Below are 57671 nucleotides of genomic sequence, written 5' to 3' on the forward strand. Positions count from 1 at the left end.
GTCCGCCCAGCGTGCACCGCACCGAAATCCGCTCCATACCGTACGGCACGGTATTGCTCGGAGCGGTCGCTGTCAGCGTTGTGACCGAATTGCCTCCAACGGCCGACCGGGGTGGTCAGGCGTTGGCGTTGCCGGCTTCCCAGCGGTCCCAGGGAATGTTCCAGTCGCCCAAGCCGTCCGTGCCGGACAGCGTCCCGCCGACGGTGTTGCGCACCTCGACGATGTCGCCGCGCTTGGTGTTCTCGTAGAACCATTTCGCGTCGGCAGTGCTGGCGTTCAGACAGCCGTGACTGACGTTGGCGTAACCCTGGCTGCCCACCGACCACGGTGCGCCGTGCACGTAGATGCCGCTGTAGGACATCTGGGTGGCCCAGTCGACTTCGGTGCGATAACCGTTGGGCGAGTTGGTCGGAACGCCGTAGGTCGACGAATCCATGATCATGTGGTCGAGCCGGTCGCCGATGATGTAGGTGCCGTTGTCGGTGGGCGTGCTGTCCTTGCCCATCGAGATCGGGATGTTCTTGACGACCTTGCCGTTGACCCGAACGGTCAGGGTCTTGGTGTTGTCGTCGGCCGTGGCGATCACCTCGTCACCGATGGTGAATCGAGTCTTGGCGTTGCCCTGACCGAACATGCCATCACCCAGGTCGACGCCGTAGGTATTAACCTCGACCTCGACGGTGGTGCCGGGCTTCCAGTAATGCTGTGGCCGCCAACGGACTTCACGGTTGTTCAGCCAGTAGAACGCGCCGGCCACCGGCGGGTCGGTGGTGATCTTGATGGCGCGTTCGGCCGCGGCCCGGCTCGGGATGTTCTCGTCGAACCGGATTGCCACCGGCTGCCCGACGCCGACCGTGCTGCCGTCGTTGGGCATTACGTAGGGCATGGTCTGGTTGGCCGGCGAGTGGGTCTGGAACGCCAAGGTCTTGTTGGCCTCGCCCCCGAGGCCGAGCGCGCGCGCGTTCAGGACGTAGCGCTTGTTGAAGCCGAGCGGTTCGCTGGTAGACCAACTCACGCCGTCGGCGCTCAGTTCGCCCTCGACCTCTTCGCCATTGGGGTTGGTCATGGTGACCGACTGCAGCACCCCGGACTCAACGGTCACGGTGACCGGCTTGTCGACGGCGACGCCGACGCCGCCGTTGGTGACGCTGGCTTTGAGGGTGGGCACCAGCAGGTCGCCGTAGGGCGTGCCCTTGTCGGTGATGATTTGCGGGCCTTGTTGGCCGCCGGCGCCGCAGCCCGCCAGAGCTGCCGCCAAGGCCATTACGAATCCCATTACGAAGACCGTCAACCAGGTTCGAGAACCGTGCGGACGGGTCGCCGAGCGGACCTGCCACATGATTGGTGCCACCTCGCATACCTGATCGTCATTCGAGCATTTCTTGGCAAGAGTCTAAGGGAGCCTCGGCGTTCCGGCGAATCATGCAGGTTGGCGCACATGTGGCCGGGTGGGCCGGGATACCCGCCGACGCACGCATTTCCGGGCACACCGACCGGCGGTGGGTGGATGAACGACCGGGCAGCCGGACGAGCGCAGGCCGGCCCGCCCCGGCCCACCCTGCGCGGCTGAGCAGCGCGATTTCGCCAACCTGGCCAGCGTTTGTTATCGTCTCTCACGCACCAAAACGCGCCGTTAGCTCAGTTGGTAGAGCAGCTGACTCTTAATCAGCGGGTCCGGGGTTCGAAACCCTGACGGCGCACACCGCTACGAAAGCCCTGCTTCGGCAGGGCTTTCGTGTTTCCACCGCCGCTGGGCGGGAGTACTCCAGCTCGCTATTGGCCGCGATCCTGCATCTTGATACGCCCGCACCGGCGCGTCGCGGATGAAACCGCAGTGCCGCAGGCCGGGTCGTGCACGAAACCCCACGTTCGACTCGCGCGGGCGCGAACAACGCCTGCCAGCCCCGGAGCGCGGGCACTTGTCGGGCAACATCGCTCGAAGTAGCCCTGATGCTGCGGAACCGGCCTGCGCCGATACCCCAACGATTGCCGGCGGCGCCCCGCTGAAGTTAACTCATCCGTAACCAGAAGTGGAGTTATGGCGTGGCTTCTATCGCGTCTTACTGGGCAAATGGGCGTTCGTGCTGCTAGAGTTCTATTTGCTGACGGCCGACACACGCCGACCGTTCCGGACAGAGACGAGGTTGCCCGTGTCGGGGATCAGTGAAATCCACCAGGTTGATGGCAGCGACGTTCGCGAACTCGCAGTGTCCCCCGCCAGCCCGGTCGGCGTACTGACTTGCCGGCGCCTCGGCATGCAGGCGAATCCGCCCCGTGCCCGTCTGCCGTTCGTGGGACTGCTGCGCCGCTAGCCGTTCCGAATCTTCCGGATCACCAGCGCGATCGTCAGGACGGCTACTCCACCCAAGGTGATCATCACGGGTGGCTTCTTCACGAAGGCGATCGCGTGCGCCTTGGCGTCGTCGGCGATCCGCTGCGGGTTCGCGCGCTCGGTCAGCGAATCCACCGTGGCCGCGAGTTGCACGCGGGCCTGGTCGATCTCCTTCTTGATCTCCTCGGGATCCCGCTCCGCCACGCTCATCCTCCATGTCCGGCCGTGAAGACTCTGATGTGCTCTGCGGCACTACCCTAGATCAGCAGTCACCGAGAACGACGCACCGGTGGGACAGGAAGGAACGAAGTTGAGCGAGACCGCACGACTGGAACCTGGCGACAAGGCCCCGGCCTTCACGCTGCCCGACGCCGATGGCAAGCCGGTGAAGCTGTCGGATTACAAGGGCCGCAAGGTAATCGTGTACTTCTACCCGGCTGCCTCGACCCCCGGCTGCACCAAGCAGGCCTGCGACTTCCGCGACAATCTGGCCGAGCTGAATGAATCCGGCCTGGACGTGATCGGCATCTCGCCGGACAAGCCGGAAAAGCTGGCGAAGTTCCGTGACAACCAGGGACTGAACTTTCCGCTGCTGTCCGATCCGGACAAGGATGTGCTCACCGCGTGGGGCGCGTTCGGCGAGAAGAAGATGTACGGCAAGGTGGTCCAGGGCGTCATCCGCTCGACCTTTCTGGTCGACGAGAAGGGCAAGATCGAAGTCGCCCAGTACAACGTGAAGGCGACTGGCCACGTCGCGAAACTGCGCCGCGATCTGAGCGTCTGACCGCGGGCGCCGCAAGGCCGGGTGGTGCCCGCTCGGGCGCCACGCAAGGCCTGGTGCCACTCGGTGCACGGGCACCACATTCGTAACAGTGGCCACCGCGGCGGAGCACATACCCACCTGTCTCAGCTCTGAGCGACTTTTCAGCGACAGTCTCAGCTACAGCGACTTTGGCGGTGCTGCGCCACTGGTGTCCGGCCTGCGTCGACCCAGCGCGAGCGCCGGCACTTCGGCGCGGACGCCCGCACTTCGGCGCGAGCGCCGGCACTTCGGCGCGGACGCCCGCACTTCGGCGCGAGCGCCGGCACTTCGGCGCGGACGCCCGCACTTCGGCGTGGACGCCGACCACGGCGTACTGCGCTACCCCGACGTCAATCGACCGGCGCCGCGCCCCGGGGTGGGAGAACCGGTCGAGCACCTGGGCGGCCCGCTCGCGCCGCACCAGTGTCGCTCAGGGTGAAAAGTCGCTCAAAAGTCGCTCAGAGCTGAGACAAGAGGGGGTGTGAGTCCGCGCGGATACAGGTGGTGCTGGTGTGACTAGAGCGTCGCACTCAGGGAGTTTTCGACGGCGGCCCCTCTTCGGCCGGACGTGCGGGGACGCCCGGGCGAGGCGCCGGTCCCGCCCGGCGGGAAGTGTGCGAGGTTCCGTCCTGCGGGACGCCCCGCGCCGCGCGCCGACCGCTCACCCCAGAGCGGCCAGCAGCAGCGTCTCGGCGGTCGCTGCCTTCTGCAGCACGCCCAAATGCAGACTCTCGTTGATGCTGTGCGCCTGGGTACCCGGGTCCTCGACGCCGGTCACCAGGATGGTGGCGTCCGGGAAAGCGGCAGCGAACTCGGCGATGAACGGGATGGACCCACCCATGCCCATGTCGATGACGTCGGTGCCCCACGCGGTTCGGAAGGCAACGCGGGCGGCGTCGTACACCGGACCGGTGGCGTCGATCGCGTAGGGCTGCCCGACATCGCCCGGGGTCACGGTGACCTGCGCACCCCACGGGGTGTTCGCCTCGAGATGGGCGCGCAACGCCTCGAGGTGAGCGGCTGCATCACCACCGGGGGCCACCCGCAGGCTGACCTTTGCGCGCGCTCGCGGGATCAAGGTGTTGGACGCCTTGTTGATCGGCGTCGTGTCGATCCCGATCACGGTGATCGCAGGTTTGGCCCACATCCGCTGCACCACCGATCCCGTGCCGATCTCGGCCACACCGTCAAGCAGTCCGGACTCCGCGCGCACCCGATCGGGCGGATATTCGACATCGGCGGCCACCGCTTCGTACAGACCGGCCACCGCCACGTTGCCGTCGTCGTCGTGCAGGCTGGCCAGCAGCCGCACCAACACGGTCAGCGCGTCCGGCACCACCCCGCCCCACAAACCGGAATGCAAGCCGTGATCCAGGGTCGCGACCTCCACCACGCAATCAGCCAGCCCGCGCAAGGAGACGGTCAGCGCCGGGATCTCGGTGCTCCAGTTGTCCGAATCGGCGATCACGATGACGTCGGCGCGCAACAGGTCACGATGCGCGGCCAACAACTGACTCAACGACGGTGAGCCGGACTCCTCTTCACCCTCGACGAAAACCGTGACTCCGACCGGCGGCTTGCCGTCGAAAGCGCGCATGGCAGCCAGGTGGCAGGCAATCCCCGCCTTGTCGTCGGCGGTGCCCCGACCGTAGAGCCGGCCGTCACGTTCCGTCGGCTCGAACGGCGGCGAATTCCACTGCGTCACATCACCTTCGGGTTGAACATCGTGGTGCGCATAGAGCAGCACGGTGGGCGCACCGGGCGGGGCGGGGTGACGCGCGATCACCGCCGGCGCGCCGGCCTCGGCGACGATCCGGACATCGTCGAAACCCACGCCGGTGAACAGGTCGGCCACCGCCTGCGCGCTGCGGTGCACCTCGCCGCGGCGTTCCGGATCGGCCCACACCGATTGAATGCGCACCAGCTCCTCGAGATCCTGGCGCACCGACGGCAGGATCTCCCGGACCCGCTGGACGAGCTGATCTGTCATGGCGACGAGATTAGTCGTCACGCACCGGGATCGGTGTCGAGCCGGCTCAGGTCTCCAGGATCGCGACCGCGGCCGCGGTGTCGCCCTCGTGGGTCAGCGACACGTGGATGTTGACCTCGGCCAAATGCTTGGCGATGTCGCCGGTGAGCCGAACCTTGGGTCGGCCCCACATGTCGGTGACCACCTCGATGTCGCGGTGGATACCTTCGGGCAGCACGGGCCGCTGCGCGAACCTCGAGCCCGACCACGCCTTGATGACCGCTTCCTTCGCCGCCCAGCGGGCCGCCAGGTGCCGCGCCGCCACCGAACTCTTGTCGGCGGCGTCGCGGCGCTCCCCCGGGGTGAACGTCTCGGCGAACACCGTTCCGGGCTGGTCGACCTGCTCGGCGAAATCCGGGATGGACACCACGTCGATCCCGATTCCGACTATCGCCACGGCTGCAACCCTAACCTCCGGGTCACCGGAGATAGACGTCGCCGTCACCGAGTCGGGCAGCCGCGTTCAGCAGCATGGCCGCTTCCTGCTTCTTCTCCGACGAATCGTGATCGAAGCGACGACCATCCGGACGCTCGAACATCGGCGTGCCACCGGCAATCGCCGACGCCAGCCGGCGCTGACCGGCCAGCACCCGCTGCTGTGAGCGCACCAGGTAATCCTCGCGGTCGGCCGGGTCGAGCGCGGCCAGGAACGCCTGCGGATGCACCAGCGCCACCAGACCCGACACGTGCCCGAAGCCCAGGCTGGTCACCAAACCGGCCTTGAGCGGGTACTTCTCGCCCATCCGCAGGGTTTCACGAACCCAGACGAAGTGCTCGGCACCGGCCAACTCGTCGTCGACACAGTCCAGGCTGCGGTTCGGCGGGATGACACCGTCGCGCAGGATCTGGGTCAGGCCCATGATCTGGAACACCGCGGCGCCACCCTTGGCGTGCCCGGTCAGCGTCTTCTGGCTGACGATGAACAACGGTGCACCGTCGGACCGGCCCATCGAGTCGGCCAGCCGCTCGTGCAGCTCGGTCTCGTTGGGATCGTTGGCCAGCGTCGAGGTGTCGTGCTTGGAGATCACCGCGATGTCGTCGGGACCCACGCCCAGCTGGCGCAGCGAACGCGCCAACTGCGAGTCCTTGCCGCCGCGACCCGCGCCCAGGGCACCCAAGCCCGGAGCCGGGATCGAGGTGTGCACACCGTCGGCGAAGCTCTGCGCATAACCGACCACGGCCAGCACCGGCAGCCCCATCTTGGCGGCCAGGTCACCGCGGGCCAGCAGGATCGTGCCGCCACCCTGGGCTTCCAGGAAGCCCAGCCGACGACGGTCGTTGGCCCTGGAGAACTTCGAGTCGCTGATGCCCTTGGCCCGCATCATCTCGGTGTCGGCGGTGGCCGCCATGTCACCGAAGCCGATGATGGCTTCCAGGGTCAGGTCGTCGAAGCCGCCGGCGACCACCAGATCGGCCTTGCCGAGCCGGATCTTGTCCACACCCTCCTCGACCGAGACCGCGGCGGTGGCGCACGCGCCGACCGGGTGGATCATCGCGCCGTAGCCACCCACGTAGCTCTGCATCACGTGTGCGGCAACGACATTCGGCAGCACTTCCTGCAGGATGTCGTTCGGCTTGGCCCGACCCAGCAGGTTGCCGTGGTACATGGTCTGCATCGAGGTCATGCCGCCCATACCGGTGCCCTGCGTGGAGGCCACCAGGCTCGGGTGCACCCAACGCATCAGCTCGGTCGGGGTGAACCCGGACGACAGGAACGCATCCACGGTCGCCACGATGTTCCACAGCGCCACCCGGTCGATCGAGTTGGCCATGTCGGCGCTGATCCCCCAGACCGTCGGATCGAAACCGGTCGGGATCTGAGCACCCACCGTGCGCGACAGCTTGGTCTTGCGCGGCACCCGAATCTCGGTGCCGGCCTTGCGGGTCACCTGCCAGTCGCTGGAATCCGGGATCGGCCGGGCCACCGTGTGCTCGGGATCGAACTGCACGAAGGCCCGCGCGTCGGCCTCGCTGGACACCACGAAGCTGAAGTCCTTGTCCAGGAACACACTGACCAACAGCGGCGAGGCGTGATCGGGGTCGATCGCACCGTCGTCGACGAACTCACGGATGCCGCACCGCTCCACCACGGCGTCGTGGTAGCGCTCGACCAGTTCGGCCTCGGGCACCAACTCGCCGGTCTCGGCGTCGTACCAGCCCGGCTGCGGATCGTCTTCCCACTTGACCATGCCTGTGGTCCAAGCCAATTCGAGCACACCGGCCGCCGACAGCTCGTCGTCGACCTCCATCTCGAAGCGGGTGCGCGACGACCCGTACGGCCCGAGTTCGGCACCGCCGACGATCACCACCAGGTCGGCCGGGTCGACGTCGAGGTCGTCCCAGGCCGGCGGCGGCGCCGGGGTGTAGCCGCGCGGCGGCGACGGCAGCGCGGCGATGGTGCCGTCCAGGTCGTCCTCGGCAGCCTCCTCGCGCCCCTTGGCTTCCATCTCCTCGCGCGCCTTGGCGGCCAATTCGGCCATGTCCAAGTCGATCTCGCCGAGACCGCCGGTCAGGTCGGCCTTGATCGGCTTGGCCGCGGCCGCCACCTTGGCGTCCACCGTGCACAGATCCAGCAGCATGGCCGCCATCTGCTCGGTGGTGTAGGTGGTGACGCCGGCCTCCTCGACCGCGTCGACGATGGCGTCGTTGTGGCCCATCAGCCCGGTGCCCTTGGTCCAGCCGATCAGCGCGTGCGCCAAGCTGACCCGCTCGGCCCAGCTGGATTCGGCGTTCCACCGGTTGACCAACGCATCGAGTGCGGCCTTGGCCTCGCCGTAGGCGCCGTCACCGCCGAAGGTGCCGCGGTTGGGCGAGCCGGGCAGCACCACGTGCAGCCGGGAGGCGATGTCGCGCTCGGCGCCGATGGACGAAAGCCCGGCGATGAGCCGCTCGACGGCCCACAGCAGCACCTTCATCTCCATCTCGGCGCGCGCCCCGACCTCGGACAGGTCCCCGGCCACCCGCGGTGCGGCGAACGGGAACAACAGCGTCGGAGTCTGCGCATCCTTGACGTGGATCGATTGCGGCCCAAGGTTTTCGGACTGCTCGGTGCCGACCCACTCGACCAGCTTGTCGATGTCGGAGTAGGACGCCATGTTGGCCGGGACCACCCACAGGGTGGCACCGAAGCGGGCGTTCTCGCGGTACAGCTTCTTGTAGAAGCCCAACCGGTCATCGTCCAACCGCGACGTGGTGGCGATGACGGTGGCACCACCGTCGAGCAACTGCGCCACCACCGCGGAGGCGATCGACCCCTTCGAGGCACCGGTGACCACCGCGACCTCGTCGGCATAACGACCCTTGCCCGGGTTCTCGGCGCCGGCCGCGATCCGACCGAACAGCGAGGCGTGGATGTTGCGGCCGGCCGCCAACGCCTTGCCCTGCCACCAATTGGCTTGCATGGCAACCACATGTCCGGTGCCTTCGAAGCGCTCGGACAGTCGCAACCAGTCGGCGTCGATCTCGTCGTCCTCGGTGAGCCACAGCTTGGCCAGGTCCTCACGGGCGCTGGCCCAGCGGTCGTCGAGCACCACGGCCTTGCGGCCGTCGAACGCGGGCGCGACCAAACGTGGCCAATCCGAACCGAGTTCGGCGCTGACCAGGTCGACCAGCTCGGCGTCGGTGACCGCCTCGGGTGCAGTCACCGGGCTGTCCAGCCCCAGCTGGCTGAGCACCTGGCGCGCGGCCGTGGCCAGCACGCCATCCGGACCGGTGACCTTCTCGGCGAACTCGCCGAGCGCTGCGGAGTCCACCACACCGCCAGCGGCACCGCCGGCCGAGGGCAGCGACACCGCGATGCCCTGGCGGGCGCCGATCGCCGCGATGGCCGCGTCGATGGCCTTGTCCACCTCGGCCGCGCTGGACAGCGCACCGTCGTGCAGACCACCGAGGTCACCGCCGCGCACGCTGGACCCGTCGCGGGTGCCCAGCGCCAACTCGACGGTGGCGTGCTTGGCCCAACCCGGACCCAGCTCCCACACCTTGGAGACCCGCTCGGCGATGTAGCCCGGCCGCTTGCCGGACGGCCCGAGCACCGTGCGCAACTGGTCGTTGATGGCATCGGAGAGCACCGGGCCGAACGGCTTGTAGGTGCGGGCCAGCTTGGTGACCTGGCCCTTGAGTGCACCCAGGTCGGCTTCGGCGGCGCCGTCGATGGCGCCCAGGTTCAGCTCCGAACCCAGGTCCACCAGCAACTGGTTGCGCCGCGAGGACGCACCGTCGGTGATGGTCTCGATCGAATCCAGCCCCTCGATCTGGTCGATCCGCATCTTGGCGCTCAGCGCGATCAGCGCGACGGTCGCATCGGCGGCGTCGAACACCAGGTCATCCGGGCGCGGCCCACCCGACGGCGCCGCCGGGGCGGCCGGGGCCGGTGCGGCTTCGGCCGGGGCAGCCGCAGTCTCGGCGGGTGCTTCGGCCGCGGGCGCCTCGTCAAGCTCGGGCTCGGGCTCGGGATCGGTGTCGTTGGCGAACAGCACCGCAGCGTCGCGCTCGGCGTTGAGCACCTCGACGGTGCTGTGCGCGTACTCGGGCAGCTTGAGCGTGTTGGTCGCCAGACCGGCCACCGTCGGCGCGTTCTTCACGCCGATCTCTACGAACCGCTCCACGCCCAGACCACCGGCAGCCTCTTCGATGAAGAGCAGGTCCTGGGTCTCGATCCAACGCACCGGACTGGCGAACTGCCAGGCCAGCAACTCGATGACGATCTTGCGGCACAGCTCGGTCGGACGCTCGTTACGCCAGGTGTCGTAGTCGGCGAGGATCTCGTCGAGCGGCTCGGCCGGCACCAGATCCCGGATCTCCTGGACGAAGTCGCGGTCCAGGGTGAACGGCCGCGGCACCAGGTTCGGGATGTACTTGCCGACCAGCAGCGCCGGGTCCGCGTCGCGCGGCATCACCCGTTCCAGGCTGCGCCGGAAGTCGTCGACGCCGACCCGCAGCACGCTGGAGTGGAACGGCACGTCGATGCCGGGCACCAGGATGAACGAGCGCTTGCCGCCGCTGATCTCGCGGCGCCGCTCGACCTCTTCCTCGAGGGCTTCCAAACCGCGCACCGTACCGGCGATCGCGTACTGCGCGCCGCGCAGGTTGAAGTTCACGATCTGCAGGAATTCACCTGTGCGCTCGGAGATCTCGGCGACGAAGTCCTTGACGTCGGCGTCGTCCAGATCGATCTGGGACGGCCGGATGGCGGCCAGCCGGTAGTTGGACCGGCCGCGCTCGTCACGCGGGACGATGTCGTGCATCTTGGAGCCGCGGTGGAACACCACCTCGAGCAGCGCCTCGAGCTCGTACACCCCGGACACGCAGGCCAGCGCGGTGTACTCGCCCACGGAGTGACCGCAGGCGATCGCACCCTCGACGAACGCACCCTGCTCGCGCATCTCGGCGACCTGCGCGGCGGCCACGGTGGCCATCGCCACCTGGGTGAACTGGGTCAGATACAGCACACCTTCCGGGTGCTCGTAGTGCACGCCGGCGGCGATCAGTGAGGTCGGGTTGTCCCGAACCACATGCAGCACCGAGAAACCGAGGGTTTCGCGGGTGAACTTGTCGGCGTTGTCCCACACCTTGCGGGCGGCCTTGGACCGGGCCCGGACCTCCATGCCCATGCCCTTGGACTGGATGCCCTGGCCGGGGAACGCGTAGACGGTCTTGGGGGCGGCCAGTCGCGCGGTCGCCGACATCTTCAGATCCGAGCCGACCCGTGCCGAGATCTCGAGCACCTCGGCGCCCAGGTCGACACCGACCCGGTCGACGCGGAAGTCCACCTCGTCGCCGGGCAGCACCATGCCCAGGAAGCGCGCAGTCCAGCCGAGCAGCTTGGCCGGCGGCACCGGCGAACCGTCGGTCGCGGTGACCACGTGCTGGGCGGCCGCCGACAGCCACATGCCGTGCACGATCGGCGTTTCCAGCCCGGCCAGCAGCGCGGCCGAGCGGTCGGTGTGAATCGGGTTGTGGTCCCCGGAGACCACCGCGAACGGCCGCATGTCGACCGGCGCGGTGACGGTGATGTCGCGGCGACGACGGCGCGGGGTGTCGGTGGCGTTGTCCGACACCGCTCCCCCGGCGCGCACCGGATCGGACAGTTCGGCAGCACCGGTGCGGCCGCGGATCGCGAACCGCTCCTCGAGCACCGCCAGCACCGCACCGGAGCTGTTGGACACGTTGACCGTCACCGGAACGACGCGGCCCACCTCGGTGTCGTAGGCCGGCGCGGCGGTGGCCGAGACCACCAGCTGGGTGCGCTCGGTGGGCAACGGGCGCAACAACTGTGCGGCGTGATCGAGGTGCACCAGACTGAGCAGACCCTCGACCACCGGGAATCCGTCAGCGGTGACGGCCGAGCCGATCGCGGCGAACACCGCGGGCCAGCAGCGGCCCACCAGCGCGTCGGGCACCACGGTCAGGGTCGGCGCCAGCGGAGCGCCGAACGTCGCGGTGACACCGGTGTGGTCGGCGACCCGCTCCGGGTCCCACTCCACCGTCGCGGTGGTGTTGCCGTTGATCACCGGCGGCAGCGCGTCCGGGCCGTCCACGCCGGCGGCGATCGCCAGCACGGAACGCATTGCCGCAGAAGCGTCTTCGGTGGTCACGACGGGTGCACCGCCGTCGACCGTGACCGCAGGCAGGCTCAGTTTGATTTCGATCCAGGTGCCCGAGAGCGGCAGGCTCAGCACGACCTGCTCGCCGACCACCTCGAGCCGGGCACCGGTGGCATGGTGGGTGGCACTGCCGTTCTCCAGCAGCTGCCAGTCCGCCGGGGCGGCGATCCGGTGCACCGGGTTGGTGGCGAGCCGGCCGGCCCACAGCACGTCGGGGGCGGCCAGCACCAGCGCCAGCGGACCGGTGACGTTCTGCAGCCGCGACACCACCGGGGCCGGTTGCGCACCGGTGGCCAGCACACCCTCGATGGCCACCTGCTCGAAGCGGTCCAGCAGTTCACCGACCGGTTCGTCGACCCGGGTGATGCCGGCAACCGCCTGGGTGCCCGGGATGATGCACACCTGATCGGCCGAGTAGCGCGCGTCGTGGGCCTGCCACAGCGAGTCGCTGCGCCACCAGCGCCGGACGTCCTTGTCGATCACCGGCACGAAGTTGACCGGCTTGCCCAGCGTCTTGCACAGCTGCACGAAGAACGGCACGTCGGCCGGGTGCAGCACCACGGTGGCCGCATCCGGGTAGGTGGCCAGCAGCGTCGCGATCGCCCGATCCGGGTCCTCCAGCAGCGCCTCACCGGATTCGGATGCGCCGTAAAGGGTTTCGATCCGGCCACTGTCGACCGCCGACAGTCGCGCCTCGGCGCGCTGCAACATCTCGGCGAACCGGTCGCGCCAGGTGATGTCCAGCCACGGTGAGTCGGCGCGGCGGGTGTCGGCGGTCGAATCACCGTCGCCGATCGCCAATTCGACATAGCGGCGCAGCCACTGCTCGTAGGTCATCTCGCCGACGTCGCCGAAGTACGGCTTGGCGGTGTTGGCCATCGCGGCGATGATCTCGTCGCGCCGCTCGGCGACCGCGTCGGCGTCACCGGCGACCTCGTCGAGCAGCCGGCCGCAGCGGGACGCGGTGTTGTCGATCTCGTGGATGTCGGCACCGAGCTGGCTGCGGCCAGACGCCATGCCGCCCTGGGCCTTTCCGGCCCCCACCCAGGAGTCGGTGCCCTTGGTGTCGACCAGCATCTGCTTGACCGCCGGTGAGGTGGTGGCCTCCAGCGTGGCCATCGCGGCGGTGCCGACCAGGATGCCGTCCACCGGCATCAGCGGGAAACCGTAGGCTTCGGCCCACCGGCCGGTCAGGTACTCGGCGGCCCGCTCGGGCGTGCCGATGCCACCGCCGACGCAGATGGTGATGTTGGACCGGCCGCGCAGCTCCGAGTAGGTGGCCAGCAGCAGATCGTCGAGGTCCTCCCAGGAGTGGTGACCGCCGGCGCGGCCGCCCTCGATGTGGGCGATGATCGGCTTGGTCGGAACCTCGGCGGCGATCCGGATGACCGAGCGGATCTGCTCGACGGTGCCGGGCTTGAACACCACATGGGCGATGCCCACCTCGGCGAGCTCGTCGATCAGCTCGACGGCCTCCTCGAGGTCGGGGATGCCGGCGGTGACCACCAGGCCGTCGATCGGGGCGCCGGACTGGCGCGCCTTCTGCACCAGCCGTTTGCCACCCACCTGCAGCTTCCACAGGTACGGGTCCAGGAACAGCGAGTTGAACTGGATCGACCGGCCCGGCTCGAGCAGCTCGGTGAGCTCCTCGATCCGTGCGGCGAAGATCTCCTCGGTGACCTGACCGCCACCGGCCAGTTCGGCCCAGTGCCCGGCGTTGGCCGCGGCCGCGACGATCTTGGCGTCCACGGTGGTCGGGGTCATACCGGCCAGCAGGATCGGTGAGCGTCCGGTCAGTTGGGTGAACTTGGTGGACAGCTTGGTGCTGCCGTCGGGCAGCGTGACCACCTGCGGGGCGTAGCTCGACCACGGCTTGGCCACCTCGGGAACCGCGCCGATGGTGAACAGGTTGCGCTGTCCGCCGCGGGTGGCGGCCGGCACGATGCCGATCCCCAGACCGCGGATCACCGGTGCGGTGAGCCGGGTCAGGATGTCACCGGGGCCCAGGTCCAGGATCCAGCGGGCACCGGCGTCGTGCAGCGCGGTGATCTCGTCGACCCAGTCCACCTGGTCGATCAGGATGGCCTTGGTCATCGCCTTGGCCAGCTCGACGTCGATGCCGACGGTCTCGGCCCAGGCGCCGACGATCTCCACGCCGTCGGACAGCCGCGGGGTGTGGAAGCCGACCTCGACCTGAACGGGGTCGAAGACCGGGGCGAACACCGCACCGCCGCGCAGCTTGTTCTTGCGCTCGGCTTCTTCCTTCTCCGAGATCTGCTGGCAGTACAGCTCGAAACGGGACAGCTGCTCGGGCGTGCCGGTGATGACCACCGAGCGACGGCCGTTGCGGATCGAGAGCACCGGCGGCAGCACGGTGCGGACGTCCTGGCTGAATTCCTCGAGCAGCTCGTAGATGCGTTCCGGGTCGGCGTTGGTCACCGAGACCATCGGCGGGCGGTCACCGAGCACCGAGATCCCGCGGCGGCGGGCCACCAGGGTGCCGGCCGCGCCGATCAGCTGCGCCAGCGCGAGCAACTCGACGTCGCGGGTACCGGCGGCTTTGAGCGCCTCGACGGCCAGCACGCCCTGGGAGTGGCCGGCCACCGCGACCGGCGGGTTCTGGGACAGGTCCAGGCCCTGGCGGGACAGCGCACGCACCGCGGCGATCTGGGTCAGCAGCACACCGGGCACCGACACCGCAGCCGAGGTCAGCTGCTTGTCGGTGGGCACCGGCTCCTCAGCGGCCAGCGCGCGCACCCAGCGCAGCGGCTCGAAACCGATCGGACGGACCACCAGCAGCTCGGCCGCGACCGGCTCGAGCAGCAGATCGGCCTCACCGGCCAGGGTGGCCAGGTCCGCTTCGATGCCGGCCGAGGAAACCAGTTCTTCCAGCGTCTCCAGCCAGGCGCTGCCCTGCCCGCCGAAGGCAACGGCGTAGGGCTCACCGGCGGTCAGCCGGTCGACGAGGGCGTGGGACGGGGTGGTCTGTCCGGGCCCGGCAGCGCTGCCATCGTGGTTGGTAACCCTGTCGTGCTCGAAGATCGTCACCGTACGTACTCCCTAATGCGTTCTAAAATTCGCTTCGTCGGACCTGCGCTACTCCGCGGAGGTCACTCGGCTTGGCGGTTCTCCGTTGAAACGCGGTAACGGCGCCGCCTGCGACCCGGTCCGGGGACGGGGTCGGCGCGACACCGACTGCAATAAGAGTCTCATAAGGGCACGGGGTCCTTTTCGCGCCAAATGCGTTACTGATGAGTTCTACGCGCGAGTAACCCAACAGCCGGTAACACCGCACCTGAAACCGCTCATCGAGTAGGCGGACAAACGTCCTGCATGCGGGTGGTTACGGTTGAGTAGCTACAAGTGTGCTGTTCACGGCATGATTGTTATCGAATCGTTATCTGAGAATTTCCAGCAGCGCGGGCCGACCGCCGGCATCCGACCAAGCAATTGCTCGGTCGCGAGAATCCGCGCACAGCCCGAGACGGCGCGAAAAAAGTTTGCTGGCAAATCTTACCGATCAGTAACGTTTGACTGGTTCTGCTTCCCGCGCCGGGCGTGAGAACACAGCTGAACCCAGCATCCGTTGCCCACCGGCGGCCGATCCGCAGAGCGGAAAAGACGCGCCTGCGCAACGGGTCGGCCGGTCGGTCCTGGCATGATCGTGGCGGCGGGGACATGGACGGAAGGCGATCGAACGTGCGGCCCTGGATCGTCTGGTCGATCGGTCTGCTGGCCTACGTCGTGGCCGTGATGGACCGGACCACACTCGGCGTATCGGCGCTCGACGCCGCCGACCGCTTCGGCGCCGGCCCCGGTGTGCTGAGCACCTTCGTGGTGTTGCAGGTCATCGTCTACGCCGGCGCGCAGATCCCGGCCGGTCTGCTGCTGGACCGCTTCGGGTCGCGGCTGATGATCATCGCCGGCGGCACCCTGATGGCCGCCGGGCAGCTGACGTTGGCGTTCAGCGAATCGCTACCGGCCGCGATCGGCGCCCGCGCGGTGCTGGGCCTGGGCGACGCGTTCACCTTCATCTCGGTGCTGCGCCTGGTACCGCACTGGTTCACGCCCGCACAGGTGCCCCTGGTCAACCAGCTCACCGGTATCTGCGGGCAACTCGGTCAGGTGCTCTCCGCGGTCCCGTTCGTCGCGCTGCTCGGCGGTGCCGGCTGGAGCACCGCCTACCTGACCGTCGCCGGGTTCGGGCTCGGCGCGATGGTGCTGGCCGCGCTGCTGGTGCAGGACACCCCGCACGGCAAGGCCGACCCGGTGCGCTCCGAGGGGCTGGCCGAAACCTGGTCGCATCTGAAGACCACCTGGCTGCGGCCCGGCACCCGGCTCGGGTTCTTCACCCACATGGGCACCCAGTTCTCGGTGACGGTGTTCGCGTTGATGTGGGGTGTGCCGTACCTGACCGAAGCCCAAGGCTTGTCGCGCAGCGCGGCCGGCGTGCTGTTGACCGTGTCGGTGGCCGCGGCGATCGGCTCCGGCGTCGTGATCGGCATCTTCACCGGCCGCAACCCGCACCGTCGGTCCCGGGTGGTGCTCGGCATCATCGTCAGCAACGCGTTGATCTGGACGGTGGTGCTGGCGCTGCCCGGCCCGGCTCCCCTGTGGCTGCTGGTGGTCCTGATCGTGGTGATCTCGGTCGGCGGCCCGGGCTCGATGGTGGGGTTCGACTTCGCCCGCACGTTCAATCCGAGTAGCACGCTGGGGACCGCGACCGGGATCGTCAACATGGGCGGCTTCCTGGCCTCGCTGCTGGTCATGCAGTCGATGGGTTTGATCATCGCGGCCGCCGGCGGCTATTCGTTCGAGTCGTTCCGGTACGCCTGGGCCGTGCAGTACGTGATCTGGGCGGTCACGGCCGTCGCGATCCTGATCACCCGACGCAAGGCCCGCCGCACCATCGGCGACATCGCCGAGAGCGCCTACATGTTGGAGTTCTTCGACGACAAACAAAACCCGCGCTAGCGCGGCGTTGACATAGAACCCAGGTAGCAGTTGTGCGGGTGGACACCTACCTCAGTTCTAGGTGAATGCTTCCGGGCGAGGTCAGACCTCGATCGGCGGGTAGAGCCGTTCCATGGTGTATTGCCGGTTGCGCCGGGCCGCCCAGGAACTGGCCAGCAGCGACACCACCAGCACGCCGGACAGCACCGCGATGGCCACCCACAGCCGCGAGTCGATACCGCCGACCGTGAGCTGTCGCAACCCGTTGACCGCATAGGTCATCGGGTCGAACGGGTGGATCACCTGGAACGGTTTCGCGGTGGTCTCCACCGGATAGATCCCGCCCGCGGACACCAGTTGGAACATCAGGAAGGCCAACGTCACCACCCGCCCGACGGCCACCCCGAAGACCGCGTTGAAGGCCTGGATCAAGGCCAGGAACGCGCCCGCCACCAGGATCAGGAAGGCCACGGTGGCCAACGGGTACTTGGCGTTCAAGCCCACCCCGAAGTGCACCACGGCGTACATCACCACCACCTGGCACACCACGATCAGCAGGCCCGGCCAGTACGACGCGAGCACCACCCGCAGCGCACCCAGCCCGTTGACCACGGCGCGAGACTGCAACGGCGTCAACAGCATCCAGATGATCAGGGTCCCGATGAACAATGCCAGCGGCAGGAAGAACGGTGCGAAACCGGTACCGAAGGTGGGCACCTCGTTGTGGTAGACCATGTCGAGTTCGACGGGTTCGGCCAGCGTGTCGGCCATCTCGGTGCGCTGCTGCGGGGTCCAGGACGGCACCTGTGCCGAACCCTCCCGCAGCTTGCTCGCCAGTTCGTCGCCACCGGCCGCCAGCTGCGGGGTGCCGGCCGCCAACTGCTGTGCCCCGCGCGCCAATTCGGCCCCGCCGTCACCGAGCCGGACCAGACCCGCCGAGAGCGCCTGGGCTCCGGCGTTCAATTCGTCGACGCCGTCCCGCAAGGCCACCACGTCGGCGCGCAACCCGCCGTCGAGTGCCCGGCTCAGAAATGTCCGCAACTTGCTGTCCGGGTCGCCGAGTTCGTGTTCCAGCGAGGCTGCGCTGTCGCGCAGTTTCATCAGCCCGGCATCGGTGGTCGGGTCGATCCCCTGTGCTCCCAACAGCTCTCGCGCACCGGACAGCGCCACGCCGACGTCCCGCACGGCCGGATCAGGGTTGTTGGTCAAGAACGCAACGGCCTGATCGAGCACAGCCGCGGCCTGCTCGGTGTTGACGTTGAGCGCCGCGATCCGTTCGGTGGTGGAACGCACCGCGCCGCTGAGCCGCGCTGCAGCACGGCCGACAATCTCCGGGTCCAGCTCCAGCGGCCCGACCCGGTCGAGCACGTCGATCACCGGATCGATGGCCTGGTCCACCTTGGTGGCCAACTGCTGAGTGCCGGCGGCCAGGCGGGCTGAACCGTCCCGGGCCGTCACCAGACCGGCAGCCAACTGGTTGGCGCCGTCCGACAGTCGTTGGGCGCCGTCGTTGGCCTGGTCCAGCCCATCCGAGAGCCGGCTCGCGCCGTCGGCGGCCTGCACCAAACCCGCACCGGCGTCGGTCAACCCGGTCAGCACCGTGCCCACGGTCTGCGCCCCGACCTTGGCGTTGACCTGACTGATCACCTCGCGGGCCGCATTCTGACCGATGATCGTGGCCAGGTAGTTGTTGGCGCCGTTCATGGTGAATCGCAACTGCGCCGGTTCCGGATCACCGCCGGACGGCGAGGCCACCTTGGCGCTGAAGTCCTCCGGCAACGTCACCGAGAAGTAGTACTTGCCGCTCGAAACACCGTCGGCCGCTTCCTGAGCCGACATCTCGTGCAGGTCCAGCTGCCCGGAGTCCAGCAACGCCTTGGCGACCTCGTCGCCGGCACGTACCGGTTTGCCGTCGACCACGGCTCCGCGGTCGACGTTGACCAGTGCCACCGGCACCTTGTTCACCTCGCCGAACGGGTTCCAGAACGCCCACAGGTACATCGCGCCGTACAGCAGCGGCAGCAGGATCACGGTGACCAGCGCGATCCGCGGCAGCGTGCCGCGCGAATAACGTTTGAGATCGGTACCCAACGACATCCCGGCCAGCACGCCGACTCACCTATCCTCTCTGGCCAGCGCCACATCGGCGCGAGCAGTGTTGGCCACCTCGAGTTGGGCGCGCACCCCCGGATTGTGCACGCCGTTGACGGTGGCAGTGACCACGGTCTGGTTGCGGCCCAGATCGATCAGCCGCTCCAGCAGCAGTTCCCGGTTGACGTCGCTGGTGACGTAGTCCAGGTTGCCCACCACCAGCAGCTCGGGCCGCCGGGTATTGGCCAGCGCGATGCGCAGCAGCAACCGATCCAGCTCAGTGAGTTCCTCGACGTACTCGCCCAGCGGCGGCAGCGGCAGCTCGCCGAACACCGGCCCGCACAGCGCGGCCAGATCGGCTTGGTCCGCGCGCCCGACCAACCGGTACCAGGAGGCGTCCCAGCGCAGTTGTTCGGTGATGGCGTCGCGCACGGTGACCGACTCCGACACCGAATCCAGCTCGTCGATGCCGGCCAGCGCAGCGTGGGCGAAGATGTCGCGGGCGCGCCGCCGGCCGAACACGGTCAGCTCACCGCCGATCGGCGCCATCCGGCCGGCCAGCGTCATCAGCAGCGCGGTGCGTCCGGACCCGGCCGGACAGACCAGCACCGTCACGCCCCCGGCGGTGATCTCCAGATCCACCGGGCCGTACACCGGCCCCCAGGGTCCGCGCATCGTGATGCCGCGCGCCGTGACGGCCGGCGGCCCTGGCTCGGTCGTCGGCTCCGGCAAGTTGACCAGGTCATCTCCGTCGCCGGTGGCGACGTCGGCTCGGGATTTGCTCACATGGCTATCTCAGCAGATGACAGCGATGTCCGCCCGGAGCTACGCCGATAGACCACAATCGCTGGCAGTGCCCGCGTCCGGTCCAACCGAAAGAGATGACCATGACCCAGACGTCTCGTCAGATGCTTCCCAGCGGTCAATCGGTCGAGGAAGCGATCGCCGAGGGGCGGCGCGCGCGCGAACTCGACCTCGAGCATGTCTTCCATTCGTGGTCGGCCCAGGCCCACCGCAACCCGATGACCGTGCTGGCCGCCAAGGGTTCCTACGTGTGGGACGGCGACGGCAACCGGCTGCTGGACTTCTCCAGCCAGATGGTCAACACCAACATCGGTCACCAGCACCCGAAGGTCACCGCCGCGATCGCCGAGCAGGCCGCCAAGTTGTGCACGGTGGCACCCGCGCACGTCAACGCCGCCCGCTCGGAGGCCGCTCGGTTGGTGGCCGAACGCACGCCCGGGGACCTGAACCGGGTGTTCTTCACCAACGCCGGCGCCGACGCCGTCGAACACGCGGTCCGGATGGCGCGGGTGCACACCGGCCGCTACAAGGTGCTCGCGCGCTACCGCTCCTACCACGGCGGCACCGACACCGCGGTCAACCTGACCGGCGATGCCCGGCGCTGGCCCAGCGATTACGGCAACAGCGGTGTGGTGCACTTCAACGGTCCGTTCCTGTATCGCTCGTCGTTTCACGCCGAGACCGAGGAGCAGGAGTGCGAACGCGCGCTGGAATACCTCGACCGGCTGATCCAGATGGAGAACCCGTTGTCGTTCGCGGCGATCATCCTGGAATCGGTGCCGGGCACCGCCGGGATCATGGTGCCGCCGCCCGGGTATCTGGCCGGGGTGCGCGAGATTTGTGACCGGTACGGGATCGTGTTCATCGCCGACGAGGTGATGGCGGGGTTCGGTCGCACCGGAAAGTGGTTCGCCATCGACCATTTCGACGTGGTACCGGACTTGCTGACCTTCGCCAAGGGCGTCAACTCGGGCTACGTGCCGCTGGGCGGGGTGGCGATCAACGACGAGATCGCGGCCACCTTCGCCGACATGCCCTACCCGGGCGGGCTGACCTATTCCGGGCATCCGCTGGCCTGCGCGGCCGCGGTCGCCACCTTGAACGCGATGACCGACGAGGACATGGTGGGTAACGCCGCGCGGATCGGCGAAGAGGTGCTGGGGCCCGGACTGCGCGAGCTGGCGCGCCGGCATCCGGCGGTCGGTGAGGTGCGCGGACTCGGGGTGTTCTGGGCGATCGAGTTGGTGGCCAACCGCAGCACCCGGGAACCATTGGCGCCCTACGGCGGATCGAGTCCGGCGATGGCCGCGGTCCTGGCCGCCTGCCGCGAAGGTGGGTTGCTGCCGTTCGCCAACTACAACCGGATCCACGCCGTGCCGCCGTGCAATGTCAGCCGCGCCGAGGCAGCCGAAGGTCTGCGCATCCTCGACGATGCGCTGACGGTGGCCGACGGTTATCTGCGCTAATCGTCGGGGTTCCGCTGCCCTAGGGGCGGGCCGCACTCCCCCGACTGACCCTGGCACGCACCGCATTCGGCGTCGATGATGGCGCGGATGCTGCGCCGGCAGCGACCGCAGTCCCCGCCGGCCAGGCAGATCGCGGCGACCTGATTGGTGGTGGTGGCGCCGTCGTTGACCACCTGCGCGACGGTGGTGTTCGTCACGCCGTGGCACAGACAGACATACATGCCGATCAGTCCACGTCGTCGACCCGGATCAAGTCGACGAACTCGCCCAGGAACAACGTGGGATAGACCCCGACGCCGGTGTGCGCCATCCAGTCGGCGGCCTCATCCCCCTGCTTGATCCAGCGCCGGGCGCTGGTCTCGTCTTCGAGTTCCTGCAGGATCATCACCTCGTGCGAGTCGTCGAAGGCCCGGAAGGCCCACACCTTGCGCACCCCGGCCGCAGTGAATCGCTCTGCCGCCGAACGGATTTGGTCACCGAGCCAGTTCACGTCGGCCATCGACGCGATCGCCGAGATCATCACCCCGGGGGCCGCGGGCGGATGCCGGGGATCGGTGAAGTCGAACCGTTCGATGATCTCGCCGGCGAACACCGCGGGGATGTCCTCCACCCCGGCCGCGTCGAACCATTCGAAGAACACCTGCGAGCGCATCAGGTCGACGACGGGTTCGCGGCTGCGCACGCCGATCATCACCAGCACCCGGTTGCGGTCCCGGATCGAGCGATACACCAGCACATGGTGAGCGCCCATCTCGGCCAGCTCCGCCGTGCGCTTCTGCAACAGCGGGGCCACCCGGCTGGGGTCCGGGATGCGGTAGTCCGACGCGATCACCAAGGAGTGGCGATACACGTCGGACAAGTTCACCGCAGCTTCTCCTTCATCACCTTGCCGGTAGCGTTCAACGGCAGTTCAGCGAGGAACTCAACATACCGGGGGACTTTGTAGCCGGCCATGCGTTCTTTGCTCCAGGCCAGCAATTCCTCGGCCGCCAGGGTGCCGCCGAGGCCTTCGCGCAGCACCACGAACGCCTTGCCGACCTGGCCCATCCGCTCGTCGTCGACACCGATGACGGCGGCTTGGGCCACCGCGGGATGCTCCATCAGGAAGCCCTCGATCTCGGCCGGGTAGGCGTTGAACCCGCCGACGATGAACATGTCCTTCTTGCGGCCCACGATCTTCAGCCGCCCCGAGTCGGTGAATTCGCCCAGGTCGCCGGTGTGCAACCAACCGTCGGGGTCCAGCGCTTCCGCGGTCGCGACCGGGTCGTCCAGGTAGCCCTGCATGACGTTGTAGCCACGCACCAGCACCTCGCCGTCGTCGGCCAACCGCACCTCGACGTCGGCGCATGGCAACCCTGCGGTGGTCGCCACGTCCTCGGCGCTGTCGCCCGGTCGGGACAGTGTGACGTTGCCGGCCTCGGTCAGCCCGTAACCGGTCATCAAGGTCTTAAACGGTAGTTCCTCGCGGATCCGGCGCACCAGCTCCACCGGGATGTCGGCGGCCCCGGTGACTGCGGCACGCAAGGTCGCCAGCCGGCTGCGGTCGGTGACCGCCAGCAGCGAGTGATAGAGCGTGGGCGGCCCGGGCAGCATCGTGATGCGTTCGCGCTCAATGAGATCCACCACCGCGTCGACGTCGAACACCGCGACCGGCAGCATGGTGGCCCCGCGCAGGAACGACGCCACCAGCCCGGCCTTGAGCCCGAAGGTGTGGAAGTAGGGGTTGATCATCAGGTAGCGATCGCCGCGGCGCAGATCGGCCAGCGTCGCCCATTCGTCGTAGGCGCGCAGCGTCTGGCGGTGGTTCATCATCGCGCCCTTGGGCCGGCCGGTGGTGCCCGAGGTGAAGATGACGTCGGAGACGTCGTCGCCGGCGACGTCGCGCGTGAACGGCGTCCCGCTGCTCAGGAAGTCCGAGCGCAGGTCGACGGTGGGCACGTTCAGGCCGACGTCGGTGAGGTCGAAATCCTGGCCCAGGAAGCCAGTCTGGGTGAGCAACAGCTTCGCGCCGCTGCGGGCCACCACGTCGGCGGCTTCGTCGGGCTTGAACCGGGTGTTGACCGGCACCAGCACACCGCCGGCGGCCATGATGCCGAACGCCGCGATGATCCACTCGGCCGAGTTCGGCGCCCACAGCGCCACCCGCTCACCCTTGTCGATGCCGAACTCGGCGAACGCGCCGGAAGCTTTCCGGATGCGTTCGCCGAGCTCGGTGAAGGACAGTCGCAGCGGACCGTCGACGACGGCTTCGGAGTCGCCGAACCGGTCCGCTGCGCTCAGGACCATCTCGGGGATGGTCTGCCACTGTTGGATTGTTCCGGCTCCTCTTACGTCGTGACGAGACGACCGAGGTTGCCACCCATGATCTTGGCCTGATCCTCGAGCGAGAGGTGCTCGAGCGCGGTGACGTAGTGCGTCGGCTCGGCCAGGCCCTCCGGGTGCGGCCAGTCGGAGCCGTACAGCACCTGGTCGACGCCGATCAGGTTGATCAGGTCATCGATGCCCTCTTCGTAGAACGGGCTGACGTAGATCCGGTTCTTGATTTCCTCGATCGGGTTGCCCGGGAAGGACTCGGGGGCCTTCTTGTACACCTCGGCCATCGAGTCCAGCAGCGGGAACATCCACTTGGAGCCGGCCTCGACGATGCCCACCTTGAGCTTCGGGTGCCGGAACAGCGCACCGTGGATCACCCAGGAGGCCACCGCGTCCTGAATCGGCCGCCATTCGTTGAGGATGTTCATCGCGTTGGTCTGGAACGGCAGCATCTCCTGCGCCACGCCGTCCCACTCCGAGGTGTAGCGCGAGTAACCGCTGTCGGACGAGTGCATGCCGATGAACACGTCGTGGTGCACGCAGCGCTCCCAGAACGGGTCGAACTCGGGCAGCGCGAACGAACGCGGACCGCGGAAGCCCGGCACCGGAGCCGGACGGATCAGGATCGCGCGGGCGCCACGCTTGACCGCCCACTCCAGCTCCTCGATGGCCTTCTCGACGATCGGCAGCGTGATCACCGGGGTGGTGAAGATGCGGTTCTGGTAGTTGAAGCCCCACACCTCGTCGAGCCACTGGTTCAGCGAGTGGATGATGACGTGGATCGCGACCGGATCGTCGCGCAGCCGCTCCTCGATCAGGCTGGCCAGCGTCGGGAACATCAGCGAGCGGTCGACGCCGAGTTCGTCCATCAGCTTCAGCCGCGGTTCCGGCTCGAAGAAGGCCGGGATGGACCTCATCGGCTCGCCGAACAGTTCGCGCTTGCTCTTGCCGTCCGGGTTACCGAACTTGAAGTACTCCTCCCAAGCGCCCGGCTTCGCGACATGCGAGAAGGTGGGGTTCGGGATGTAGTTGCTGATCTGACCTTTGATCGCAATCTTGGTACGCCCATTGACCTCGACGTACTGGACGACGTCCTTGTACTCCTTGGGGAGGTACTTGGTCATCGCCTCTGGTGGCTCGTAGAGGTGGTTGTCCGCATCGAACAGCGGAAACGGAATGTCGACCTTATGCGACAGTTGCCCCATGGAATTCTCCTTTCCAGATCCTGAGAATCATATTCTCACACCACCCCGAAAGGCAATCACGGCGACAGAATCCGTCCGCCCGGCGCGGGGCGCCGCAGCCGGGCAGGGGCGGTACTCCGATGATATTCTCCGTTTTGGAGAATGCCAATACCACGTTGGGAGAACGCTGTAATGGTCGAGCTGGAGCTGGAAGACGGGCTGGCGATCATCACGATCAACCGGCCGCAAGCCCGGAACGCGATTGCGCCCGAGACCATGGACCAGCTCGACGACGCCCTCGACCGCGCTGCCGGCGCGTTTGCCCTGGCCATCACCGGAGGTGGCGACCGGGCCTTCGTGTCCGGCGGCGACCTGAAGGAACTGGCCAAGCTGCGCACCGAACCCGAGGCCGCGGCGATGGCCCGGCGGATGCGCGGCGTGTGCGACCGGATCGCGGCCTTTCCCGGGCCGGTGGTCGCGGCCCTGAACGGTCATGCCCTGGGCGGCGGCGCGGAGGTGGCGGTGGCCGCCGACATCCGGATCGCGGCCGACGACATCCGGATCGGGTTCAATCAGGTGTCGCTGGCGATCATGCCGGCCTGGGGTGGGGCCGAGCGGTTGGCCGCGCTGGTCGGCCGGGGTCGGGCGCTGCTGCTGGCCGGCAGCGGGCAGATCCTGGAGGCCGCCGAGGCGCAGCGGCTCGGACTCGTCGATCAGGTGCTCCCGCGTGCGTCGTTCGACGCCGGTTGGCGCGCGGTCGCCGGGTCGCTGGCCAACAGCGCATCCGGCAGCATCAAGACCGTGATGGGCGGCGTCGAACCCGAGGAGGCCATCTCGGCGTTCGCCCGGCTGTGGGTGGCCGACGAGCACTGGGCGGCCGCCGACAAGGTGCTGTCGAAGGGCCGCTAAGCGTCGGCGTCTTCCAGCGGGAGCCGCCGCCAGTCCGGGTCGAGTCGACACTCACCCTCCAGGTAGGTCAGCCAGCGGTTGGCGAATTCCAGCGTCTCCCGGTGGCCGACGGTGGCGCCGAGCAACTGCTCTTGCACCAGCACCTGGGTGGCGCCGGTCATCAGCACCATCAGCACCGTCGGGCTGAACTCCTCGAACGGCACGTCGTAGCGGGCCATCGCGGCGGTGAAGGTTTGGATCTGCTCGTGCCGAAACGTCTCGGCGTACCGCGCGATCTCGGCGCGCAGCGCCTTGCGGTGGTTGGCCAGGGCGATGAACTCCATGGTCATCGCGGTGCCGGCCGGGTCGGTGTTGAGATCCCACAGCGCCCACAGCGGCTGCGGCGAGGCCAGCGCGCGCTGGTGCAGTTCCCGGAGCTGCTCGGCGCGCCGCTGGAACATCTCGAGGAACAGATCGTCCATGGTCCGGAAGTAGTAATGCACCAACTGCGGCTTGAGTCCGGCCTTGTCGGCGACCCGGCGCGAGGTCACCGCGGCATAGCCCTCCTCGCACAGCAGCGCCTCGGCGGCGTCGAGCAACACCGTCCGATTCTTGGCGTCGGGTGCGCCCAAACGACGCGACGAGGTGGCCGTCATGGCGGCTGACCGGGCCATTGTCCTCCGAACTCACTGGGTGTCGTGGTGGGCGCTCGTTGGCCGCAATGGTACGGCGCACCCAACAACCTTGACCGTGCTGTAGCTCACATGCTAAGCAAGTGCTCAGCACCTGTCAGCCCTTTCAGGAGACTCGCCTTGCCCGAAGCCAGTTCTGATTACGACTCGATCGACTTCTTCACGGACCAGTCCCTGGTTCCGGACCCGTACCCGTACTTCGACCATCTACGGTCGCAGTGTCCGGTGCTGAAGACGAACAACTACGGCGTGTACGCCGTCACCGGCCACGAGGAAGCATCGGTGGTGTACAAGGACGCCGACCTGTTCTCGTCCTGTATCGCCGTCGGCGGGCCGTTCCCGCCGCTGCCGTTCACCCCGGAGGGCAGCGACATCTCCGAGCAGATCGAGGCGCACCGCGCCGAACTGCCGATGAGCGACCACATGGTCACCATGGACCCGCCGCAGCACTCCCGGGCCCGCTCGCTGCTGAACCGGCTCCTGACGCCCAAGCGGCTCAAGGAGAACGAGGAGTTCATGTGGCGGCTCGCCGATGAGCAGCTCGACGAGATCATCGGCTCCCAGACCGGCACGGTGAGCTGCGAGTTCCTGGAGGGCTACGCCAAGCCGTTCTCGATGCTGGTGATCTGCGACCTGCTCGGGGTACCCGAGGAGGACCTCGACGACTTCCGGCAGATGCTGGCCCCGCGGCCGGGTAACACCGTGGGCAGCCTGGAGGGCGAGACGCTGGAGCACAACCCGCTGCAGTGGCTGGAGGACAAGTTCTGCGCCTACCTGGAGGACCGCCGCGCCAATCCGCGCGACGACATCCTGACCGGTCTGGCCACCGCGGTGTACCCGGAAGGTGACACCCCCGAGATCATCGACGTGGTCAAGAGCGCGACGTTCCTGTTCGCCGCCGGTCAGGAGACCACCACCAAGCTCCTGTCGGCGTCCATGCGGGTGCTGTGCGAGCGGCCCGACGTCTTCGAGCGGCTGCGCAACGACCGCACCCGCATCCCGAACTTCGTCGAAGAGATGCTGCGGATGGAAAGCCCGGTGAAATCGGCCTTCCGACTGGCCAAGAAGGACACCGAGTTGTCCGGCGTCCAGATCCCGGCCGGCACCATCTTGATGATCAACCCGGGTGCGATCAACCGCGATCCGCGGCGCTTCGACGATCCGCACGAGTTCGACATCGATCGGCACAACGTGCGCGAACACCTCGCGTTCAGCCGCGGCGCACACTCCTGCCCGGGCGGCCCGCTGGCCCGCGTGGAGGGCCGGGTGTCGATCGAACGGTTCCTGGACCGGATGGGCGATCTGCGTCTCGACGAGGACAAGCACGGCCCCGAGGGTGCGCGCGTGTTCAACTACGAGCCGACCTTCATCCTGCGCGGGTTGACCGAGATCAACATCAAGTTCACCCCGCTGACTGCGCCCGTGGAGCGCTGAGGCATGACCACATCGACCACTCCCCCCGCTTCGGCCGATGCGGCTGACCTGTACTACGACCCGTACAGCGTCGAGCTGAACATGAACCCGTACGCGGTGTTCGCCCGACTGCGTGAAGAGGCGCCGCTGTACTACAACGAGCAGCACGACTTCTACGCGCTGAGCCGCTTCGACGACGTCAACAAGGCGGTGATCGACCACGAGACGTTCATCTCCGGCCGCGGCGCACTGCTCGAGCTGATCAAGTCCGGCATGGAAATGCCGCCCGGCACCTTGATCTTCGAAGACCCGCCGATCCACAACATCCACCGCAATCTGCTGTCCCGGATGTTCACCCCGCGCAAGGTGCTCGCCCTGGAACCGCAGATCCGCGAGTTCACCGCGCGCTGCCTGGACCCGATCGTCGGCACCGACCGGTTCGACTTCGTGCAAGACCTCGGCGAGCAGATGCCGATGCGGGTGATCGGCATGCTGCTGGGCATTCCCGAGGACCGGCAACGCGCCATCACCGACCACGGCGAAGAAACCCTGCAGGGCACCACGGTCGACGCGCTGGCCACCGGCGAGGTGTTCGCCGAGTTCCTGGACTGGCGGATGGAACACCCCTCCGACGACATCATGACCGACCTGCTCACCGTCGAGTTCGAGGACGAGACCGGCACGGTACGCAAGCTGGAACGCGACGAACTGCTGCTGTACCTGACCGTGATCGCCACCGCGGGTTCGGAAACCACCACCCGGCTGATCGGCTGGGCCGGCAAGACTTTGGCCGACTATCCCGATCAGCGTCGCCAGCTGGTGGAGAACCCGGCGCTGATCCCCGCGGCCATCGAGGAGATCCTGCGCTGGGAGCCGCCGGCCCTGCAGATCGCCCGCTATGTCACCCGCGACGTCGAGTACTACGGCCAGACCGTGCCGGAGGGGTCGGCGATGCTGATGCTGGTCGGTGCGGCCAACCGCGACCACCGCCGCTTCCCGCCCGACGGTGACGTCTTCGACATCCACCGCGAACAGCGCTCGCACATGACGTTCGGCGCCGGCACCCATTTCTGCATGGGCAACGCGCTGGCCCGGCTCGAGGGCCGGATCGCGTTGGAAGAGATCCTCAAGCGCTTCCCGGAATGGGAAGTGGACTGGGACAACGCCAAACCCTCGGAGACCGCGGCGGTGCGCGGTTGGGCGGCCATGCCGACCATCATCGGCTGAATCCGAAACATCGATTAGCACAATCAAGTTCCCCCACTCCCCAGCGAAGGACGAAACATCATGGCAGGACGTGTAGAAGGCAAGGTCGCATTCGTCACCGGCGCGGCCCGCGGACAGGGCCGCAGCCACGCGGTGCGGTTGGCCGAAGAGGGCGCCGACATCATCGCGGTCGACATCTGTGGGCCGATCCGCCCCGGCACCGAGACCGCGATCCCGGCGTCGACGCCGGAGGACTTGGCCGAAACCGCAAGCCTGGTCAAGAATCTCGGCCGTCGAGTGGTGACCGCCGAGGTCGATGTGCGTGACTTCGACGCGGTCAAGGCCGCCGTCGACAGCGGTGTCGAACAGCTCGGCCGGTTGGACATCATCGTGGCCAACGCCGGTATCGGCAACGGCGGCGACGTGCTGCACGAGACCAGTCAGCTGGACTGGGACGAGATGATCGACATCAACCTGTCCGGTGTGTGGAAGTCGGTCAAGGCCGCGGTGCCGCACATGATTGCGGCCGGCAACGGCGGCTCGATCGTGCTGACCAGCTCGGTGGGCGGCCTGAAGGCCTACCCGCACTGCGGCAACTACATCGCGGCCAAGCACGGCGTGGTCGGCCTGATGCGCACCTTCGCCGTCGAGTTGGGCCAGCACATGATCCGGGTCAACACCGTGCACCCGACGCACGTCGCGACCCCGATGCTGCACAACGAAGGCACCTTCCGCATGTTCCGGCCCGACCTGGAGAACCCGGGCAAGGACGACATGGCGCCGATCTGCCAGATGTTCCACACCCTGCCCATCCCGTGGGTCGAGGCCGTCGACATCAGCAACGCGGTGCTGTTCTTCGCCTCCGACGAGGCCCGCTACGTCACCGGCGTGACGCTGCCGGTGGATGCGGGCAGCTGCCTGAAGTAGGACGCACAAACATTTCGGGCCGGGATGCGGTCAGCATCCCGGCCCGATGTCTGGTCGCTCCCGCTCAGCCGTTTCCGGGTGTCCGGCCGCTCCCGCTCAGCCGTTTCCGGGTGTCCAGTCGGTCCCGCTCAACCGTTTCCGTCCCGCTTATACAATTTAATAAGCGGGACGGAAATGGTTGAGCGGCAGTGGGTTTGGGTCGACCAGACGGACGCGTTTCCGGGTCAGCCCAACCACCATCGCACCGCGGGCCGCGCGCAGTGCATCTGAATGCAGAGTGGCGCCGAGGAGGGACGTCATGACCGCAGACCGCTGGGTGATCGGCGACCAGTTCGGCTTGCCGATACCGGCCGACCTGGCCGCGCTGCGCGACGGCGGCGCCGAGTTCCTGACCGCGGCGTTGCGCGCTTTCGGCGTGCTGGGCGTGGACGGTCGGGTGGTCGCGGTGACCCGGCTGGTGGAATGTGCCGGCGGCAGCACCGGACGCAAGGCACTGCTCGACGTGCAGTACGCCGAATCCGGGCCGCCCACCGAGCTGTTCGTGAAGTTCTCCCGGGATTTCGATGACGAAGCCCGCGACGCCGGCCGCACCCAGATGGACCGCGAGGTGCGGTTCGCGGTGCTGAGCCGTGGCTCGGATTTTCCGGTCCGGGTGCCGGTGTCTGTGTTCGCCGACTACCACCGCGAATCCGGCACCGGTGTGTTGATCACCGAGCGGATCGACTTCGGTAGTGCCGGGGTGGAGCCGCACTACGACAAAGCGCTCGACTACCTGATGCCGCAACCCTACGAGCACTACGAGGCGCTGCTGACTGAGCTGGCCGCGCTGGCGGGCGCGCACCGTGGCGGCCGGTTGGCTCCCGAGTTCAGTACCGAATTCGGCTACCACCCGGATCTGGTCAACGTCGGCCAGCGGGTCGTGCGCAGCGAGGAGCAACTGGCCCGGCAGGTCGCGCGATACGCCGAGTTCGCGGCCGGATACCCGGGGCTGCTGCCCGAGGTGGTGCGCTCGCCGGCGTTCGCCGCCCGGATGGCTGAGGAGATCGCGGGTATCGCGGCCGGCTACGACGGGGTGCACGCCGAACTGCAGGCGACGACTTCACATGTGGCGCTGTGCCATTGGAACGCCAACGTCGACAATGCCTGGTTCTTCCGCGGGCCCGACGGCACTTTGCAGGCCGGGCTGCTGGACTGGGGCTGCGTCAGCGAGATGAACCTGGCGATGCCGCTGTGGGGTGCGCTCTGCGCCGCCGAAACCGAGATCTGGCAGCGCCTGGACGAATTGCTGGCCGGGTTCGCCGAGCGGTTCGCCGCCGCCAGCGGGTTCGGGCTCGACGTCGACCTGCTGCGCCGTCAACTCCGCGATTACGCGTTGGCGATGGGGGTGGCCTGGCTCTTGGACACCCCGCGCTATCTGCAAGCGGTGGTGCCCGAACTCGCCGAGGTCGGCGACCACAGGGACCCGCGGATCGCCGAACACGAGGCGGCCCGGTCCCGGCTGCGGATGCTGACCAACGTGCTGTTGCTCTGGCAGGCCGGCTGACGACTCCTTTTCGCTCTTCTAGTTACCAGCCGCTCTGCAGGCCGGTAAAGCGGGAAGTAGACGGAAGAGCAGGGAGCGAGGCGCCGAACCTCCTAGAGTCGATGCGATGGACACCTTCACCGGACGCGCCGCGGTGATCACCGGCGGCGCCAGCGGCATCGGACTGGCGACTGCCCGTGAATTTGCCGACCGCGGCGCCCGGATCGTACTGGCCGACCGCGACCCCGACGCCCTGGATCACGCCGTCGCCGGCATGGTCGCCGACGGCCACCAGGTGTTCGGCATCGCGTGCGACGTCAGCGACATCGAGCAGGTGCAGCGGTTGGCCGACGAGGCCTTTCGGCTGCTCGGGTCGGTGCACGTGCTGTTCAACAACGCCGGCGTGGCGATCGAAGGGCCGGTTGCGGCGATGACGCACCAGGACTGGCACTTCGTCCTCGACGTCGACCTGTGGGGGCCGATCCACGGCGTGGAAGCGTTCTTGCCGCGGATGCTCGAACAGGGTGAGGGCGGGCATCTGTTGTTCACCGCGTCGTTCGCGGGGCTGGTCCCCAATATCGGCCTGGGCGCCTACTGCGTGGCCAAGTACGGGGTGGTCGGCCTGGCCGAAACGTTGGCACGCGAGGTCAAAGACGCCGGCCTGGGCGTATCGGTGCTGTGTCCGATGATGGTGGGCACCAACCTGTTTTCCACCTCGGCGCGGGCCCGCGGACAGGACGTGCCCGATGCGCTGATCGCCGGGGACGACGTCCTAGATGTCACCGAGGTGGCGCGCTTGACCGCCGAAGCCGTGCTCGCGAACCGGCTCTACGTGCTGCCGCACGAAGCAGCACGCCGATCGATCCGACGTCGCTTCGACCGGATCGACGCCACCTTCGACGAGCAAGCGGCGGCCGGCTGGCAGCATTAGCGCTCGCGCCGCTCAGGCAGGGCGGGTGATCCGCCCATTTTCGCTCTTCCGGCTACCAGCCGCTCTGCAGGCCGGTAGAGCGGGAAGTAGACGGAAGAGCGACGAGGAAGGCTCCCTCAGGAATCCGTCGGCGGGAAGAAGTACTCGCGCCAGGCCGTGATCTTGCCGTCGTCGACCTGGTAGGAGCCCATCACCGGCCAGCTCTTCTGCTTGCCGTCGACGATCCAGTGATCGAAGCGTTCCATCAAGACCACGTTGCCGTCGACCGCCAGGTGCCGAATCTCGAGGTCGACACACTGGCCGCCACTGAAGAACGCCTGCATGATCTTCCGGATCGCCTCGCGCCCCTGCAGGCTCGGATACGACGGACCGATGTCGAAGGTCGCGTCGTCGGCGAAGTGACTCATCACCTCGTCGACGTCGTTGCGGCCCCAGGCGGCGATCTCGGCGCGCACGATTTCCTCAGCGGTCACGTTTCTCCCCTTCCGGCGATCACTCGAACTCACGATAACACGGTTCCACCAGACCGGCTGTCTTGCTGTAGAACCGAATACCAATGGTGCACAAGCATTTTCGATCCCAACCTTGACGCCCCCGCCGGGCTGCCGGAGATTACTTGGCCGCTTTTCGCCCGCCCATGGCCGGCGCGGTGCCGATCACGCCGTCGGCCTCCAGCGCCGCGATCTCGGCGTCGTCGAGACCGAGGCTGCGCAGGATCAACGCGTTGTGTTCGCCGAGCAGCGGGGCCGGGCGGCGGTGGAACCGGCGCGGGCCGTGGGTGGTGCGCGCCGGCAGCGTGCTATGTGGTGTGCTGGCGTTGACCGGATGGCTGACGTCTTCGAAGAACCCGCGGGCGGCCAGCTGGTCCAGCTCGGTCTGTCGGTGCGGTTGCATCACTTTGGCCACCGGAACACCGGCGGGCCACAGGGTTTCGACGATCTCCGTGCCGCTGCGCGATCGGCACCAGGCGGCCAGCTGTTCATCCAACTCGTCCTGGCGGGCCCGGCGGCCGGCGACGGTCTCCAGCTCGGGATCCATCGCCCAATCCGGGCTGCCCAGCGCCGTGCGCAGGGCTTCCCACTGCGCGTCGGTGGCGATCGCGATGGCCACCCAGTTGTCGTCGCGATCGAACTCGTCGACACCGGAGCTCTGATACAGGTTCTGCGGGCAGGCCGCCGGACCGCGGTTGCCGTTGCGCTGCAGCAGCTCTCCGTAGGCGGTGTACTCGATCACCTGCTCGGCGGCCACGTTGAGCGCCGCGTCGATCATCGCGGCCTCGACCAGGGCACCGCGACCGGTGCGGCGGCGCTGCTCGAGCGCGAGCTGCAACGCGATCAGGGCGTGGATGCCGGCGTTGGGATCGCCTAGCGAGTAGGGCTCGTACGGGGTGCGGTCGGGATAGCCGGTCAGCCAGCTCAATCCGGCGGCGTCCTCGATGATGTAGGCAAACGCCGGGTTGTCCCGCCACGGGCCGTCCAAGCCGAAGCCGGGCATCCGCACCATGATGATGTCTTCGCGCAGACTGCGCACGGTGTCGTAGTCCAGGCCGAGCTGGTCGATCACCCGGGGGGTGAAGTTCTCCACGATCACGTCGCAGGTTGGGATCAACTGCCGCAACAACTCTCGGCCCCGATCGGTCTGGAAGTCCAGCGTCAACCCGAGCTTGTTGGTGTTCAGACCGGAGAAGATCGGCGAGCGTTCCCACCACTGGTCTTCGGTGACCGGGATGCCGGCGATCAGCCGGGTGCCGTCGGGTCGCGGCGTGGATTCCAGGTGGATCAACTCGGCGCCGAGCATGCCCAGGATCTGCGTGCACGACGGGCCGGCCCAGAACGTCGTCATGTCCAGGACCCGCAAGCCCTCGAACGGCAACCGCGGCTCATTGCTGGACGGCGCGACGCTGCGCTGCCGGGGCTCGACGTCGCGGTACTGCGCGGTGTGCTCACCGAGCCGCGGTGCGGGCGCCGGCTCCCGCAGCGTCGTCCCGGTCAGCCGGTAAGGATGCCCGGGCTGGGTGAACCCGTCGCGCGGATTGGTGACGAACGCACCGCGTTCCACGAAGTGGTCAAAGGTCGTGACGTTGGCGCCGTTGCCGACCGGCGAGTTGGGAATCCGGAACGCCGACGCCAAATCCCGGATGTCGTCCACCTTTTCGCCGCGCACCCACTCGAACAGCTCCTCGGCGTGGATGTTGGCCTGTTCGGTGATCGACAGCGTGGACTCCTCGTCGATCCACTCCTGATGACCCGACATGGCGCACAGATCGAACCACTGCTGGGCGGTACCGCAGCCCAGCGCCACCAGCCCGTCGGCGGCCTCGGCCACACCCGGCACGGTGGGCCGCCGCTCGGTACGCCAGGGCCGGCCCAACATTTCGAAGTAGGTCACCGGGTAATACGTCATCCCGAGGATCTGTGCTTCCAGCATCGACAGGTCGACCAGTTCGCCGTACCCGTTGGTCAGGGCAGCGGCGCGAGACGCCAAGGTCAGTGCGGCGCCGTACGCTCCGGCCAACCAGTCCCCGACCTGCCCGCCGACGTGCGCCGGGGCTCGGCCCTGCTCACCGCGGCCGATGCCGAGGGCACCACCGGACCACGCCTGCAGGGTGAACTCGGTGGCCGCCCGGCCACTCCACGGCCCGTCCAGTCCGAACGGCGTGATGGTGGTGACGACCAGGTGCGGATGCCGCTCGTGGATCCGCTGTGGTTTGAGCTCAGCGCGCCCGGCGATCGCCGAGCCGACCGACCAGATCACGATGTCGGCGTCGGCCAACAATCGTTCGACCAGTTCCCCGTCGTCGGCAGACTCCGGGTCGGCGAGCACACTGTGCTTGCCGCCGGCCAGGAACCCGAACAACGCCCCGTCGGTCTGTGGGTCCAGCTCACGGCCCGACCAAGCCGCCGAGGCCGACCAGGACCGCAGGGCATCGCCTTGCCCGGACTCGACTTTGACCACCTGTGCGCCGGCGTCGGCCAGCAGCTTGGTGCAGTATCCGCCGGCGATGCCGCTGGATAGATCGACGACGGTCACGCCCTCGAGTGGTGCTGTCATACCTCATCCGCTTTCTCGGCGAAACCGCAAGATCAGTCCGTCTTGGCGCGGTTCTTCTTGGACAGCCGGAATTCCGGCGGGAACTTGCTGTCGTTGTCGTTGACCGCGGCCGACAGTCCGGAATCGATCGACTCGAACATGTCCAGGTCGGCGTCGCTGTCGTTGGCCACGCCGTTGCCCATCGACTCGAAGAACGCGCTCAGCAGGCTGCCCATGTATTCGCCCTGCTGCTGCTTGAAGATCTCGAAGAACATCTTCTGCTGGAACACGGTGTCCACCGGTCGGTTCCGCGCACACGCCAACGCGTACTTGGCGACCTCGTCCTCCAACTGATCCCGCGAGACCACCTTGTTCAAGAAGTTGCAGTCATACATCTCGGCGGCCGTGAACGGCCGGCCGGTGAACACCATCTCCTGGAACTTGCGCAACCCCATCATCTGCACCCACGTCCACATCCGTGGGCCCCAACCGTGATACCGGAACGACGGGTGCCCGAACAGTGCGTCGTCGCTGGAGATCACCAGATCGGCGTCGGCGCACTGATAGAAGTGCCAGCCGTAGCAGTAGCCCTTGGCCTCGACGATGGAGATCTTCTTGAAGTCCTGCAGGGCACGGTTGCCGGCTTGCGAGTTGGCGTACCACGCCGAGATGGTGGCGCCGTTACGGAACGTCCCCTTGGGTGGGTAGGTCACCTCGCCGACACCGTCATCTTCGAGCCGCAGTTCGGCCAACCGGACGGCCGGATTGTCGTTGCCCTCCATGAATTCCGGCAGATCGGCACCGCTGCCCAGGTTGTCGCCGACGCCGCGGATGATCACCACTTTGACGTCGTTGTCGGCGTTGGCGGCGCGCAGCACATCGGCGTAGCGCAGCCGGGCCATCGACGTCGGAGCGTTGAGGAACTCAGGCCGATCGAAGGTGATGGTCGCGATCTTGGTCCTGGGATCCTTCTCGTAACGGATGATCTCCTCGGGGGTGGGACGCTGGGGCGTTTGTGTCATAGATCCGTCCAATCCGGAGCGTCGGAGAGCACTTCGGCGCCCTCATCGTTGATCAATACGGCATCGCGGGTGAACACTGAACCCACGCCGTGCTGCCAAACCTGTGCGGTGACCGCCAGCACCATACCCGGTTCGAGCAGTTCGGCTTCGTTGGTGACCGGCAACTGCGGCGTGACCACCGGTGGGTCGAAACCGAGCCCCAGCCCGTGCGCCACCGGCGTCGGCGGAACCGGTTCACCGGACTGGGCGTAAGCGTCCAAAAGAGCGCTGACCGGACGCCCCGGTCGACACGCCTCGATGAGCCGCTGCCACAACGCATCCCGGCGCGCGTACAGATCACGTATCGGGCCCCGGTCGGCGAGTTCGCCGACCGGCCAGGTGCGGGCCACCTCGGCCAGGTAGCCGCCGGCGAGCACCCCGGCCGACACCGCCACCAGATCGCCGTCGCGCAGTCGGCCATCACCACCGGCGCGCGTGAACGCGACGTCCCTGCCGGTGATCCAGGCGCAATCCTGGGTGGCCGGTGTGCTGATGCCGCCGGCGGCTTCGGATTCCATCAACACCCCGGCCAGCGTGCGTTCGGTGACGCCGGGGGCCAGCGCGGCCACCGCGGCAGCCATGCCGCGCTCGGCCAGCCGCAACGCGGTGCGCAGCGCCTCGATCTCGGCGGGGGTCTTGATCCGGCGTGCGGCCCGCATCGCCGGCTCGGCGTCCACGAGTTCGGCGGCCGGGAACGCCATCGGTAGCAGCTTTGCGAATGTCGGTGTCAGAGCGTCGGTTCCGACCCGCTGGAAACTCTGAGCACCTGCGATTCCCTGCAGCACACCGATCAGGGTCATCGGGTTCCAGCACAATCCGTACAGGTGCTCCCGCGGGATCTCACCGGGGATGCCCTCGTCCCAGGTGCTGTTCAGGTGGATGGCGCCGGTCTCCCGGACCAGGCTGCAGATCGGACCGAACGGCCGGGTGCCGGCCACCCACAATTGCGGCGCGCCGGAAACGTACCGGACGTTGGCTTGCCGACCCAACACCAGCAGGTCCAGATCGTGGGCGGCCATCTGGGCCAGCGCCCGCTCGCGACGACCCTGACGCAGTTCGGCGGGATCGGGCGCGACATCGGAGTTGGCATCGATATTGGGGGTTTGGATGGTCACGGGCGGCTCACGGCCTCTTTGGTATGCACCGACGGTGTCCTCACCGGTAGGGGTCGTACGGGTAGTCGGTCAGCGGCATCCAGCCATCCTCGGTGACCACCACGATCTCCTCGCTGCGGTATCCGCCGGTGCCGTCCTCCCACACCACCGGTTCGAGGACCAGCAGCATGCCGGCCGGGAACACGAAGTCGTCGTCGAACTGCTGGCCGAGATCGGTTCCGAGCATCGGCATTTCGGCGGCGTTGGAGCCGATACCGTGCCCGATGTAGAAGTGCGGCAGCCATGGCTTGACACCGCCGGCCGCGGCGATCCCCGCACGGGTGAGATCACCGCTGGTGGCTCCGGCTTTGGTGACCGCGAGCACCGCGGACAAGATGTCCCGCCAGCGGTGGAACTGCGCGTGCTGCCGCTCGGTGGGCTCCCGGCCCACCACCCAGGTGCGACCGAAGTCCGAGCAGTAACCGTGGTAGGTGATCGAGACGTCGGTCCAGAGCACATCGCCGGCCTGCAGTTCGCGTTCGGTGGACAGCAGGGGCAGCGCCAGATCGCCGTGCGTGGTCCAGGCGCCGTCGGCCTTGGCGGTCGGCATCACCTGCCAGATCGCCTCCAGCATGCTCGCGGTTGCGCCGAGTTCGAATGCGCGGCGCAGGAATTGGGTCGACAGATCGATCTGGCGCACGCCGGGCGCCAGCGCCTGCTGCACGTCCACCATGGCTTCCTCGGTGATCCGGCAGGCCCGTCGCACCGCGGCGATCTGGTCCGGGGTCTTGACCAGTTTGGCCGCGCCGACCACCGGTGCGGCGTCCACCGGCGGGGTGCGGAACAGCCGCGTGCCGGCACGGCGCATGGCGCCGGTCAGTTCGTCGACCGCGCAGCGGGCGCCGGCCGGTAGCAGCTTCCCCAGCACATCGGCGAAATACTGGACCCCCTCGTCGAATTCGAGGAACACCGCAGGGTGCAGATGGTCATCGGGAAGTTGCGGTTCCAGCGGCGCACCCTCGCGCGCCGGCGAGAACAGGTGCGGGTACTCGTCGTCGGCGAGCACCACCGCAACCGGGCGCTCGACGTGGGACAGCCCGGCGTCCAGCAGCGGCCAGCTGGCTCCGGTGGCATAGACCACGTTGCCGTTGCCGAGCAGCACCAGCGCGTCGATGCCCTGTTCGGCCATCGCATCCCGCAGCCGTCGGCTCACCTGCCGGCGCATCCGGCCGAAATCGGGTTCGTCCGGCAGATCCAGCCAGCTCAGACCGGTCTGGGTCAGGGTGGTCACAGCCGGCTGCGCTGCCGCTGTTCCCGCCGTCATTGCAAGCCCAGGAACTTCTGCACGTTGCCGGACACCACCTTGACAGCGGCCTCGGGGCCGACCGCCTCGACCACGGTGGCCAGGGACTTCTCCGAGTACCCGAACGTGCTCTCGTTGTGCGGGTAGTCGCTGGACCACATCACGTTGTCGATGCCGATCTTGTCGATCAGTTCCAGCCCCAACGGGTCGACCATGAACGACGCGCTCATGTGCTGGTCCCAGTAGTGCCGCACGTCGTGGTTCAGCTCGTGGTTGAACATGTGCCGGTAGGAGGCCAGCATGTGTTCGGCATCCTGCAATGCGGTTGGCACCCACGCGATTCCACCCTCGAACCAACCGATCCTCAGCGCCGGGTGCCGGTCCAGGATTCCGGAGAACACGTACTTGGCGAACTGTTCGCGGAACGAGTCCACGTTGACCATCATGCCCACCACGACGCTGTTGTGCTGACACGGCGTCTTGGGCGGGGTCTCACCGATGTGGTGGCTGACCGGGATGCCCGAGGCCTCGATCTCATCCCACACCGCGTCCATGTCGGTGCTGCCGTAGTCGTAGATGTTGCCGTCGTCGTCCTTGCCCGGGTTCAGCGGCAACAGAAAGGTCCGCAGCCCCAACGACTTCAGCTCTTCGAGCGTGCTGCGGGTGCCCTTGGGATCCCACCAGTTGATCAGGCCGACACCGTAGAAGCGGCCGTTGGACTGCTCCTGCAGCTCGGCGATGTGCTCGTTGTAGATCCGGAACACCCGCTCGCGCAACGACTTGTCCGGGTAATGGAACAGCGCCAGCACCGCGTTGGGGAAGGCCAGCTCCTTGTCGATGCCGTCCTCTTTGAGCTCGCGGATACGCGCCTCGATGTTGTTGGAGGCCGCGCCGGCCAGGTCGTCGTACTGCATCAGCACTCGGCCGAAGTCGCCGCCGGTCCAGGCCTTGCCCTTCATGCCGACCATGTAGGCGCCGTCCTCGTACCAGATCCGCGGCGCCGCGCCCTTGAGTTCCTCGGGGAAGCGGTCGTAGAAGATGTCGTCGGCCACCGAGATGTGGTTGTCGGCCGAGAAGATCTCGGTGCCGACCGGCAGACCCAGGTTGCCCGCGGCGTGGCCGCGGCGGTTCTTGGGCGCACCGAAACCTTCCGGCGGGTAGAGGGTGGCTGCTGTGGACTGAATGGACATCGTGGACCTTCCGTGTCGGCCGGTGCTGTCAGCTTGCTCCGCGGGGCTGCGGCGTGGGCAAGGTTGACCGGATCGAGCGAGTGCGCCCCCGGGCCAGGCTGCGGGCTGTTGCGCGAGCGGCATGCTCACTCATGGGTAATGACGTTATCAGTTTGTGTGCTGCCGCAACAGTGTCGGATCGCACGAATTCGCTGGTACATGGCCTACCGCCTGCGAGAACGTCATTCTTGTAGAGCAAGAACTCATTCTCTTGAGCATCGGAGAGTTTGCTGGCGACGACTCCCCCTGCGATGTTCGGCCGGCCCGTCCGGGCGGTTTTGGGCGCCGATCGACGAATCCGCTGGAACTCTTGGGTTCCCGTTTGGAGAATGCTAGTCTCCGAACAGAGATCGAAGGGTTCCAATGACGAAACCATCCGTTGCCACGATGCTGGACACTGCCGCCCTGGGCGCATGGCTCGATGAACAGGACGCTCCCGGCACCGGGGCGATACCCGAGCCGGAGTTGCTGGCCGGCGGGTCGCAGAACACCTTGATCCGGCTTCGGCGCGACGGGCACGCCATGGTGCTGCGCATGCCGGGGCCGCGCGCCGACGACGCCCGGTTGGCCGGGTTACGCCGGGAGATCACCTTGGTGCGCGCCCTGAAGGGCACCGACGTGCCGCACGCCGAGTTGATCGCCGCCGACGACACCGGCGACGTCTTGGGCAAACCGTTCTACGTGATGGCCGAGATCGACGGCTGGAGCCCGATGGACGGCAACGGCGGTGCGTGGCAGGCCCCGTTCGACACCGACCTCGCTGCCCGCCGCGGGCTGGCCTTCCAACTCGTCGAAGGCGCGGCCAAACTGGGCCGCGTCGACTGGCGCGCGCAGGGGCTGGAAGGCTTCGGCCGGCCGGACGGCTTCCACGAGCGTCAGGTGGACCGATGGTTGAGCTTCCTGTCCGACTATCAGGTCCGCGACCTGCCCGGCCTGGACACCGCCGCCGACTGGCTGACCCGCAACCGGCCCGACGATTACACGCCGGGCATCATGCACGGCGACTACCAGTTCGCCAACGTGATGTTCGCGCACGGCGGCCCGGCCCGGCTGGCCGCCATCGTGGACTGGGAGATGACGACCATCGGTGATCCACTGTTGGACCTGGGCTGGGCGCTGCTCGGCTACGACGGCGAGGAACCCCAGAGTGAGGGCTTCTACCTGGACATGACGGGTATGCCCAAGCGCAGCGAATTGCTTTCGCACTACCAGGAAGTCAGCGGTCGCTCGACCGCCAACATCCACTACTACCTGGTGCTGGCCAACTGGAAGCTGGGCATCATGCTGGAGAAGACCTACGCGGCCTCGCTGGCACCCAACAGCAAGGTCGATCCGCGGGTGGCCGCGGCGATGGGCCCGATGGTGCTGCAGTTGATGACCGCCGCCGCCGAATTGGCCGCCGGCAAGGGAGCCTGACATGACCCAGCTGCAAACACTGTTCGACCTGACCGACCGGGTGGTGTTGATCACCGGCGGCAGCCGGGGTTTGGGCCGCCAGATGGCGTTCGCGGCCGCCCGCTGCGGCGCCGACGTCGTCATCGCCAGCCGCAAGCTGGACAACTGCCAGACCACCGCGGCCGAGATCGAAGCCGAAACCGGCCGCACCGCACTGCCATACCAGGTGCACGTGGGCCACTGGGGCGAACTCGACGGTTTGGTCGACGCGGTCTACGAACGGTTCGGCAAGCTCGACGTGCTGGTGAACAACGCCGGCATGTCGCCGGTCTACGAGAAGCAGACCGACGTCACCGAGAAGATGTTCGACGCCGTGGTCAGCCTCAATCTCAAAGGGCCGTTTCGGCTTTCGGCGCTGGCCGGTGAACGGATGGCCGCCGCCGGCGGTGGGGTGATCATCAACGTCAGCACCCACGGCTCGCTGCGCCCGCACCCGACGTTCATCCCGTACGCGGCGTCCAAGGCCGGGCTGAACGCGATGACCGAGGGTTTGGCGCATGCGTTCGGCCCCACCGTGCGGGTCAACACCTTGATGCCCGGGCCGTTCCTCACCGACATCTCCAAGGCCTGGGACTTCGGCGACGCCAATCCGTTCGGCCACTTCGCGTTGCAGCGCGCCGGTAACCCGGACGAGATCGTCGGCGCCGCACTGTTCTTGATGTCGGATGCGTCCAGTTACACCACCGGCTCGATCCTGCGCGCCGACGGCGGTATCCCCTGAAAATGGCACGGCGAGAAGCCACTTCTGCACACCCCGCCCTGGGCTGTACCTGAAGAAAGTGGATTCTCGGCGGGAAAGGAAAACATGGCCTGGGACTTCTCCACCGAACCCGAATTCGAAGCCAAGCTGGATTGGATCCGCACCTTCCTGCGGGAGGAGGTCGAACCGCTCGAGGTGCTGTTCCCGGGCTGCGAGTTCCTGCCGCTGGACGATGAGCGGCGGGCCATCGTCGACCCGCTCAAGCAGCAGGTCCGCGATCAGGGGCTGTGGGCACCGCACCTGGGCCCCGAGTTGGGCGGGCAGGGCTTCGGCGCGGTCAAGCTCACCTTGATCAACGAGTTGCTGGGCCGCAGCCCGTGGGCGCCGATCATTTTCGGAACCCAGGCCCCCGACACCGGGAACGCCGAGATCCTGGCCCGGTTCGGCACGCAGGAACAGAAGGACGAATACCTGGCCGGGTTGCTGTCCGGGGAGATCTTCTCGTGCTTCTCGATGACCGAACCGCAGGGCGGCTCGGATCCGCGGGTGTTCACCACCCGTGCGGTGCGCGACGGTGAGCACTGGGTGCTCAACGGCCGCAAGTACTTCTCCTCGAACGCCTCGGTGGCGTCGTTCTTCATCGTGGTGGCGATCACCGACCCGGACGTGCCGGTGCACCGCGGTGCGTCGACGTTCCTCATCCCGGCCGGCACTCCCGGTGTGACCATCGAGGCCACCCATCACCTGGTCGGATCACTGCCGCACGAAGCGGGTCACTCGCTGATCCGATACGAGAACGTGCGGTTGCCGGACTCGGCGATGCTGGGTGAACCCGGAAACGGTTTCGGCATTCTGCAGGCCCGGCTGGCCGGCGGCCGGATCCATCACGCCATGCGCTCGATCGGGGTAGCCCAACGCGCGGTGGACATGATGGCCCGCCGCGCCAAAAGCCGCTTCACCCAAGGCAGTTCGCTGGCCGACAAGCAACTGGTCCAGGCGTTCATCGCCGATTCCTACGCCGAGCTGCTGCAGTTCCGGCTGACCGTGCTGCATACCGCGTGGCTGGTCGACACCGCCGGCGAACACGCCGCGCGCAAGGAGATCGGGGTATGCAAGATCTTGTCTTCGCAGGTGCTCAAATCGATTGGGTTGCGCGCCATCCAGGTGCACGGCGCCATGGGTCTGACCCAGCAGCTGCCGCTGACCAACGTGCTGCTCGGCGGGGTGGCCCTGGGTCTGGCCGACGGCCCCACCGAAGCCCATCAGGTCAACCTGGCGCGCATGGTGCTCAAGGAGTACGAGGCCGAAGACCCGGAATGGCCCAGCGAGTTCACCGACAACCGGATCGAAGCGATTCGGGACAAGTACGCCGGTCGGGTGCGCAGCATTCCGTCGGTCCCGCAAGTGTAAGCGGCTGAGCATGCCCAACCCGTCATGAGCACCCCGATCGCCAACGGCTCCCGGGCATCGCGCGCGGTGCACCGGGCGCTGGACGACCGGCACCGGGAGGCCACCGATGAGGTGGAGCGGATCCTGGCCGCAGCCGTCGTCGTGATGCAGCGGGTCGCTCCGGAGCCGCCCAAGGTGAGCGACATCGTCGCCGAGGCCAAGTCATCGAAGAAGGCCTTCTACCGGTACTTCACCGGCAAGGACGAACTGCTGCTGGCCGTGATGGAACGCGGCGTCGGAATCGTGGTGTCCTACCTCGATCATCAGATGCGCAAGGCGCAGCGGCCGGCCGACCAGGTGGCCCGCTGGATCGAGGGTGCGTTGGCCCAGGTGGCCGATCCACACCTGATCAGCATGAGCCGGGCGGTGGTGGAGCAGATGACCCAGACCGACCCGGTCGACGACATCATGACCCCGATGCGCAATCTGCTGATCGCCCCGGTGACCGAGTTGGGCAGCGGCGACCCGACGCGCGATGCCGAAGCGGTCTTCGAGTTGACGTTGGCCACCATGCGCCGGTACGTCGGCTCGCACACCCAGCCCGGGCCCGACGACATCGAGCACCTGGTCCGGTTCTGTCTGCGCGGCTTGACCACTGACCAGGAGATCGCCCGATGAGATTCCTGTTCGTACACGGCGGATTCCACGCCGGCTGGTGTTGGGAGCGCACCATCGCCGCCCTGGAGCAGCTGGGCCACACCGGTGTGGCCGTCGACCTGCCCGGGCACGGGGCATGGGTCGACCAGGAATCCACCCTGGCCAACCGCCGGCAGGCCATCCTGGATGCCCTCGAACCCGGTGACGTGCTGGTTGGGCATTCCGGCGGCGGCTTCGACGCCACGTTGGCCGCCGACGCGGCTCCCGAATCCGTGCGCCACCTGGTGTATTTGGCGGCAGCCCTGCCCCGCGAAGGCCGCACCTACCCGGAGGCGATGGCGATGCGCAACGCCGAGGAGGGCGAGTTCGACGCCGACACCGGTGAGATGCTGAGCTATCTGAAGTTCGACGACGACGGCGCCATGTGGTTCGCCGACTTCGACGGCGCCTGGCGCTACTTCTACCACGACTGCGACGAAGCAACTGCGCGTTGGGCTTTCGAGCGCCTGGGCCCGGAACGTTTCGGCGACACCACGATCACGCCGGTCTCGGTGCCCAACTTCTGGGCCGCCGAACTGCCGCGCAGCTTCATCGTGTGCGAACAGGACCGATCGATGCCACGCTGGCTGGCCGACACCGTGGCACACCGGCTCGGGGTCGGCCAGCTGTCGATCGACTCGTCGCATTCACCGTTCCTGAGTCGGCCCGCCGAACTGGCCGCACTGTTGGTGCACGCCACCACCACGACCCCGACCGGCCCGCTGATCCCGGACTGACCCGGTACCCGAGACCTGCGAAACTAGATCACGAGGAGTCCGATGAAGGCGATGCTGTGCCGTGAATACGGCCCGCCGGAAACTCTGTCCCTGACCGAATTGCCGGATCCGACACCAGAATCCGGCCAAGCCGTGGTCGCGGTGCGCGCCGCGGCAGTGAACTTCCCGGACGTGCTGTTCATGTCCGGCGGGTACCAGGTCAAGATCCCGCCGCCGTTCGCACCGGGCAGCGAGTTCGCCGGTGAGGTGATCGCCGTCGGGGCCGACGCGGATCTGCCGGTCGGCGCCCGGGTGGCCGGGTCGGTGATGGTCGGCGCGTTCGCCGAGCAGGTCGCGGTGCCGGTGCAGGCCTTGCGTGTGCTGCCCGACGGTGTCGACTTCGCCGACGCGGCCGCCTTCGGGGTGACCTATCGGACCGCCTATTACGCGCTGCGCACGGTGGCCGAGGTGACTGCCGACGACTGGGTTGTCGTACTCGGCGCGGCCGGCGGCGTCGGGTTGGCCGCGGTCGATCTCGGTGCGGTGTTGGGCGCCCGGGTGATCGCCGCCGCGTCGAGCCCCGAGAAACTACAGGTCTGCCGTGATCGGGGGGCCACCGCCGTCATCGACTACGACCGGGAGAACCTGCGCGACGCGATTCGCGAGATCACCGGCGGCGCCGGTGCTGCGGCGGTGCTGGACCCGGTCGGCGGCGAGTACTCCGAACCGGCGTTGCGGGCACTGGGCCGCGGCGGCGTGTTCGTGACCCTGGGCTACGCTGCCGGCAGCATACCGAAGATCCCGTTGAACCTGGTGCTGCTGAAGGGCATCACGGTGCGCGGCATGGAAATCCGCACGTTCGCCGCCGACTATCCGGAGGCGTTCGAGCGCGACGAAGCCGAGCTGGATGCACTGTTCGCCGCGGGTACGGTGCGGCCACACATCGGCGCCCGGTTCGCGCTGCAGGACGCCGGTGCGGCGTTGCGCTACGTTGCCGATCGCAAGGCGATCGGCAAGGTGGTCATCGACATCTGAACGGCGCCGCCGTCGTCGGCAGGAGTCGTCGTCCGCCGTCGTCGTCAGGAGTCGACCGGCCGGGGCGCGCCGCGGGAGAGCAGACCGGCGGCCTGGCAGACCTGCTCGGCCAGCTTGGGCACCTGTTCACCGGACATCCGCTCGGTCGGTCCGCTGATCGCCACCACCCCGACCGGCCGGCCGTCCACCTCGAAGACCGGCGCGGCGATGGTCATGCTGGGACTGTTGACCTCGCTGCTGGCGGCGTATCCGGCCGCGCGGTAACCGTCGAGTTCGGCGCGGAACGTCGAATCGGGCGGTTCACCCAGCAACTCGGTTTGACGTTCGCGGCTCAAGAACGGCAACAGGATCCGGCCGGTGGCGCTTTGCCGCACCGGCACCCTGGTGCCGATGCCGGGCACCATGCGCAGCGGCTGCCGGCTCTCGGCGACCTGGGACACCACCAGCCGCGATCCGTCCTGCTCGTTGAAGATCGCGGTCTCGCCGGTGCGCTCGGCGAGCTGTTCGAGTACCGGCTGGATGCTCTGCCGCAGATCTGATTTGGTCTGCGAGGCGTGCACGATGTGCAGCACCCGCGGCGCGATCTCCCAGCGGGTCAGCTGATCTTCGCGGGCCCGGATCCAGCCCTGCTCGGCCAGCGTGACCAGCGCTCGCTGCACCGCGCTCTTGTCGATGCCGAGCGTGCGGGACAGGTCGGCGACCCCCACCGGCTGGTGTGCTGCCACCGCTTCGAACACCGTCAGCACCCGTGCGCCGGTGGAACTTCCCTTGACGGCCATCCAGAACCTCAATACAGTCTGTGTTAGATATTGATTGATCGTATCATTTATTGATACACAAAGGAGGCGGACGTGTCGCCCATCACCGTCACCCCATTGCGCGACGACCTGCCGTTCGGCGCCCGGGTCAACGGCGTCACCCACTCGACGCTGCAGGACGAAGCGGTGCGCGCGCAGCTGCGGCAGGTCTTCCGGGATCGCGGCATGATCGTGTTCGAGAACGTCGAACCGGACGGCAGATTGCAGGTCGAGATCAGCACGGTGTTCGGCCCACTCAAGGACCACCCGGTGCCCACCGTGCCGAGACCCGGCGGAGCCCTGCACCCCGGCATCATCGAGATCGGCCAGCAACCGCGCGAGGGCAACATCGTCATGGTGGACGGCAAGGAGGTCACCTCCTGGCTGCCCTGGCACTTCGACCACTGCTACAACGACCAGTTGAACCTGGCCGGCGTGCTGCGCTGCATCAAGGGCGTATCCGAAGGCGGCCAAACCGGTTTCGCCGACGGCATCGCGCTCTACCGAGCGTTGTCACCCGAACTGCGGCAGCGCATCGAGGACCGCAACGTGGTGTACAGCCTGAACCTGGGGTTCAGCGATATGCGGTTCGGGCTCACCGAAGGGTTCCGCGAGGTACAACCGCACAAGATGCTGCAGAAGACCATCGACTACGGCCGCGAGAACCTGCCGCGCGCAGTGCATCCCGCGGTGTGGACCCGCGCCACTGGCGAGAAGGTGCTGCACGTCTCACCGTGGATGGCCGAGGGACTGGAAGGCGACGAGACCCCCGAAGGCGATGCGCTGCTCGAGGCGGTGTGCCGCGAACTGTTGGACAAGGTGCAGCCGTACTTCCATGATTGGCGTCCCACCGACATGGTGATCTGGGACAACCTGCGGATGCTGCACGCGGTCAGTGGCCATGACCCGGACGAAGCCCGGATCATGCATCGCACCACCATCGAAGGCGATTACGGCCTGGGCTATTTCGAAAACAATGCCGTCGGCCACGAACTGCTGGAGATGACCGTCTGAACTCGCGATTTCGGTGCGTTAGGGGGCGCTGAGCGCACCTAAACGCACCGAAATCGCAAGGGGGTCACCAGGTGACGGGCAGGCTGTAGACGCCGTAGGCCAGCCGGTCGTGCTTGAACGGAACTTCCTCGAACGGGATGGCCAGCTTCATCGTCGGGATGCGCTGCAGCAGGGTGTGGAACACGATCTGCAGCTCGGCGCGGGCCAACTGCTGCCCCACGCACTGGTGTCGGCCGTAGCCGAAGCCCAAGTGCTGACCGGCGTTCTCGCGGGACAGATCGAGCTGATCGGGGTTCGGGAAGGCCTTCGCGTCCCAGTTACCCGGGGCCAGGTCGATGATGATGCCCTCGCCGGCCTTGATCGTGACGTCACCGACTTCGATGTCTTCCAGGGCAACCCGACGCTGGCCGTTCTGGATGATGCTCAGGTAGCGCATCAACTCCTCGGCCGCATTGGCGCTGGCCTTGGGATCGTCGACGTTGCTCAGCAACTCAGCCTGCGCGGGATTCTGCAACAGCGCCAGCACGCCGATGCCGATCATGTTGGCGGTGGTCTCGTGCCCGGCGATCAGCAATCCGGTGCCCAGTTGCGCGGCCTCCTTGACGCTGATCTCGCCGGCGGTGACCCGCTCGGCCAGGTCCGAGATCGCGTCCTCGGCCGGGTTTTCCATCTTCTTCTTGACCAGGTCGATCAGGTAGCCGTGCAGGCTCATCGCGCCCTTCTGGCCGTCCTCGGCGGTGGCGTTGCGGGCCAACCCGACGTTGGCGTGGTGCTGGAAGAACTCGTGATCCTCGTAGGGCACGCCGAGCATCTCGCTGATCACCTTGGTGGGCACCGGCAGCGCCAGCGCACTCACGATGTCGGCGGGTTGCGGTCCGGCCAGGATCGCGTCGATGGCCTCGTCGGTGACCTGCTGGATGGTCGGGCGCAGACCTTCGACCCGCTTGAAGGTGAACGGCTTGGACAGCATCCGGCGGAACCGGGTGTGCTCCTCGGCATCGGAGGTGAACACCGAGCGCGGCCGCTTGTACACCGTGGAGAGCATGTGCTCATTCCAGTGCGGGAAACCCTCGATGCGGTCGTCAACGCTGACCCGCGAGTCGGCGAACAGCGTGCGGGCTGCGTCGTATCCGGTGATCAGCCAGGGCGTGCTGCCGTCCCAGATCCGGACCCGCGAAAGCGGCGCTGCCGCACCGAGTTCCATCACACCCGGCGGCGGCGCGAACGGACATGCGCTGGAGCGCTCCATCGGGTACTCGGGAATGTCGGTGCGGGTCTCGGGCAGGGTGTCGGTCATCGCGGGGGCTCCTTGGCTGTGGATTGCGAAATGGGCTGGCGGGTGGACTATTCGTCGATGCTGATGACGCGACCAGGGCAGGCGTCGACCGCCCGCCGGACCGCGTCATGGAACTCCGGTGGCGGTTCGGCATCGAGCAGGATCACGCTGCCGTCGTCCTCGTCCTGGTCGAAGACTTCCGGGGCGTTGGCGACGCAGTTGCCGCCGGAAACGCACTTGTTCTTGTCGACAGTGACTTTCACGATCACTCCTTCTGGGCTGCGGCGCTGACCGGGGCCAGCATCAAACCGGTGATCGCATCGATCAGGTGCTCGGCGGCGGTATCCCAGTCCGGATGCGGGGTGGGTTCACCACCGGCCAGGGCCCGCTCCTGCTCGGCGAACATGTGCACGATCAACTGACGGGCCATCGCGTTGCGCTGCACCCGCACGCCCTGCGGCATGTCGGGCAGGCAGCGGGTGAGCCCCTCGATGATTCGCAGCACCGACGTCGATGCCAGGGATTCCTCGGAGACCAGATCGCGGTGCGCGGGATCGGGCATCAACTGCGCGGAAAACCGGGCATACCAGGTGGGTTCGCCGCTGCCAGCGCCGAGTTGGGTCAGGTGGACGGCCAGTGGACGCACCAGGCAGCTCACCCACTGGCGCAACTCGGCGTCGTCGCCGAGGTCATCGACCATCTGTTCGCAGAGCCGCTCGACGGATTCGTTGTGCCGGCGCACGATGGCCCGGATCAGGTCGGCCTTGGTGCCGAAGTGATAGCCGACGGCGGCCGTGTTGCCCTGGCCGGCGGCTTCGCTGACCTGCCGGTTGGACACCGCAAAGACGCCGTGTTCGGCGAACAGTCGCTCTGCTGCGGTCAGGATCGCATCGCGGGTGTCACCGGCCCGGTCGGTGCGGGCCAACCGCCCGGACTCTGCACGTTCGGCGTCCACCCGCTCAGTCAAGCACCGCGCCATGATTAAGTCAACCGATTGATTTAAAGTGCCGGATATTCAGTTCTGATCGGACTTGCGCACGAGCACCTTGCCTGCGACCGTGCCGCCGTCGATCGGCAGCACGGTTCCGGTGACGTACCGGGAGCGCTCCCCCACGAAGTACAGCGCCGCCTCGGCCACGTCCTCGACGGTGCCTTCGCGCTTGAGCGGACGGTCCCGGCGCATCTGGGCCCGGATGCCCTCCTCGAATGCCGCCAGGCGCTCGCGGTCCTCGGCGTTGGCCGACTTCGACACGATCGCGGTGCGGATGTTGCCCGGCGCGATCGCGTTGACCCGAATGTCATAGTGCGCCAATTCGATTGCGGCTGATTTGGTGAACTGGATGACCGCGGCCTTGGAGGCCCGGTAGGTGTGCACCCCACCGCCGGCCTGGATGCCACCGATCGAGGTGATGTTCAGGATCGCGCCGCCGCCGTGCGTGGACATGTACCGGGCCGCGTCCCGGGTTCCGGCCATCACCGCCAGCACGTTGACCGCCATCACCTGGCCGAAGTCGGCCAGGTCGTCATCGAGGAAGCTGCGGTGCATGGTGCCCGAGACGCCGGCGTTGTTGACCATGATGTCCAGCCCGCCGTAGGTTTCGATCGCGGTCGTGACCAGCGCACCGACCTGCTCGATCTCGGCGACGTCGGTGGGCACGAACAACGCGCCCTCGGGCACCCCCTGCTCCCCCTCGTCGAGGTCGCCGATCACCACCTTGGCGCCCTCGGCCAGGTACCGCTGCGCGATGCCGCGGCCCAGACCGCCGATCCCGCCGGTGACGACGGCGACCTTGCCGTCGAGCTCGCCCGTCATCGTTGCTCCGTTCGTTCGGCGAAGAAATCCAACAGCAACCGGTTGACCGCGTCCGGGTTCTCCAGCTGCGGGCAGTGCCCGGCGTCGGCGACCACCGCCGAGCGGGCCCCGGCGATCTGACCGGCGATCTCGGCGGCCCAGCCGGCCGGCAACAGTTTGTCACCGCCGCCTTCGACGATCAGCGTGGGCACCGAGATCCGTTCGTAGGCCCGCTGAGTCGACGCCGCCGGGGGCGGCGCGGCACCCGGCCGACGGAACCGGGCCGCGGCGATCGCCTCCCAGGCCCCGGGCAGGGTGGCCGAAAGCTGGCGGCGCCGCACGTAGTCCGCGTCGTCGGGGTAGGCCGGGTCGAAGAACAGCGCGGTGACGATGCGCCGCATGGCTGCTTCGGTGGCGTCGTAGTCGTACAGCGCGGTCATGTGTTCGTTGGCCTGGATCTGCCCGCCGCCGCAGATCGCCACCAGTGAAGCCATCGGCAGCACCGGCGCCTCCGAGGTGGCGTCGACCAGCAGGTTGATCGCCCCCATCGAGTTGCCGACGAAGTGCGCCGACGAGACCCCAAGGGCCGCACAGAATGCCGCAACATGCCGGATTCGCATCCCGCGGCCGTCGACGAAGTCGAGCACCTTTGCCGTGCCGCCGTAGCCGAGCTGGTCCGGCGCCAGCACCCGGTAGTGCTCTGCCAAGGCGCCGATGGTGCGTTCCCAGCCCAGTTCGGCGCTGGCCCCGAATTCGCCGCCGTGCAGCAACACCACGGTCTGCGGGCCGGACCCGGCGTCCAGGTAACTGGTGGTCAGTCCGTCGACGGTGATCTCGAGCCGGCGGTAGGGATGCTCGTCGGTCACGCCCGCGCCCCCGGCGCCGACCGCGCGAAGGTCAGCAGCTGGGCGGCCAGCAGCTGCAGCTGATTCTGCACGGCCGGATCGCTGAGTCCCCCGTGCGAATCCCACACCGGGTCAGCGGAATTGATCGCCACGCCGATCGGCGTGGGCCAGGCGCGCAGGGCGTGCCCGATGCCGCGCAGCTGCCCCAGCGTGCCGACCGCGGCCTGCCAGCCGTACGCGCAGGTGATGCAGCCCCACGGCGTGTTGTCCAGATACACCCGAGGTCCTTCGCGCAGGTCCTCGATGTAGTCCAGCGCGTTCTTGACCAGTCCGGACACCGCACCGTGGTAGCCCGGTGAGGCGACGACGACGGCGTCGGCCTCGCGCAGCGCAGCCACCAGCGCCGCGGCGGCCGGCGTGCGTTCCAGTTCGTGCGGCGCGTACATCGGCAGGTCCAGATCGGGTCCGGCGTACAGCTGGGTGCGCCCACCCAGCCGCTGCACCTCGCTCAGGCAGTAACGCAGCGCGCGTTCGGTCGACGAGTTGGCGCGCAGGGTGCCGCCGATCCCGACGATCAACGGCGCGCCACCGGTGTCGGCGCGGGTATCCGGAGTTGACGTCACAGTAGTCATGTCGAGTCCTATTTGATCGCAATCGGATTGACCGGTGAACCGACCGCACCGACGACCCGCAAGGGTGGTGCGATCAGCTGGAATTCGTACACCCCGTCGGCGGCACAGTCGGCGGCCAAACCGCCGAGGTCCCAGTACTCGCCGAGCATCAGGCCCATGTCCCGCAGGCACAGCATGTGCATCGGCAGGAAGGTGCCGGCCACGCCGGCCGCCGGGTCGGGATCCTCGACCATCAGGTTGTCGGCGGCCACCGCGGCCACTTCGTGGTCGTGCAGCCAGGCCGCACAGCGCCAGTCCAGACCGGATCCGGCCTCGGCCCCATCACCGGTCTGACTGAATCGGGTCCACCACCCGGTGTGTACGACGACGATGTCGCCACGCCGGATCTCGACGTTCTGCGCGCGAGCCACCGCGTCGAGTTCTGCCGCCGTGACCGGCTGTCCGGGTTCCAAAAACACCTCGGCGCCGCGGTGGGCCACCACGTCGAGCAGCACCCCGCGCGAGCTGATGCCCTTGCCGTCGACCTTGTCGATGCCGCAGTGGAAGGCCCCGAAGCTGGTCACCGAGTCGGCCGGGAACCCGTTGTAGAGCTTGTCCTCGTAGTACACGTGGCTCAGCGCGTCCCACTGCGAGGCGGCCTGCAGCGGCATCACGATCATGTCGTCGTTGAACCGAAACGGGTTGTCGGCGAAGAACGCACTCATGTCCTGCGCGACGGCGTTGCTCAGCCACTGCGGCCCGTAGCGCACCAGGGTGTCGGCGTCGCCGCCGTCGACGGTCATCACGTGCACCGGATTGTTGCGGAACTTGAACGCACCCTGCGGGCCCGAGGACCCGAAGTCCGAACCGAGCGCGAACACCTTGCCCTGCTTGGCCAAGGTGGCCGCCTCGGCAGTCTTGTCGGCGGTGATGAAGTTCAGCGTGCCCAACTCGTCGTCGTCGCCCCACCGACCCCAGTTGCGCACATCGTCGGCCAACTTTCGGAAGTCGCTCATCGACGCAGCCATCTCAGCTCTCCTGCCCGGTCTCGGTGACGCCCAGTTCTTCGGCGCTGCGCTGCGCCATGATGCCGCCGTCGGTCCAGATCACCTGTCCGGTCAGGTATCCGGCCAGCCTGCTGTTCAGGAAGACCAACACCGCGGCCTGTTCTTCGGGAGTCGAGATACGGCCCAGCGGGGTCCCGAAGGAGTCCAGGTAGCCCTGCCCGTAGGCCGAACGCAGCTGGTCCAGGATCGGCGTGTCGGTGACGCCGGGCGCGGTGAGGTTGATCCGGATACCGCGCGCCCCCAACTCCACCACCTTGCCCAGGCTGTAGAGGATCAGGGCCTCCTTGGCCAACCGGTAACCGCCGTCGGCCAGCGCTCCGGGATGCTCGGCACACCAGGCCCTGCCCTGCTCGACCGATTCGGTGCGCACCAAACCGACTGTGCCGGGCGCGTTCTCGCGGTAGCCCGACGCGGCCAGCGAAGCCACGCCGGCCACCGCGGAACCGGGCGGCATCCGCTCCAGCACACCGTCAGTGAACTGCCGGGTGCCCAAGAAGTTGATCCGCACCACCAACTGTGGGTTCCCGATGCCCGAACTCACGCCGGCGACATTGAACAGCGCGTCGACGACGTCGGGCAGTCGGCCCAGCGCGCTGGTCACCGAGTCCGGCTCGGCCAGGTCGACCTCGATGAAGTCGCTCAGGTGCGCGCTCTCGGCGGGCTCCCGGACATCCAAACCGGTGACCCGCCCGCCGAGTTCGGCGACCTGGCGGGCGACCTGCGCCCCGATACCCGACGCGCAGCCCGTCACGACGACGTTGCGGCCGTCGTAACGGACCAGCTCGTCCAGCGCGGCCACTCCTCAGCCTGCGGCTTCCCGCTCGGCCTTCTCCTTGGCTTCCTTCTCGGCCTGAGCGGCCTTGACCCGGCCCTCGTTGATCTCGGCCATCGCCTCGGGGATCTCACCGGCGGTGAACTTGCCGCCGCGGCCGGTGGGTAGGCCGCCGAAGGCGTAGGTCTCGTCGAACAGCGGAGCGTCCGACGGCTGCCGGCGGGCTTCGACCTTCTCGATCACCGGTTCGAGCCGCTTGGCCTTGGCGGCACGGGCCTTTTCGTCGCGCTCGATGAACTCGGGCAGGATCTCCTTGCCCATGATCTCGATGGACTCCATGGTGCCTTCGTGGCTGCGCGGGTTGAGCAGCAAGATGATCTCGTCGACACCGCTGGCCTCATAGCCGCGCAGGAATTCCCGCACCGTCTCCGGGCCGCCGATGGCGCCGCGGCCGGGACCGTAGGCCAAGGTGGGGTCTTCCTTGACGGCCTGCTGGTAGCGTTCCCACACCTTGGTGCGGCCCGGGATGTGCATGCCGGTCAGGTAGTAGTGCATGATCCCGAACGAGAAGAAGCCGCCGCCGATGCCGAGCCGCTTGAGCGCCTCGTCGTCGTTGCGCGCCACCATCATCGACAGGTCACCGCCGATGGCCAGGATGTTGGGGTTGATCTCCGGGGTGACCGGCGCACCCTGCGCCTCGAATTCCTTGTAGTAGCCGTCGACGCGGTCCTTGAGCGCCTCGGGCCCGGTGTAGGCGAAGCTCAGTGCACCGATCGCCTTCTGCGCGGCCATCTGCACCGACGCCGGGCGGGTGCAGGCCACCCACACCGGGGGGTGCGGCTTCTGCAGCGGCTTGGGGATCACGTTGCGGGCCGGCATCTCGACGTGCTCACCCTTGAACCCACTGAACGGTTCTTCGACCATGCAGCGGATGGTGACCTCCAGGGCCTCTTCCCACATGGTGCGCTTGTCGGCCGGGTCGATGTTGAACCCACCCAGCTCGGCCACCGAGGAGCCTTCACCGGTGCCGAATTCGACTCGGCCGTTGGACAAGTGGTCCAGGGTGGACACCCGCTCGGCGATCCGCGCCGGGTGGTTGATCGGCGGCGGCAGGTGCATGACACCGAAGCCCAGCCGGATGTCCTTGGTGCGCTGGCTCGCGGCGGCCAGGAACATCTCCGGGGCCGTCGAGTGACAGTACTCCTCGAGGAAGTGGTGCTCGGTCAACCAGACCGTGGAGAAGCCGGCCCGGTCGGCGGCTTCGACCTCGTCGAGGCCGTGCTGGAACAGCTTGTGCTCGTCGTCATCAGTCCACGGGCGGGGCAGCGGGAACTCGTAGAACAGGGAAATCTTCACAGGTGCCTCCTCAAGGCTTACTGACGTCTTTGTTGCCGACTGGGTGGGGGTCTATGGGGTCATTGCGGGCTATTCCGTTGTCAGCAGCGGGATCTGGTCCCGCCGCGGGCTCCGGCTTCGGCGTGGCCGACGGGTCGGCCGGCAGCTGTCCGGCGGCGTGTCGGGCCGCCACGTAACCGAAGGTCATGGCCGGGCCGATGGTGGCACCGGCACCGGCGTAACTGCGGCCCATCACCGCAGCCGACGCATTGCCCACCGCGTACAACCCGTCGATCACGCTGTCGTCGTCGCGCAGCACCCGGGCGAATTCGTCGGTGCGTAGTCCGCCGGAGGTGCCCAGGTCGCCCAGAATGATCTGGAACGCCAGGTAGGGGCCACGTCCCAGCGGGTACAGGTTCGGGTTGGGCAGCGTGGGATCGCCATAGTAGTTGTCGTAGGCGCTGTCGCCGCGGTTGAAGTCGTCGTCGTGGCCGCCTCGAGCCAACTCGTTGAACCGCTCGGCGGTGCGGCGCAACGCAGCCGGCGGCACGTCGATGGCCGTGGCGAGTTCTTCGAAAGTGTCGGCCTGCTTGACGATTCCGGAATCCAGCCAGGCCTTGGGCACCTTCCAGCCGGTCGGCACCGGTGCGAACGGAATCTTGGGCAGCGGCAGGTGTCCGCCCACGACGTAGCGGTGGAACGAGCGGATGTCGGTGATCAACCAGCACGGGATGTGGGTGACACCGCCGAGTTGTCCGTCGATCATGGCGTGCGCAAAGTCCATGTAGGGCGCGGCCTCGTTGATGAACCGCTCCCCGGCGCCGTTGACGATGAACTGCGCGGGCATCATCCGCTCGTTGAGCATGAACTGCAATCGGCCGTCCGGCCAGCACATCGCCGGGAACCACCAGGCCTCGTCGAGCAACTCGGTGGCCGCACCCACCTTCTGGCCGGCCCGGATCCCGTCGCCGGTGGCGGCCGGGTTGCCGAAGCTCCAGTCCTGGCCCGCGCCGGCCATTTCGGTGACCCGGTCGAGCACCGGCAATTCCTTGCGCCGCCAGTCCATGTCGTGGTCGAACCCGCCGGCGGCGATGATCACCCCGCGGCGCGCCCCGACCCGCACCGGGGTGCCGTCGCGGTCGACCAGGGCGCCCACCACCCGGGCGTCGGGCCCGTCGGAGTCGGTGAGCAGTTCGGTCATCGGGGCGTCCAGCCACAGCGGCACGTCGTGCTCACGCAGCGCGAGCCGCAGCCGGGCGGCCAGCGACTGTCCGATCGCGGCCATCCGGTCGCCGAAGACGTGTGCCCGGACCATCCGCCAGATCAACTTGAGCAGTACGGCCTTGCCGCGCCAGTTCTGCCGGACCTGGTAGAACAGCCGAAGGTCCTTGGGTGCGAACCAGATTCCGCGTGGGGCCATGGCCAGCGGGGTCAGCAGGTTGGCTTCGTCCTCGCCCAGCTTGCGCAGGTCGATGGCGTCGACGTTGATGGTGCTGCCCAGCGGCGAGCCGCCGGGCAGCTCCGGGTAGTAGTCGGCGTAGCCAGGTTTCCAGACGAATTCACACCACGAGCTGCGCTGCTCGAGAAAGTCCAGCATCTGCGGCGCGGCCTCGACGTAGGTGCGCAGCCGGGCGTCGCTGACCAGCCCGTCGGTGATCTGCCGAAGGTAATCGAAGGTCGCGTCCGGGTCGGGGGTGTAGCCCTGCCGGCGCTGCGCCGAGGCCCCCGGCACCCACAGTCCACCACCGGAGAGCGCAGTGGAACCGCCGAACTGCGCGGACTTCTCCACGATCAGCGCGTCCAGGCCGGCGGCCTGGGCGGTCAGTCCTGCGGTCATGCCGCCGCCACCGGAGCCGATGATCAGGACGTCGACGACGTGGTCGAATTCCGGGTGGGTCATGCCGGCACCGCCGTCCGGATCGCGAAGCCGGCGATCAGCTCGGGCGCGGCGCGGTAGTAGCGCAGCCCGGTGCGGTACTCCCCGGCTGCAGCCAGTGCGGCGAACGCCGCGATCCAGGTTCGTACTTCATGCGCGGAGTTGCCCGCGACACTTGCCATCCGTGCGGTATCCCATCCGTCGACTGCGGCCAGTTCGTTGGCATCGAGCAGGGCCAGAAACTCGTTGTCCCAGTCCGGGTTCAGCGGCTGCAGCGAGCTCTGGCCGTGCGCGAAATCGTGTGCGGCGTTGATCACCGCGGTCTGCCGGGCGGCGCGCTGCTCGGCGGTCATCGGTGCGCCGCGCACGATCCGGTCCAGCGCCGCGGCCGGCGCCGTCGCCAAGGTGGGCACCGGCGGA

General features: G+C 67.7%; 46 protein-coding genes and 1 tRNA gene (1 of these 47 running past the window's edge). 17 read left to right on the forward strand and 30 right to left on the reverse strand.

Annotation, left to right across the window (positions count from 1 at the left end; translation table 11 throughout):
• Window positions 1-115: 115 nt before the first annotated feature.
• Window positions 116-1339, reverse strand: coding sequence for a L,D-transpeptidase (locus AC5Y3P_RS19030; protein ID WP_500047549.1), 1224 nt, complete (start codon window positions 1337-1339; stop codon window positions 116-118).
• 288 nt (window positions 1340-1627) lie between these two features.
• Between AC5Y3P_RS19030 and AC5Y3P_RS19035 the strand changes: the two genes are divergently transcribed.
• Window positions 1628-1700: transfer RNA gene (locus AC5Y3P_RS19035), tRNA-Lys, on the forward strand.
• Window positions 1701-2308: 608 nt separating this feature from the next.
• Here the strand turns inward: AC5Y3P_RS19035 and AC5Y3P_RS19040 are convergent.
• Window positions 2309-2536, reverse strand: a complete 228-nt coding sequence (locus AC5Y3P_RS19040; RefSeq protein WP_500047550.1) for a DUF3618 domain-containing protein — start codon at window positions 2534-2536, stop codon at window positions 2309-2311.
• Window positions 2537-2642: 106 nt separating this feature from the next.
• Between AC5Y3P_RS19040 and bcp the strand changes: the two genes are divergently transcribed.
• Window positions 2643-3116, forward strand: coding sequence for a thioredoxin-dependent thiol peroxidase (bcp, locus tag AC5Y3P_RS19045; protein ID WP_500047492.1), 474 nt, complete (start codon window positions 2643-2645; stop codon window positions 3114-3116).
• 679 nt (window positions 3117-3795) lie between these two features.
• Here bcp and AC5Y3P_RS19050 read toward each other — a convergent pair.
• Genes AC5Y3P_RS19050 through AC5Y3P_RS19060 form a run of 3 tightly spaced genes read right to left on the reverse strand, consistent with a single transcriptional unit; the run spans window position 3796 to window position 14816 of the window.
• Window positions 3796-5124, reverse strand: coding sequence for a dipeptidase (locus AC5Y3P_RS19050; RefSeq protein WP_500047493.1), 1329 nt, complete (start codon window positions 5122-5124; stop codon window positions 3796-3798).
• Window positions 5125-5170: 46 nt separating this feature from the next.
• A complete protein-coding gene (acpS, locus tag AC5Y3P_RS19055) occupies window positions 5171-5560 on the reverse strand; it encodes a holo-ACP synthase AcpS (protein ID WP_500047494.1) in 390 nt (129 codons plus the stop codon).
• A gap of 22 nt (window positions 5561-5582) precedes the next feature.
• The gene (locus AC5Y3P_RS19060) at window positions 5583-14816 is read right to left on the reverse strand and encodes a fatty acid synthase subunit beta domain-containing protein (protein ID WP_500047495.1); all 9234 of its coding nucleotides are present in this window, start codon (window positions 14814-14816) and stop codon (window positions 5583-5585) included.
• A gap of 651 nt (window positions 14817-15467) precedes the next feature.
• Between AC5Y3P_RS19060 and AC5Y3P_RS19065 the strand changes: the two genes are divergently transcribed.
• A complete protein-coding gene (locus AC5Y3P_RS19065; protein ID WP_500047496.1) occupies window positions 15468-16742 on the forward strand; it encodes an MFS transporter in 1275 nt (424 codons plus the stop codon).
• 81 nt (window positions 16743-16823) lie between these two features.
• On the opposite strand, the gene AC5Y3P_RS19070 is transcribed toward AC5Y3P_RS19065, so the two are convergent.
• Window positions 16824-18818 (reverse strand): YhgE/Pip family protein, encoded by a 1995-nt coding sequence (locus tag AC5Y3P_RS19070; protein WP_500047551.1) that lies wholly within the window; start codon window positions 18816-18818, stop codon window positions 16824-16826.
• A gap of 18 nt (window positions 18819-18836) precedes the next feature.
• Window positions 18837-19487, reverse strand: coding sequence for an ATP-binding cassette domain-containing protein (locus AC5Y3P_RS19075; protein ID WP_500047552.1), 651 nt, complete (start codon window positions 19485-19487; stop codon window positions 18837-18839).
• 206 nt (window positions 19488-19693) lie between these two features.
• Between AC5Y3P_RS19075 and AC5Y3P_RS19080 the strand changes: the two genes are divergently transcribed.
• The gene (locus AC5Y3P_RS19080; RefSeq protein ID WP_500047497.1) at window positions 19694-21082 is read left to right on the forward strand and encodes an aspartate aminotransferase family protein; all 1389 of its coding nucleotides are present in this window, start codon (window positions 19694-19696) and stop codon (window positions 21080-21082) included.
• Here the strand turns inward: AC5Y3P_RS19080 and AC5Y3P_RS19085 are convergent.
• Genes AC5Y3P_RS19085 through AC5Y3P_RS19100 form a run of 4 tightly spaced genes read right to left on the reverse strand, consistent with a single transcriptional unit; the run spans window position 21079 to window position 24600 of the window.
• On the reverse strand, window positions 21079-21303 hold the full coding sequence (locus tag AC5Y3P_RS19085; RefSeq protein WP_500047498.1) for a (2Fe-2S)-binding protein: 225 nt from the start codon (window positions 21301-21303) through the stop codon (window positions 21079-21081). The genes AC5Y3P_RS19080 and AC5Y3P_RS19085 overlap by 4 nt on opposite strands.
• Window positions 21304-21308: 5 nt before the next feature.
• Window positions 21309-21947, reverse strand: a complete 639-nt coding sequence (locus AC5Y3P_RS19090) for a fatty-acid--CoA ligase (protein WP_500047499.1) — start codon at window positions 21945-21947, stop codon at window positions 21309-21311.
• Entirely contained in the window at window positions 21944-23368 is a 1425-nt protein-coding gene (locus AC5Y3P_RS19095) for a FadD3 family acyl-CoA ligase (protein ID WP_500047500.1), read from the reverse strand. Before AC5Y3P_RS19095 ends, AC5Y3P_RS19090 begins: the two co-directional genes overlap by 4 nt.
• Window positions 23369-23409: 41 nt before the next feature.
• Window positions 23410-24600 carry an amidohydrolase family protein gene (locus AC5Y3P_RS19100; protein ID WP_500047501.1) on the reverse strand — a complete coding sequence of 397 codons (1191 nt, stop codon included), beginning with the start codon at window positions 24598-24600 and terminating at the stop codon, window positions 23410-23412.
• Window positions 24601-24771: 171 nt separating this feature from the next.
• On the opposite strand from AC5Y3P_RS19100, the gene AC5Y3P_RS19105 reads away from it, so the two are divergent.
• On the forward strand, window positions 24772-25488 hold the full coding sequence (locus AC5Y3P_RS19105) for an enoyl-CoA hydratase/isomerase family protein (RefSeq protein WP_500047502.1): 717 nt from the start codon (window positions 24772-24774) through the stop codon (window positions 25486-25488).
• Here AC5Y3P_RS19105 and AC5Y3P_RS19110 read toward each other — a convergent pair.
• Window positions 25485-26141: a TetR/AcrR family transcriptional regulator gene (locus AC5Y3P_RS19110; RefSeq protein ID WP_500047503.1), complete on the reverse strand. Its 657-nt coding sequence runs from the start codon at window positions 26139-26141 to the stop codon at window positions 25485-25487. The two genes, AC5Y3P_RS19105 and AC5Y3P_RS19110, sit on opposite strands and share 4 nt — an antisense overlap.
• Before the next feature lie 138 nt (window positions 26142-26279).
• Here AC5Y3P_RS19110 and AC5Y3P_RS19115 point away from each other — a divergent pair, with 138 nt between their 5' ends.
• The 5 genes from AC5Y3P_RS19115 to AC5Y3P_RS19135 all read left to right on the forward strand — a co-directional run bounded on the left by AC5Y3P_RS19115 (window position 26280) and on the right by AC5Y3P_RS19135 (window position 32158).
• A complete protein-coding gene (locus tag AC5Y3P_RS19115; protein ID WP_500047504.1) occupies window positions 26280-27593 on the forward strand; it encodes a cytochrome P450 in 1314 nt (437 codons plus the stop codon).
• A 3-nt stretch (window positions 27594-27596) separates the two neighbouring features.
• On the forward strand, window positions 27597-28799 hold the full coding sequence (locus AC5Y3P_RS19120) for a cytochrome P450 (protein ID WP_500047505.1): 1203 nt from the start codon (window positions 27597-27599) through the stop codon (window positions 28797-28799).
• Between the two features lie 60 nt (window positions 28800-28859).
• Window positions 28860-29705 (forward strand): mycofactocin-coupled SDR family oxidoreductase, encoded by an 846-nt coding sequence (locus AC5Y3P_RS19125; RefSeq protein ID WP_500047506.1) that lies wholly within the window; start codon window positions 28860-28862, stop codon window positions 29703-29705.
• 298 nt (window positions 29706-30003) lie between these two features.
• Window positions 30004-31248 carry a hypothetical protein gene (locus tag AC5Y3P_RS19130; RefSeq protein WP_500047507.1) on the forward strand — a complete coding sequence of 415 codons (1245 nt, stop codon included), beginning with the start codon at window positions 30004-30006 and terminating at the stop codon, window positions 31246-31248.
• A gap of 106 nt (window positions 31249-31354) precedes the next feature.
• Window positions 31355-32158 carry an SDR family NAD(P)-dependent oxidoreductase gene (locus tag AC5Y3P_RS19135; protein ID WP_500047508.1) on the forward strand — a complete coding sequence of 268 codons (804 nt, stop codon included), beginning with the start codon at window positions 31355-31357 and terminating at the stop codon, window positions 32156-32158.
• Between the two features lie 116 nt (window positions 32159-32274).
• On the opposite strand, the gene AC5Y3P_RS19140 is transcribed toward AC5Y3P_RS19135, so the two are convergent.
• From AC5Y3P_RS19140 to AC5Y3P_RS19165, 6 genes are all read right to left on the reverse strand, one after another.
• Window positions 32275-32631, reverse strand: coding sequence for a limonene-1,2-epoxide hydrolase family protein (locus tag AC5Y3P_RS19140; RefSeq protein ID WP_500047509.1), 357 nt, complete (start codon window positions 32629-32631; stop codon window positions 32275-32277).
• 139 nt (window positions 32632-32770) lie between these two features.
• Window positions 32771-35209, reverse strand: a complete 2439-nt coding sequence (locus AC5Y3P_RS19145; RefSeq protein WP_500047510.1) for a CaiB/BaiF CoA transferase family protein — start codon at window positions 35207-35209, stop codon at window positions 32771-32773.
• A gap of 32 nt (window positions 35210-35241) precedes the next feature.
• Entirely contained in the window at window positions 35242-36210 is a 969-nt protein-coding gene (locus AC5Y3P_RS19150) for an enoyl-CoA hydratase/isomerase family protein (protein ID WP_500047511.1), read from the reverse strand.
• Entirely contained in the window at window positions 36207-37364 is a 1158-nt protein-coding gene (locus tag AC5Y3P_RS19155) for a M24 family metallopeptidase (RefSeq protein WP_500047512.1), read from the reverse strand. Before AC5Y3P_RS19155 ends, AC5Y3P_RS19150 begins: the two co-directional genes overlap by 4 nt.
• Window positions 37365-37404: 40 nt before the next feature.
• Entirely contained in the window at window positions 37405-38568 is a 1164-nt protein-coding gene (locus tag AC5Y3P_RS19160) for a M24 family metallopeptidase (protein WP_500047553.1), read from the reverse strand.
• Window positions 38569-38663: 95 nt separating this feature from the next.
• Window positions 38664-39836, reverse strand: coding sequence for an amidohydrolase family protein (locus AC5Y3P_RS19165; RefSeq protein ID WP_500047513.1), 1173 nt, complete (start codon window positions 39834-39836; stop codon window positions 38664-38666).
• 402 nt (window positions 39837-40238) lie between these two features.
• Here AC5Y3P_RS19165 and AC5Y3P_RS19170 point away from each other — a divergent pair, with 402 nt between their 5' ends.
• The 6 genes from AC5Y3P_RS19170 to AC5Y3P_RS19195 all read left to right on the forward strand — a co-directional run bounded on the left by AC5Y3P_RS19170 (window position 40239) and on the right by AC5Y3P_RS19195 (window position 45866).
• The gene (locus tag AC5Y3P_RS19170) at window positions 40239-41291 is read left to right on the forward strand and encodes a phosphotransferase family protein (RefSeq protein WP_500047514.1); all 1053 of its coding nucleotides are present in this window, start codon (window positions 40239-40241) and stop codon (window positions 41289-41291) included.
• A 1-nt stretch (window position 41292) separates the two neighbouring features.
• A complete protein-coding gene (locus AC5Y3P_RS19175) occupies window positions 41293-42051 on the forward strand; it encodes an SDR family NAD(P)-dependent oxidoreductase (protein WP_500047515.1) in 759 nt (252 codons plus the stop codon).
• An 84-nt stretch (window positions 42052-42135) separates the two neighbouring features.
• Window positions 42136-43440 (forward strand): acyl-CoA dehydrogenase family protein, encoded by a 1305-nt coding sequence (locus tag AC5Y3P_RS19180; RefSeq protein ID WP_500047516.1) that lies wholly within the window; start codon window positions 42136-42138, stop codon window positions 43438-43440.
• Between the two features lie 24 nt (window positions 43441-43464).
• Window positions 43465-44097, forward strand: a complete 633-nt coding sequence (locus AC5Y3P_RS19185) for a TetR/AcrR family transcriptional regulator (protein WP_500047517.1) — start codon at window positions 43465-43467, stop codon at window positions 44095-44097.
• Window positions 44094-44852 carry an alpha/beta fold hydrolase gene (locus AC5Y3P_RS19190; protein WP_500047518.1) on the forward strand — a complete coding sequence of 253 codons (759 nt, stop codon included), beginning with the start codon at window positions 44094-44096 and terminating at the stop codon, window positions 44850-44852. The genes AC5Y3P_RS19185 and AC5Y3P_RS19190 overlap by 4 nt, the downstream gene beginning before the upstream one ends.
• 42 nt (window positions 44853-44894) lie before the next feature.
• Window positions 44895-45866, forward strand: a complete 972-nt coding sequence (locus AC5Y3P_RS19195) for an NADPH:quinone oxidoreductase family protein (protein ID WP_500047519.1) — start codon at window positions 44895-44897, stop codon at window positions 45864-45866.
• A 44-nt stretch (window positions 45867-45910) separates the two neighbouring features.
• Here the strand turns inward: AC5Y3P_RS19195 and AC5Y3P_RS19200 are convergent, their stop codons facing one another.
• Window positions 45911-46645: an IclR family transcriptional regulator gene (locus tag AC5Y3P_RS19200; RefSeq protein ID WP_500047520.1), complete on the reverse strand. Its 735-nt coding sequence runs from the start codon at window positions 46643-46645 to the stop codon at window positions 45911-45913.
• 72 nt (window positions 46646-46717) lie between these two features.
• On the opposite strand from AC5Y3P_RS19200, the gene AC5Y3P_RS19205 reads away from it, so the two are divergent.
• A complete protein-coding gene (locus AC5Y3P_RS19205; protein WP_500047521.1) occupies window positions 46718-47677 on the forward strand; it encodes a TauD/TfdA dioxygenase family protein in 960 nt (319 codons plus the stop codon).
• Window positions 47678-47741: 64 nt separating this feature from the next.
• Here the strand turns inward: AC5Y3P_RS19205 and AC5Y3P_RS19210 are convergent, their stop codons facing one another.
• The 11 genes in view from AC5Y3P_RS19210 to AC5Y3P_RS19260 are tightly spaced (at most 47 nt apart) and all read right to left on the reverse strand, a layout consistent with a single transcriptional unit that may run on beyond the window.
• Window positions 47742-48974 (reverse strand): cytochrome P450, encoded by a 1233-nt coding sequence (locus tag AC5Y3P_RS19210; RefSeq protein ID WP_500047522.1) that lies wholly within the window; start codon window positions 48972-48974, stop codon window positions 47742-47744.
• Between the two features lie 47 nt (window positions 48975-49021).
• Window positions 49022-49216, reverse strand: a complete 195-nt coding sequence (locus tag AC5Y3P_RS19215; RefSeq protein ID WP_500047523.1) for a ferredoxin — start codon at window positions 49214-49216, stop codon at window positions 49022-49024.
• Between the two features lie 2 nt (window positions 49217-49218).
• Entirely contained in the window at window positions 49219-49932 is a 714-nt protein-coding gene (locus AC5Y3P_RS19220; protein ID WP_500047524.1) for a TetR/AcrR family transcriptional regulator, read from the reverse strand.
• Between the two features lie 36 nt (window positions 49933-49968).
• Window positions 49969-50766 (reverse strand): SDR family NAD(P)-dependent oxidoreductase, encoded by a 798-nt coding sequence (locus AC5Y3P_RS19225; protein ID WP_500047525.1) that lies wholly within the window; start codon window positions 50764-50766, stop codon window positions 49969-49971.
• On the reverse strand, window positions 50763-51611 hold the full coding sequence (locus AC5Y3P_RS19230; protein ID WP_500047526.1) for an alpha/beta fold hydrolase: 849 nt from the start codon (window positions 51609-51611) through the stop codon (window positions 50763-50765). The genes AC5Y3P_RS19225 and AC5Y3P_RS19230 overlap by 4 nt, the downstream gene beginning before the upstream one ends.
• Entirely contained in the window at window positions 51608-52222 is a 615-nt protein-coding gene (locus tag AC5Y3P_RS19235; protein WP_500047527.1) for an NADPH-dependent FMN reductase, read from the reverse strand. Before AC5Y3P_RS19235 ends, AC5Y3P_RS19230 begins: the two co-directional genes overlap by 4 nt.
• Window positions 52223-52230: 8 nt before the next feature.
• Window positions 52231-53229 carry a cyclase family protein gene (locus AC5Y3P_RS19240; protein WP_500047528.1) on the reverse strand — a complete coding sequence of 333 codons (999 nt, stop codon included), beginning with the start codon at window positions 53227-53229 and terminating at the stop codon, window positions 52231-52233.
• A 1-nt stretch (window position 53230) separates the two neighbouring features.
• Window positions 53231-54067: a coniferyl-alcohol dehydrogenase gene (locus tag AC5Y3P_RS19245; RefSeq protein WP_500047529.1), complete on the reverse strand. Its 837-nt coding sequence runs from the start codon at window positions 54065-54067 to the stop codon at window positions 53231-53233.
• Between the two features lie 3 nt (window positions 54068-54070).
• Window positions 54071-55396: an LLM class flavin-dependent oxidoreductase gene (locus AC5Y3P_RS19250; protein WP_500047530.1), complete on the reverse strand. Its 1326-nt coding sequence runs from the start codon at window positions 55394-55396 to the stop codon at window positions 54071-54073.
• A 10-nt stretch (window positions 55397-55406) separates the two neighbouring features.
• The gene (locus AC5Y3P_RS19255; RefSeq protein ID WP_500047531.1) at window positions 55407-57275 is read right to left on the reverse strand and encodes an FAD-binding protein; all 1869 of its coding nucleotides are present in this window, start codon (window positions 57273-57275) and stop codon (window positions 55407-55409) included.
• Window positions 57272-57671, reverse strand: partial view of a 3-carboxyethylcatechol 2,3-dioxygenase gene (locus AC5Y3P_RS19260; RefSeq protein WP_500047532.1) — the 3' portion only. 539 nt of this gene lie beyond the right edge of the window; only the last 400 of its 939 coding nucleotides appear in the window; the start codon falls outside the window, past its right edge; the stop codon is at window positions 57272-57274. Before AC5Y3P_RS19260 ends, AC5Y3P_RS19255 begins: the two co-directional genes overlap by 4 nt.

This window comes from Mycobacterium sp. NGS45 (assembly GCF_059812645.1).

What these genes read in the sequence shown, in the direction of transcription:
- AC5Y3P_RS19030 (WP_500047549.1), bottom strand. Translation starts at nt 1,339, where the DNA reads ATGTGGCAGGTCCGCTCGGCGACCCGTCCGCACGGTTCTCGAACCTGG.
- AC5Y3P_RS19050 (WP_500047493.1), bottom strand. Translation starts at nt 5,124, where the DNA reads ATGACAGATCAGCTCGTCCAGCGGGTCCGGGAGATCCTGCCGTCGGTG.
- AC5Y3P_RS19070 (WP_500047551.1), bottom strand. Translation starts at nt 18,818, where the DNA reads ATGTCGTTGGGTACCGATCTCAAACGTTATTCGCGCGGCACGCTGCCG.
- AC5Y3P_RS19075 (WP_500047552.1), bottom strand. Translation starts at nt 19,487, where the DNA reads ATGCGCGGACCCTGGGGGCCGGTGTACGGCCCGGTGGATCTGGAGATC.
- AC5Y3P_RS19080 (WP_500047497.1), top strand. Translation starts at nt 19,694, where the DNA reads ATGACCATGACCCAGACGTCTCGTCAGATGCTTCCCAGCGGTCAATCG.
- AC5Y3P_RS19085 (WP_500047498.1), bottom strand. Translation starts at nt 21,303, where the DNA reads ATGTATGTCTGTCTGTGCCACGGCGTGACGAACACCACCGTCGCGCAG.
- AC5Y3P_RS19095 (WP_500047500.1), bottom strand. Translation starts at nt 23,368, where the DNA reads ATGGTCCTGAGCGCAGCGGACCGGTTCGGCGACTCCGAAGCCGTCGTC.
- AC5Y3P_RS19100 (WP_500047501.1), bottom strand. Translation starts at nt 24,600, where the DNA reads ATGGGGCAACTGTCGCATAAGGTCGACATTCCGTTTCCGCTGTTCGAT.
- AC5Y3P_RS19105 (WP_500047502.1), top strand. Translation starts at nt 24,772, where the DNA reads ATGGTCGAGCTGGAGCTGGAAGACGGGCTGGCGATCATCACGATCAAC.
- AC5Y3P_RS19110 (WP_500047503.1), bottom strand. Translation starts at nt 26,141, where the DNA reads ATGGCCCGGTCAGCCGCCATGACGGCCACCTCGTCGCGTCGTTTGGGC.
- AC5Y3P_RS19120 (WP_500047505.1), top strand. Translation starts at nt 27,597, where the DNA reads ATGACCACATCGACCACTCCCCCCGCTTCGGCCGATGCGGCTGACCTG.
- AC5Y3P_RS19125 (WP_500047506.1), top strand. Translation starts at nt 28,860, where the DNA reads ATGGCAGGACGTGTAGAAGGCAAGGTCGCATTCGTCACCGGCGCGGCC.
- AC5Y3P_RS19130 (WP_500047507.1), top strand. Translation starts at nt 30,004, where the DNA reads ATGACCGCAGACCGCTGGGTGATCGGCGACCAGTTCGGCTTGCCGATA.
- AC5Y3P_RS19135 (WP_500047508.1), top strand. Translation starts at nt 31,355, where the DNA reads ATGGACACCTTCACCGGACGCGCCGCGGTGATCACCGGCGGCGCCAGC.
- AC5Y3P_RS19145 (WP_500047510.1), bottom strand. Translation starts at nt 35,209, where the DNA reads ATGACAGCACCACTCGAGGGCGTGACCGTCGTCGATCTATCCAGCGGC.
- AC5Y3P_RS19150 (WP_500047511.1), bottom strand. Translation starts at nt 36,210, where the DNA reads ATGACACAAACGCCCCAGCGTCCCACCCCCGAGGAGATCATCCGTTAC.
- AC5Y3P_RS19160 (WP_500047553.1), bottom strand. Translation starts at nt 38,568, where the DNA reads ATGCGCCGGCAGGTGAGCCGACGGCTGCGGGATGCGATGGCCGAACAG.
- AC5Y3P_RS19165 (WP_500047513.1), bottom strand. Translation starts at nt 39,836, where the DNA reads ATGTCCATTCAGTCCACAGCAGCCACCCTCTACCCGCCGGAAGGTTTC.
- AC5Y3P_RS19170 (WP_500047514.1), top strand. Translation starts at nt 40,239, where the DNA reads ATGACGAAACCATCCGTTGCCACGATGCTGGACACTGCCGCCCTGGGC.
- AC5Y3P_RS19175 (WP_500047515.1), top strand. Translation starts at nt 41,293, where the DNA reads ATGACCCAGCTGCAAACACTGTTCGACCTGACCGACCGGGTGGTGTTG.
- AC5Y3P_RS19180 (WP_500047516.1), top strand. Translation starts at nt 42,136, where the DNA reads ATGGCCTGGGACTTCTCCACCGAACCCGAATTCGAAGCCAAGCTGGAT.
- AC5Y3P_RS19185 (WP_500047517.1), top strand. Translation starts at nt 43,465, where the DNA reads ATGAGCACCCCGATCGCCAACGGCTCCCGGGCATCGCGCGCGGTGCAC.
- AC5Y3P_RS19190 (WP_500047518.1), top strand. Translation starts at nt 44,094, where the DNA reads ATGAGATTCCTGTTCGTACACGGCGGATTCCACGCCGGCTGGTGTTGG.
- AC5Y3P_RS19195 (WP_500047519.1), top strand. Translation starts at nt 44,895, where the DNA reads ATGAAGGCGATGCTGTGCCGTGAATACGGCCCGCCGGAAACTCTGTCC.
- AC5Y3P_RS19200 (WP_500047520.1), bottom strand. Translation starts at nt 46,645, where the DNA reads ATGGCCGTCAAGGGAAGTTCCACCGGCGCACGGGTGCTGACGGTGTTC.
- AC5Y3P_RS19210 (WP_500047522.1), bottom strand. Translation starts at nt 48,974, where the DNA reads ATGACCGACACCCTGCCCGAGACCCGCACCGACATTCCCGAGTACCCG.
- AC5Y3P_RS19220 (WP_500047524.1), bottom strand. Translation starts at nt 49,932, where the DNA reads ATGGCGCGGTGCTTGACTGAGCGGGTGGACGCCGAACGTGCAGAGTCC.
- AC5Y3P_RS19225 (WP_500047525.1), bottom strand. Translation starts at nt 50,766, where the DNA reads ATGACGGGCGAGCTCGACGGCAAGGTCGCCGTCGTCACCGGCGGGATC.
- AC5Y3P_RS19235 (WP_500047527.1), bottom strand. Translation starts at nt 52,222, where the DNA reads ATGACTACTGTGACGTCAACTCCGGATACCCGCGCCGACACCGGTGGC.
- AC5Y3P_RS19240 (WP_500047528.1), bottom strand. Translation starts at nt 53,229, where the DNA reads ATGGCTGCGTCGATGAGCGACTTCCGAAAGTTGGCCGACGATGTGCGC.
- AC5Y3P_RS19255 (WP_500047531.1), bottom strand. Translation starts at nt 57,275, where the DNA reads ATGACCCACCCGGAATTCGACCACGTCGTCGACGTCCTGATCATCGGC.